The following is a 55287-nucleotide window of genomic DNA, read 5'->3' as shown; positions in this document are numbered from 1 at the left end:
CATGTGCCATCCCGGCCATGGTGATGCCTTGTTGCAGGCCCGCGATCCGCTGGTCGCCGCCCGCGCGGTGGAATTTGCGGAGCTGATGGGCCGGGACAGCATGGCCATGCGGGCGCGAGACGCCGCATAGGGTTTAACCGTCGAGAGGCTTGCCAATGGATATGCGCGCGGTTGAAGGCACCACCGCCGAGCTTGCAGACGACGGCGCTGACGAAGCGCTACGCCATCCGCTGTTTGCGGCGGCCCAAAGCTCCGTCTCGTTCAACAAGCTGCGCAAGCGCCTGCTGCGCCAGGTCCGCCAGGCGATCGGCGATTTCGACATGCTGAAGGACCAGCGCCGCTGGCTGATCGGCCTGTCGGGCGGCAAGGACAGCTATGGCCTTCTGGCGCTGCTGCTCGATCTCAAATGGCGCGGCCTTCTGCCGGTTGAATTGATCGCCTGCAATCTCGACCAGGGCCAGCCCAACTTCCCGAAACACGTCCTGCCGGACTATCTGAAATCGATCGGCGTCGCCCATCGTATCGAATATCGCGACACCTATTCGATCGTGAAGGAGAAAGTGCCGGAGGGCGCCACCTATTGCGCGCTCTGTTCGCGGCTGAGGCGCGGCAATCTCTACCGCATCGCCCGCGAGGAGGGCTGCGACGCGCTGGTGCTCGGCCATCACCGCGAAGACATTCTCGAGACCTTCTTCATGAACTTCTTCCATGGCGGCCGCCTTGCCGCCATGCCGGCCAAGCTGATGAACGACGAAGGCGACATGCTGGTGCTGCGGCCGCTTGCCTATGCCGCCGAGGACGACATGGCGAAATTCGCGGCCGCCATGCAGTTCCCGATCATCCCCTGCGACCTCTGCGGCTCCCAGGACGGCCTGCAGCGCAATCTGATGAAGGAGATGCTGGCCGGTATCGAGGCGAAGATGCCGGGCCGCAAGGACGCCATGCTGCGGGCGCTCGGCCACGTCAACCCGTCCCATCTGCTCGATCCGAAACTCTTCGACTTTTCAGGCCTGACCAGCACAAAGGAATAACGACCATGGCTGAACTCGATATTGCCGCTTTTGCCAATCTGCTGCAGGAGGCAGCCTATACCGAGATCATGCCGCGTTTTCGCAATCTCGGCGATGGCGATGTGCGGATGAAGTCCGAGGCTATCGACGTCGTTACCGAGGCGGATGAGGCGGCCGAACGGCTGATCCGCGCCCGCGTCGCCGAAATCCTGCCCGATGCCGTCTTCATCGGCGAGGAGGCGGTGGCGGCCGACCCGTCCATCCTTGAGAAGATTGCCGATGCCGAGCTTGCCGTGATCGTCGATCCGATCGACGGCACATTCAATTTCGCCGCCGGCCTGCCGCTGTTCGGGGTGATGATGAGCGTGGTGAAAGCCGGCGAGACGGTGGCCGGCATCATCTTCGATCCGCTCGGCAACGACTGGGCGATTGCCGAGAAGGGCTCTGGCGCTTGGCTGTGCAAGCCGGACGGTTCCCAGGAGCAGATGTTCATGCGCCCCTCCCAACCGCTGGCGCAGATGATCGGCATCGCCAATACCGGCTTCTTCGACATCGACACCCGGCGCAGGATTCTGTCCAATCTCGCCGACGTCAGGCTGTTCACCAGCTATCGCTGCGCCGCCCACGAATACCGCATCCTGTGCCAGGGCCATATGGACTTTGCCATGTACAACAAGCTGATGCCCTGGGACCACCTGGCCGGCACGCTGATGGTGCAGGAGGCCGGGGCCCATGCCGCTCGCTTCGACGGTTCGCCCTATCTACCCCATCACACATCAGGCGGGCTGCTGATTGCCGCCGACGAGGACGCCTGGCGGGAACTGCGCGACAAGATCTTCACTGTCTAACGAAAAAGGCCCGGATCGCTCCGGGCCTTTTTGTGTCTGCCGTGGCTTGTCAGCGTGGTGCGTTCTGCGCCTGGAACAACCGGCCTTTTTCGCCGATCAGCACGAAGATCAATCCGATCAGCGACACGACGAAGTAGCCGGTGACCATCGGCAGGGCCGTTCCGTCATAGGCCTGGCCGATCATCGCGCCGATCAGCGATCCGCCGACCGTTCCCATGAAGCCAAGCACCGACGATGCCGTGCCCGCCACATGGCCGAGCGGCTCCATGGCCAGCGAGTTGAAGTTCGAGCCGATCCAGCCGAACTGGAACATGGCCAGCGAGAACAGCGTGATGAAGATCGCGAACGGCATCGGCTGCGGGCCGAAATACTGGCCGAGAAACCACACGAAGGTGATGGCGATGAAGCCGAGCAGCGAGGCATGCGACAGCCGCCGCATGCCGATGCGGCCGACCAGCTTGGCGTTGACGAAGGACGACAGCGCCATGAACAGGGCAACGGCGGCAAAGGCGACCGGGAACAAGACGCCGAGCTTATAGATGCCGACATAGACCTGCTGGGCGGAATTGATGAAACCGAACAGCGCGCCGAAGATGAAGGTGCTGGCAATCGTGTAGCAAAGCGCGACGCGGTTGGTCAGCACGATCTTGAAGCCGGCCAGGATCGACGTCACCGTGAAGGGCCTCGTATCGGTCGGAGACAGGGTTTCCGGCAGGCGCAGATACATCCACAGCCCCACGGCAAAGGCCGCAAATGCCATGAAGATGAAGATCAGATGCCAGTGGCCGAGCAGCATGACCACCTGGCCCGTGCCCGGCGCAATCACCGGTACCACCATGAACACCATCATGATCAGCGACATGACTTCCGCCATCTGCCGCCCGCCGTAAATGTCGCGGACGATCGAGATGGTGATGACCCGGGTGGCGGCCGAACCGATGCCCTGAATGAAACGCAGCACGAGAAGCCCGGCAAAGGACGGCACAAAGACGACGGCCAGCGACGAGAGGACATAGATGCCAAGGCCGAAGATCATCGGCTTGCGGCGGCCGAAGCGGTCGGCGATCGGGCCGTAGAACAGCTGCGCGACGCCGAAGCCGATCAGATAGGCGGTCACGACATATTGCCGGTGGTTCTCGTTCACGACGGCCAGCGACTGGCCGATCTCCTGAAGACCCGGCAGCATGATATCGATGGCCAGCGCATTCAGCGCCATCAAAAGGGCCATCATGGCAATGAATTCGACTTTGCCCATGCCTTTCAAGGCGGCAGGGGCCGTTTGTGACGGTTGTGTCATAAAATTGGATCCTAAAACGGCAATAAGGCGTTGCTTGACGCAACGCCTTTTGTGCAATGAAACGCATGTGGTCCGGCCCCTTCAAACAAAGGGGCGTGGCGACAGTTTATGCCGCGCCGCGAACGCTGATGCCCTGTTCCTGAAGATGGCCCTGAAGCTCGCCGGCCTGGAACATTTCCCGGATGATGTCGCAGCCGCCGACAAACTCGCCCTTGACATAGAGCTGCGGAATGGTCGGCCAGTTCGAATAATCCTTGATGCCCTGGCGGATTTCCGCGTCTGCCAGCACATTGACGCCCTTGTAGTCGACGCCGAGGTAGTCGAGAATCTGCACGACCTGGCCGGAGAAGCCACACTGCGGAAACTGGGGCGTGCCTTTCATGAAAAGAACGACATCGTTGCTTTTCACTTCATTGTCGATGAGGTCGTGAATTCCGCTCATAGGTCTGTTCCTTTCACATGCGGGGTCAAGATCCGCTGCTTGAAATCTGTTCTCTAGATAGCATGCGACGCGACAAATTCCAGCCCGAATTGAAACGAAAGCGTTTCTGACCGCCGTCCGTCATCGCGCCTGCCCCGCAAATGATGCCTTAGCGGCTCTTTCGGGTGACGCGGCGGGCGTTGCGGGCCCGCTTGCTGCGCGCCAGTTCCTTTTCTGCCGCCAGCTTCTTCTTGGCAGCAATCGTCGGGGCATCGACCCGGGGCTGCCGTCGTTTCGACTGGGACAGCTCGTCGGAAATGGATTTCACCAGTGAACTGAAAAACGTACCGATAATATTCGCCATGGGCCGTGTGCCTGTTGTGCCTGTCAAAGCTCGGGAATGGAGGTCTGCAGGGCGAGTGCGTGCAGCACGCCGCCCATATTGCCCTTGAGGGCGTCATAGACCATCTGGTGTTGCTGAACGCGGGTCTTGCCGCGGAAGGCTTCCGCCACGACCTCGGCCGCATAATGGTCGCCGTCGCCGGCCAGGTCACGGATGACCACCTTGGCGCCGGGAATGCCTGCCTTGATCATGTCTTCGATGTCGCCGGGGTTCATGGCCATGGGCAAGCTCCTTGTTCTTCGTCTTACTCTGCAGCGGCGAGCTGGTTGGCCTCGCCATTCATGAAATCAGGGAACCACGATTCATGGGCCCGGCGCAATTGGTCAATCGGCAGGGCAAAGAGGCCGTGGACCGAAAGTACCGTGCCGCCCACCGTGCCGAGCCGGCGGAACGGAACGCCCGAGCCTTCGGCATTGGCGCAGATGAAATTGGCAAGCTCGGCCGGAACGGCCAGCACGTAACGGGCCTGGTCCTCGCCGAACAGCAAGGCATGTGCCATGCCGCGGCATTCTGACAGATCGATGGTCATGCCCCTGTCCGAGGCCATGGCCATTTCGGCAAGGGTGGTGGCAAGGCCGCCGCTCGAAATGTCGTGGCAGGCGGTCACCTGGCCATTGCGGATCGCCGAGCGCACGAAGTCGCCATTGCGGCGTTCGGCATGCAGGTCGACCTCAGGTGCCGGACCATCCACCACGCCGACGATGTCGCGCAGGTAAACCGAAGAGCCCAGATGCGAGCCATCGACGCCGATCATCAGGACATGGTCGCCGTCCTTGGCCGTGCCGATCTTCGCCATGCGGCTCCAGTCGGGAAGCAAGCCGACGCCGGCAATGGTCGGGGTCGGCAGGATGGCGATGCCGTTGGTCTCGTTGTAGAGCGACACATTGCCGGAAACGATCGGGAAATCGAGTGCCCGGCAGGCTTCGCCGATGCCCTCGATCGCCTTGACCAGCTGGCCCATGATCTCCGGCTTTTCCGGATTGCCGAAATTGAGGTTGTCGGTGGCCGCCAGCGGCTCGGCGCCGGTCGCCGTAATGTTGCGCCAGCATTCGGCCACGGCCTGCTTGCCGCCTTCGAACGGATCCGCCTCGACATAGCGCGGGGTGACGTCCGACGAGAAGGCCAGCGCCTTCTTCGGATGGGTGTCGACGCGCACCACGCCGGCGTCGCCGCCTGGCAGCTGCAGCGAATTGCCCTGGATCAGCGTGTCATATTGCTCGTAGACCCAGCGGCGGCTCGACTGGTTCGGCGAACCGACCAGCTTGAGCAGCGCCGCGCCGTAGTCGGCCGGTTCGGCCACCAGATTGGCGGGCAGGGGGGCACGCTTGGCGGGCTCGCGCCACGGCCGGTCATATTCCGGTGCCTGGTCGCCCAGATCCTTGATCGGCAGATTGGCGACTTCCTCGCCCTGGTGGATAACACGGAAACGCAGATCGTCGGTGGTCTTGCCGACGATGGCAAAGTCGAGGCCCCACTTGACGAAGATCGCCTTGGCGACCTCTTCCTTGGAGGGCTCAAGAACCATGAGCATACGCTCCTGGCTTTCCGACAGCATCATCTCATAGGCCGTCATGCGGTCTTCGCGCACCGGCACGGTATCGAGGTCGAGTTCGATGCCGAGATCGCCCTTGGCGCCCATTTCAACTGCCGAACAGGTCAACCCGGCCGCACCCATGTCCTGGATGGCGATGACGGCGCCGGTCTGCATCAGCTCAAGGCAGGCTTCCAACAGGCATTTTTCGGTGAAGGGGTCGCCGACCTGGACGGTCGGGCGCTTTTCCTCGATCGATTCGTCGAATTCGGCAGACGCCATGGTCGCGCCGCCGACGCCGTCGCGCCCGGTCTTGGCGCCGAGATAGACGACCGGCAGGCCGACGCCTTTGGCTTCCGACAGGAAGATACCGTCGGACTTGGCAAGGCCCGCCGCAAAGGCGTTGACCAGGATATTACCGTTGTAGCGCGCGTCGAATTCGACTTCGCCGCCAACCGTCGGAACGCCGAAGGAATTGCCGTAGCCGCCGACGCCAGCGACCACGCCCGAGACCAGATGGCGGGTCTTGGCATGGTCCGGTGCCCCGAAGCGCAGCGCGTTCATCGCGGCGATCGGCCGTGCACCCATGGTGAAGACGTCGCGCAGGATGCCGCCGACCCCGGTCGCAGCCCCCTGATAAGGCTCGATATAGGACGGGTGGTTGTGGCTCTCCATCTTGAACACAACGACATCGCCGTCATCGATATCGACCACGCCGGCATTTTCGCCGGGGCCCTGGATGACCCGGACGCCTGTGGTCGGCAGGGTGCGCAGCCAGCGCTTGGAGGATTTGTAGGAACAATGCTCGTTCCACATGGCGGAAAAGATGCCCAACTCCGTGAACGTCGGCTCGCGGCCGATCAGGTCCAGGATGCGCTGATACTCGTCCGGCTTCAGGCCATGGCTGGCAATCAGGTCGGGAGTGATGGGGCGGGAATTGGAAATCGTCATCGGTGCCGTCAGATCCGTTCAGGAGAGGTTCTGACGTCTCTTTAGCGCATGCTGTCAGCCGGTGCGACAGGAAAGTGTTGTCTTGTTGCCGCGAATGCGCGGCAATCCACCAGATACAGCCGGATGCAGGCCATCAGGCGTAACTGTCATAGCCCGACCGACCATTGTCGAGCAGGCGGCGCAGGGTCAGCATGCCCTGGCGCACCTCTTCGCGGTTGGCCGGAGCAGAATAGCCGATGCGGGCCCGGTGGAAGACCTTGTCCGGTCGGCCCGCCTTGAACTCGTCTTCGTCATCGACGAGAACGCCGGCATCAAGAGCGGCATTGCGGAATGTGCCGGAAAGCCAGGGCTCGGGCAATTTCAACCACAGGAACGGAATGTTGGGCAACGACTGGTAGTCGAGGCCCGACAGGATCTCGTGGGCGATGCGCTGGCGGGCATTGATCTCGTCGATACATTTCCGGCGAATGGCCGCAGCCTCGCCCGACAGGACCAGCCGCGCGCAGATTTCCGCCAGCATGAACGGGATGCCGCCGGTCACCATCTTGTGGGCGATGCGGATGCGCTGGCTGAAATGTGGGGGGCAGGCGACCCAGCCGCCGCGCACGCCCGCCGCCACCGATTTCGACAGGCCGCCGACCAGGAAGGTGCGGTCAGGCGCAAGCTCCGCCAGCAGCGGCAGATCGTCATCGGCCATCGAGCCGTAGAGATTGTCCTCGATCAGCCAGACGGAATGGGTCCGGGCGATCTCGGCGATCTGCTGGCGCCGTTTGAGCGACAGTGTCGCGACCGTGGGGTTCTGCGCCGTTGGCATCAGGAAGGCAGCTCTCGGGTGTTGCTGCGCGCAGACCCGTTCGAAATCCTCCGGGATCAGCCCGTGTTCATCCGATTCCACCTGTATGCTGCGGCGGCCGATCAAGCCGGCGCTGCGGCTGATCTGCGAATAGGTGAGGTTCTCGAAGACGATCTTGTCGCCAGGCGCGGTCACGGCAGACAGAACCGCCATGACGCCGGCATGGGCGCCGAGCGTCGGCACGATACTGTCGATCTCCGGCGACCAAGGACCGCGCGACAGCCATGTCTGGCCTGCCTCGAACCAGGTTTGCGGAAAGCTGCGGGTGTAACTGGAAATCTCGGATGGATGGTCGCGCATCATCTCGGCAAACATCCGGCCAAGGATCACGCCTTGGCCGATATCCGGGGCTGCCGTGCTGTCGAAGCGGGTCTTGCCAGGTGGCGCATTGATAACGCGCGTGCCGGCCAGGTTGACGCTCACCGGATCAAGGGCCGCGTCCGGCGCCTCTGATGAACGGTCCAGCACATAGGTGCCGCGCCCAACTTCGCCGCTGACCAGCCCCCGCTCGCGGATCATCGTATAGGCGCGGCCGATTGTGCCGATTGTCACCCCGAGATCATAGGCAAGATTGCGCTGTGGCGGCAGTTTGGCGCCGGGCGGCAAGGCGCCGTCCGAAATCGCCCGCTCGATCTGATCGGCAAGCCGACTGTAAAGCGGACCGGAACCCGCGGAGAGATTGGGAATCCAATTTGTCATGGTGACAATTGACTATATTGTATCGATATCCTTGTCAAGTTATCAGCATTGCTGTCCGAAATCGAAGGATTGGCTGGAAAGTTATGAGTGCAATCGATACAATGTCTGGATGTCAATCGTTGGCAAGCGGTTCCGCCGAGACGAAGGCGCCGCCGACAAGGCGGGCGGGTGTGCTGTCCGCCGGTTGGTCCTGGTGCATGACACGGATTGACAAGCGCCGCAGCCGCAACACGCTGGCGGAACTCACCGACGAGCAATTGCGCGATATCGGTCTGACACGGCCCCAGGCCATCCACGAGGCAAGCCAGCCGTTCTGGCGGTAAAGCAATCGGAAATGGCAATGAAACGGGCAGGGCGATGTCGATCAATCTGTCGAGGCTAGAATCGATAGCCGACAAGCATTCCGGCACGCGTAAAGCCGTCATTGGGATCGTCGCAGAGATTGGCGTGGGACGCATGCTCGACCTGCGCCATGACGCGCCAGTTTCGATCGAGGTTGTAACCCAGTGCGGCATATTCCCTGAAGAGGCCACGACAGCCAAGGCCCGGTCCTGAGGCATTGTCATCAAGGGTGCCGTCATGGATCAGTCCGCCGAATCCCGCTTCCGCAAAGATTCTGTCTGTGAGGTCGACGGTCCAGCTCAGGCCGGCGAAGGCCTGGCTTGCAGATCCGGCAATCCCCAGCTCGGCGCCAAGATGAACCCGCGGACGCATCAGGCTTTCGCGCAGGCCGCTCGCCTCATCCCGGCCAAGAGGATCAAAGAAGACGGTGAATTCGGCGGCCACGCCATCCTCGGCATTGTCACCATCGGCGACCGACCCCACGAGGCCGAAGCGCATTTCGTCGAAGATTTTCTGATCGGCGGCTTCAGCGCCTTGGGTGGCAGCGAGGAAAAGACACAAAACCGCCGTGCAAAGGCGGCCTTTGCCGGAATCTAAGGGTGGCGCCATGCCGCTCTCACTTCTGCTTCGTCTCGAATCACAGAGAAGAATGGCGCGTTTCAGAAAGGGAGTAAACGGTCAGTTTTCCGCCTCGGCCGTTCGCCGATTCGGCCTTGCGGCTCAGCAGCCCTTGTCGCTGGCCGCCCAGCGCTTGACGTCGGTGGCGATACGCCCCGCCACCGGCTCGCCCATCATCGGGCCGAACGCGCTGAGCTTGGCAGGCCGGCCTTCGGCCTGCACGACCAGAACCGGGCGAATGTCCCGGCTGCCGCGGCGCACCAGCAGGAAACGCGGCTTGCCGCTGAACGAATTGAGCTCCGGCGCCATCTCATAGGCCTTGAAGGCCGCATCGCCGGATTTGATCCAGCAACGGTTTGCACCGACCGCCACCTTCTCCATGACATCGAGCGCCGATTGTCCACTGGCCGGAGCCGGTTCCTTCGACTGGCAGGAGGTAAGGGCCAAGAGGCCGAGGGAGGCGAAGACGGTAAGGGCAATGCGCATGAACTGCTTCCGGTTGGGGCTTTCGCCCTCCCTATCACGCTGACCGTTAAGCAGCGATTACGTCGAGTGCCGAGGCAAAAATACCGCGGCCGTCATTGCCGCCATGGGCCGCCTCGATCAGGTTTTCCGGGTGCGGCATCATGCCCAGCACATTGCCGCGCGCATTGATGACGCCGGCAATGTCGTTCATCGAACCGTTCGGATTGGTGCCGTCGGCATAGCGGAACACCACCTGGCCATTGTCCTCGATGCTCTTCAGCGTCTCGGTGTCGGCGAAATAATTGCCGTCATGATGGGCGACCGGGCAGCGGATCACCTGGCCCTTGGCATAGGCGCGGGTAAAGTCGGTCTCGTCGTTGACCACTTTCAGCTTGATCTCGCGGCACACGAACTTCAGTGATGCGTTGCGCATCAGCGCGCCGGGCAACATGCCGGCTTCGACCAGGATCTGGAAGCCGTTGCAGACGCCGAGAACCTTGACGCCCTGTTCCGCCTTGGCCTTGATCGCCTGCATCACCGGCATGCGCGCCGCAATGGCACCGCAGCGCAGATAGTCGCCATAGGAAAAGCCGCCGGGAATGACGATCAGGTCGACATCGGGGATTTCGGTCTCGGTCTGCCAAACGGTGATCGGTGCATGGCCGGAAATCTTGGTCAGCGCCGCCAGCATGTCACGGTCGCGATTGAGGCCTGGAAGTTGAACGACGGCTGATTTCATGGATGTGGCTCGAACCTTGATTGTGCTTCCTGGAGTTCACGCAACTCCAGCCGATTTTCTATTCTCTCTAGCCGCGCATCCAACTGATGCAGCATCGTGTAGAGATTGTTTATGTCGTTCTGATGCGCATGAATGACCAAGCGCATGGAGTTCAATTCGTTCCGCAGATCGTGCGCTGTATTGTCTGATTTGTCCGCTCTCTGATGGAGGCGGCGCAAGAGTTCCTGAACAAGCTCCTGCGTAACCTCAGCCAAGCAACGCTCCTTGATGATCGAACCGGTTGCCGAACAGCGATTTCTTGAGAGCCTCTGTCTGGGCTCGGCCCTCAGCCAATTCGCGATTCATATCCTTCATGAACTGCAGGAGTTCCTGCATGCTTGCTGTTGTTTCCGCCACACGATCATCCAGCCTGAGGATCTCAGTGAAGATCATGTCTCTTGTGACTTCAGCCATCGCATCACCCTTCAACCGTTAGGCGAGAGCGATAGTATAGTTCTCGATGACCGTGTTGGCGAGCAGCTTTTCGCACATCGCCTTGAGGTCGGCTTCCGCCTTGGCCGTGTCGGTGCCTTCCAGTTCCAGGTCGAAAACCTTGCCCTGGCGGACATGTCCGACGCCGTCGAAACCGAGGGCGCCGAGCGCGCCTTCGATCGCCTTGCCCTGCGGGTCGAGAACGCCATTTTTCAGTGTGACGGTCACGCGTGCCTTGATCACTTCCACTCTCTCCGTTGTTACTTGACCAGAACCGGTCCGGTACCGCGCAGCGGCTCGTTCTCGTTGATGATGCCGAGACGGCGTGCGACTTCCTGATAGGCTTCCAGCAATCCGCCGAGATCCTGGCGAAAGCGGTCCTTGTCGAGCTTTTCGTTGGTCTCGATATCCCACAGCCGGCAGCTGTCGGGCGAGATCTCGTCGGCCAGGATGATGCGCATCATGTCGCCTTCGTAAAGGCGGCCGCATTCGATCTTGAAGTCGACAAGCTGGATGCCGATGCCGAGGAAGAGGCCGCTCAGGAAGTCGTTGACGCGAATGGCCAGTGCCATGATGTCGTCGAGTTCGGCGGGATTGGCCCAGCCGAAGGCGGTGATGTGCTCTTCGGAGACGATCGGGTCCTCGAGCGCGTCGGACTTGTAGTAGAACTCGATGATCGAGCGCGGCAGGACCACGCCTTCCTCGATGCCGAGGCGCTTCGACAGCGAACCGGCCGCCACGTTGCGCACGACGATCTCAAGCGGAATGATCTCCACTTCCTTGATCAACTGCTCGCGCATGTTGAGGCGGCGGATGAAATGGGTGGGGATGCCGATCTTGTTCAGATGCGTGAACACATATTCCGAAATTCGGTTGTTCAGGACACCCTTGCCGTCGATGACATCATGCTTCTTCTTGTTGAACGCGGTGGCGTCGTCCTTGAAGAACTGGATCAGCGTGCCCGGCTCCGGTCCTTCATAAAGGATCTTTGCCTTGCCTTCGTAAATACGGCGGCGACGGTTCATGGCTGGTTGTCTCTGCTGTTGGCGTCGCTCGAGGGACGCGTGGGGTCGATCATTGAAGCGGTCCCATAGCGGAAACCGACGGTTTTCACAATGCGGCTGTTGTTCCTTCCCTTTATTTCGTCCAAATGGGAATAGGCCTTAGAATCGACAAACGGTGCATTGCACTTTGTACAGGCTTTTGATTAATGGGGGAAACAAACCCCGCAATCCACGGCATTATTTTGGGAGACGCAGATGAGCGGCATCAGTGATCGCGAAAAAGCTTTTGAAAACAAGTTCGCGCATGACCAGGAGCTCAAGTTCAAGGCGGAAGCGCGCCGCAACAAACTGCTTGGTCTTTGGGCAGCCGGCCTGCTCGGCCATGCCGATGCGGACGCTTATGCCAAGGAAGTGGTCGCGTCCGATTTCGAAGAAGCCGGCGACGAGGATGTGTTCCGCAAGGTACGCGGCGACCTGACGGCTGGCGGCGTGACCGTCAGCGACGACGAAATCCGCGCCAAGATGCTGGAGCTTCTGGCCCAGGCCGTCGATCAGCTCCAGAACAACTAAGCGACCTTCGACAACGAACAAGCGCGCGCGACCCGGTCGACGCGCGCTTTTTTTGTTTTGGAGATTGCAATAGGCCGCGCCCGGTCCGCCTGTTCAATGGCGCAGTGTTGGGTCGAGCATGCCTTTGCGCCAGGATTGCGCGGCGATGAAGGCCTGAATATCCCTGTAAGCCATGGGCCGGGCGAGACCGAAGCCCTGCAGCGTGTCGCAGCCGAGTTCGAGCAGGACCTGGGCGTGTTCCGGCGTTTCCACTCCTTCCGCGATGACGCGGATGTTCAGCGAATGGCCGATATCGATGATCGAGCCGACCAGCTTGCGCTGTTCATGGGAGGTCGTGATCGACTGGATCAACTGCCGGTCGATCTTCAAGGTGCGGGGATTGAGCCGCAACAGGCTGACGATCGAGGCATGGCCGGTGCCGAAATCGTCGATCTCGATATCGATGCCCATCTGCTGGAGATGCGCGAGGTTCTCGACGACCTGATCGTCGTATTCGTCGAGAAAGGTCGATTCCAACAGTTCGAACGATACGGTTCCCGGCTCCATCACCAATGCGCTGAGCGCTTTCTTCAGGGCCGGGTCATGCAGGCGCCGCGACGATACGTTCACCGACAGTTTCGGAATGGCCAGGCCCTTGGCCCGCCATTTGCCGAAATCGACAAGCGCCTTGTCGAGGATCACGCCGTCGATGATCGCGACCACGTCGAGGTCGTCGGCAATGCTCAGAAACTTGTCAGGGGTCAGAATGCCGCGTGTCGGATGCCGCCACCGCGCAAGGGTTTCGACGCCGACGATATCAAGGGTCCGGGCGTCGAACTGGAACTGGTAGAAAGGCGTGAATTCATCGAATTCCAGTCCGCGCAGAATCTCGTCCGAGACGCGCTTGGTGGTGACCATCTGGCTGTGCGAGTCCCTTGAGAAGAACTCGTGCCGGTTCCGGCCGCGGTTCTTGGCATGGTAAAGCGCGATGTCGGCATTCAGCAGCAATTGCCGCGCGTCGGTCTGCGGGCCGTTGCTAAATGCGATGCCGATGCTGGCGCCGATCCGGCACTCATGGCTTTCATAGGTCACCGGCCGGCGCATCTTGTCGATGATCCGGTCGGCCAGGTTGGAGAGCTTGCGCATCGAGCCGTCGAAACGTGCAATAAAGACGAATTCGTCTCCACCGATACGCGCCACGAAATCCCCGTCGCGTATATTGGCCTTCAGCACTTTCGACGCGTGCTTCAGCATCATATCGCCGGCATTGTGACCCAGTGTGTCGTTGATCTGCTTGAACCGGTCGAGATCGATATGCAGCACCGCAATGCCGCCGCCTTGGCCGGCACAGTCCTGCGCCAGTCGGTCCAGCATCTCGTCGAGATAGCGCCGGTTCGGCAGATCGGTCAGGTGGTCGTGCAGCGCGATATGCTCGATATGCGCCTTGGTGATTTCCAATTCGCAGGTGCGCGCCTCGGCCAGGTTTTTTGCCCGTTCCAACTCGCGATGCAGGGCAAGATCTGCCGTGACGTCCCAATTGGCGCCGATCATCTTGCGATGCCCATCGCTATCGATGAACGGCATGGTGCGTGAGCGGATGTATCGTTCCGAACCGTCATCGAGGATGATGCGGTATTCGTCGGAAAACGGCAGCAGGTTCTGGACGTGATAATCGACCCGTTCGAAAAGTCGCTGGGCATCGTCGGGATGCAGCATTGCTTCCCAAACGCCGCCGATCTCGACCGTCTTCTCCGAGCATTGGCGGTCCAGGCCGAAGATGGCCAGCATGCCTTCGTCCCAGTTCGACGTGCCGGCATCGAAATCGGTTTCGAAGACCCCGACGCGTGAAACCTCGAGTGCCAGTTTCAGCCGACGCGACATGCGTGCCAGCATTTCCTCCGACACTTTGCGGCCGGTGATATCGGTGTCTGTACCAATGATCCGTGCCGGCCGACCCTCCGCATCCCATTCGACGCAGGCGCCGCGGCACTCGATCCAGATCCACCGGCCATCCTTGTGGCGCTCCCGATATTCGAATGTCGTATAGTCAGGATCGCCGGCATTCTGCCGCTCGATACTGTGCAACACACCGACCCGGTCGTCCGGATGGACCAGTTCCAGCCATTCCTCGGTCGTCGGCGGATAGGGATCGCCCGGCTCCAGCCCGCGGATCTTGCGCCAGATCTCCGAGTAATACATCTGGCCATTATCAAGGCGATGATCCCAGACGCCGGATGCGGAGCAGACCAGCGCAAAATTCCAGCGGCTCTCGGCCTCGGCAAGGTTGGCCATCTCAGCTTTGTGAGCGCTTACATCGGTGAATTGAACGATCAGGGAAGGAAGTGAACCGCCGGTCCCCTGGTCCAGAACACCGATCGACGCCATCACCCAACGATCACGGCCCTTTGTGTCGACGAGGCGCAGTTCCAGCTGTCCCGTTTTGCGAGCTGCTGGCATGGCCGACGTCAACATGGCTTGAAAGATTGGCCGATCATCTGGGTGGACGAGATCGGCAAGCGACGTGCCGAGCAGATGCCATTCACCCCGGCCGCAGAGATCGCAGAACAGCGGATTGACGGCCTCCAGGCCTCCATCATGGCGGAGCACCGCGGCGGGCAGTGGCAGGTAATCAAAAAGCCAGCCGAAACGGGCGGCTGCATGATCGTGTGCTTCTGCGGGTTCAGGCGCGCGCAAGGGCAACTCTTCGTCTCGCTTACATCCTAGGTTGAGGCAAGCTAGCGAATGTTGCTTAAGGTGGATTTAATTCGTCAGGTTAAATCTGAGCATTCCGTCTGGAATTGCCACATTTGGCGCAAAGAGCCTCTGCGACTGCCCATGCCTTCTCGGTCACGGCTTAAGGCGGCTCAGGAACTGGGCGAAGACCATCGTGCCTTCCGGCCAGGGGCCATGGCCGGAATCGGCATTGATGTGTCCCGCTTCGCCGGCATCGATCAGCATCGAACCCCAGGCATTGGCGATGTCCTCGGCGTGCTCGTAAGTGCCGAACGGATCGTTACGGCTGGCAATGGTCATCGACGGAAAGGGCAGGGGATCGCGTGGATAGGGCCCGAAGGTCATCAGGTGCTTCGGCCGGATCGCGGGATTGGCGACATCCGGCGGCGCCACGAGAAAGGCACCGGCAACCGGCGCCTTGAAATGCGGAATGGCATGGATCGCGGTCGCAACGCCAAGAGAATGCGCCACCAGCACCACGGGCTTGGTCGAGGCATTGACCTCTTCGACAAGGCGCTGAACCCAGTCTTCGCGCACCGGCTTCGACCATTCGGCCTGCTCGACGCGGCGCGCCGTTGAAAGCTTGTTCTGCCAGCGGGTCTGCCAGTGGTCCGGTCCGGAATTGGTGTAGCCGGGAACGATGAGAATATGTGCGTCGGATGCCTTCATGGGCCTTATCTGCGTATCGTCTTCGGTTGCGTCAAGGTCTTACAGGCTTTCGGGTGGAAAAGGCCCGGCGACGCCGGGCCTCCGCCACGTCTTCGATGAACCTGATCCTAGCCGAAGACCCGCTTGAAGATCGTGTCGACATGTTTGGTGTGGTAGCCAAGATCGAACTTTTCACGGATCTCGGCCTCGGGCAGGGCGGCCCGCACCTCCTCGTCGGCCAGCAATTCCTCAAGGAAGTCGGCACCCTTTTCCCAGACGCGCATCGCATTGCGCTGCACCAGGCGGTAGGAATCCTCGCGGCTGACGCCGGCTTGCGTGAGCGCCAGCAGCACCCGCTGGCTCATCACCAGGCCGCGGAACTTGTTCATGTTCTTCAACATGTTTTCCGGGTAGATCACCAGCTTTTCGACCACGCCGGCCAGGCGGTTCAGGGCGAAATCCAGCGTGATCGTCGTGTCCGGGCCGATCGCCCGCTCGACGCTCGAATGGCTGATGTCGCGCTCGTGCCACAGCGCCACGTTTTCCAGCGCCGGCACCACAGACATACGCACCAGCCGGGCAAGGCCGGTGAGATTCTCGGTCAGCACCGGATTGCGCTTGTGCGGCATGGCCGACGAGCCCTTCTGGCCGGGCGAGAAGAATTCTTCCGCCTCCAGAACTTCGGTGCGCTGCATGTGACGGATCTCGATCGCCACATTCTCGATCGACGAGGCGATGACGCCGAGTGTTGCGAAGAACATCGCATGGCGGTCGCGCGGAATGACCTGGGTCGAGACCGGCTCGGGGGTGAGGCCGAGCTTGGCGCAGACATGCTCCTCGACAGCCGGGTCGATATTGGCAAAGGTGCCGACGGCGCCCGAGATCGCGCCGGTGGCGACTTCCGCGCGGGCCGCAACCAGGCGAGCGCGGTTGCGGCTCATTTCGGCGTAGAAGCGGGCGAAGGTCAGGCCCATGGTGGTCGGCTCGGCATGGATGCCATGGCTGCGGCCGATTCGCACCGTGTCCTTGTGCTCGAAGGCGCGGGTCTTGAGCGCCGCCAGAACGCGGTCGACGCCGATGAGCAACAGGTCTGCAGCCCGCACCAGCTGGATGTTGAACGTCGTGTCGAGCACGTCGGACGAGGTCATGCCCTGGTGCACGAAGCGGCTGTCCGGGCCGATGAACTCGGCCAGATGCGTCAGGAAGGCGATGACGTCATGCTTGGTGACGGCCTCGATCTCGTCGATGCGGGCGACGTCGAAGGTGGCGCTGCCGCCTTTTTCCCAGATGGTCTCAGCCGCCGATTTCGGAATGACGCCGAGCTCAGCCAGGGCGTCGCAGGCATGGGCCTCGATCTCGAACCAGATGCGGAACTTGGTCTCCGGCGACCAGATGGCAACCATGTCGGGTCGGGAATAGCGCGGGATCATGGGCTTTCAGCTTTCTTTCAAGATGCGGCGGTTGGCGCCGCTTTAGCAAAGACCGGCGGCAATCTCAACGGCTGCGATGGGTCAGCAGCACACTTGCGCCCGTCAGGAACAAAAGCCCCAGCGGCAGATAGAGCCGCAGGCCGAGAACGGCGAACTGGTAGACGGCGGAGGCCGAGGTGAAAACGAACTGGAAGGCCCAGATCCGGGTTCCGAACGGCGCATGCCATTGCGCGTAGAAGAGACGGTATTGCAGGGCAAAGATCAAGGCGGTTGCCGCTGTCGTGCCGATCGTCAGGAACAGGAAGGACGCGGCAAAGCGTGTCTCGGTTGTCCGGCCGACCGCGCAGAACCGGATCAGCGGCAGACTAACAAGCCAGGCCAGCATGCCGCCGATGAAATAAACCAGGAGAAGCCGCGGCAGGTGGGCTTCCGGCAGGCGCTGGTTGAGCATCAGCGATGCGCAGATGCAAAGCGCCATGGCCACGCCCCAGACAACGGCACCGATGATCCATTCGCCCCGTTCCGGGCGCGCTGCCCTGAGCCTTGCCAAAAGGCCGCTCACGCCGGCGCAACCTTGGCATCATGGGGGCTTGGTTGCTGCGTGTCGGCGTTGGTCAAGGGCGCACCGGCAGGGCGATCCAGCGTCCGTCGCGCCCTTCGAAGCCGTGGCTCATCACCATGACCAAAGCGATATGCAGCGTATCGCCATTGGTCGGCTGAAAGGTCATCACGCCGCCCAGGCGATAGCCGGTCGGGCAATTGCGGCTGGCGGGCACATGGCTGTCCTGGTAGACCGTCTCCTTGACAGCGGCACCGTCCCGCTCGGTCAACAGCAGCCGGAAGCCCTTGACCGTCTTGACGACGTCCTTGCAGGCCGCCGGCGGCGCCTCTTCCAACTCCTCGATCTGCAATGTGAACGGTTCGCCGATGGCTGGCTCGGCCGGGAAGGGGCGATAACGGATGCTGTGCGGATCGGCGCCGACCTCGCTCACCGGATCGAAGGCGACCATCTGGCCCGGATGATCGGTCAGCTTGTGCTTGGCGATCCATACCTGTGCCTGGACGAGACTTTCCGCGCGGGCCGCCCCGACACCCGCCTGCTCGTTGTCGATGCGGGTCCGGATCGGCGTGCCCGGCAGGAACGTGTCATCCACGGTGTTGATGGCGTAGATGTTGGAATAGGGGAAGCCGGATCCATCCTGAATTCCATATTCCTCGAACGCGAATATGCTGCCATCCGGCGAAAAGCCGATCGGCGAGAAGGCCGCGATATCGCCGGCTGAGACCGGGCCTGCCAGCAGTGCAGCAAGCACGGCGGCGGCCAGTCGCTTCACCCTCATGATCAACGGCGTCCTCCTTGCGCGGCTTTTTTCAAACTGTCGACCGTTTTGCGATAATCGTCAACGCCTTCGCCCTTGAAGATCGCCGAGCCGGCCACCAGCACATTGGCGCCGGCCGCCGTGGCAAGCGGTGCCGTCTCGACCGTGATGCCGCCATCGACTTCGAGATCGATCGGCCGGTTGCCGATCAGCGCATGGGCCTGGGCGATCTTGTCGACGGCATAGGGGATGAATTTCTGGCCGCCGAAGCCCGGATTGACGCTCATGATCAGGATCAGGTCGAGATCGTCGAGGACGGTTTCGAGAACCGAGACGGGCGTTGCCGGATTGATCGACACGCCGGCCTTCTTGCCGAGCGCCCGGATGGTCTGCAGCGAGCGGTGCAGATGCGGCCCGGCCTCGGCATGCACGGTGATGACGTCGCAACCGGCATCGGCGAAGGCCTCGAGATAAGGATCGGCGGGCGAGATCATCAGATGGCAGTCGAACACCGCCTTGGTGTGTGGGCGCAGGGCTTTGATGACGGCCGGACCGTAGGAGATGTTGGGCACGAAATGGCCGTCCATGACATCGAGATGGATCCAGTCCGCGCCGGCCTCAGTGACATCGGCGACTTCCTGGCCGAGCTTGGCAAAATTGGCGGCAAGGATCGACGGGGCGATCAGAAGCGGGCGGGTCATCGGGTTGGCTCCTTGGATGGTCGTGGCTGTCGGCGGTGCCATAGCATCGGGAACCGGCAGTCACAACCATGCCCTTGGTCGAGCTTGGCCGGTGTTTGCCCGCATCTGGCGGTCCGCGCCGGGATAGTGCTATGAGCGGCCAAGAGCAAATGCATCGGCGGTGGCCGGGCGGTACAGCGTGTTGGGGAGGACTTCATGACGAAATTTGCGATCATCACCGGCGGCAGCAGCGGCATAGGCCGGCAGCTGGTCATGTCCTTTGTCGAGGCAGGTTACGCCGTCGCCTTCACCTATATCGGCAGCCCCACCGAGGCCGACCGCCTGGTGATGTCGCTGGGCCGCAAGGGCGCGAAGGTCGAAGGCTTCGCCTGCGATGTCGGCCAGGGCGAGGCGGTGGCGGGATTTGTCAAAAAGGCCTGCGAATGGTTCGGCGGCGCGCCGGATGTGCTGGTCAACAATGCCGGCATCCAGACCTGGTCGTCTTTGCTCGATCTGACGGAAGAGCAGTGGAACAACGTCATCCGCACCAACCTGACGGGCTGTTTCCTCAACACCAAGATCGTCGCGCAGGCGATGATCGATGCGAAAAAGCCCGGTTCGATCATCAATCTCGGCTCCGGCTGCAACAAGCTCGGCTTTCCGCATCTGGTCGATTACACCGCCTCCAAGGGTGGCGTCGAGCAGTTCACCAAGGTGGCGGCGATCGAACTGGGCCCGAAGGGCATCCGCGTCAATTGCGTGGCGCCCGGTGCCATCCTGACCGAACGTACCCTCGACGAGGCGCCGGATTATGACGCGGTCTGGTCGAAGGTGACGCCGCTGCGCCGGGTCGGCACGCCGCTCGATATCGCCGGCCCGGTGCTGTTCCTGGCCAGCGACCAGGCGGGTTTCGTGACCGGCCAGACCCTGGGGGTCGATGGCGGCGTCTTCTCCCAGGCCACCTGGCCCTACGACTTGCCGAACTGATCGTCCGGCAGCCTATTCCGTGGCCGGCGTCGGCGCGACGAAAGCCGTGCCGCGCCATTCCAGCAGCCGGTACGGATTGTCCTTCAGTTCGTGACCGGCGGTAAAGGCGATCGGCCCGAGGACCGTCTCGAACGTGCCCTTGGCGATCCTGTCCCTGAGTGCCGCGCCGCTGGCCGCAGCCGCGTCCGCTGCCGTCTTCACCAGCGTGACGGCGGCATAGGCCGGCAGCACATAACCTTCCGGTTCAATATTCCGCTCGCGAAAGGCCGCAGCGACGGTGGCCGCCGATGGCGCGTCGGCATAAGCGGGCAGGGTGACGGCACGGACCCCGTCGGAAAGCGGCACCGGCTGGTTGGCGGCCGTCATCGCATCGCCGCCAAGCAGCGACAGCGCAATGGCCTCGGATGCCGCATCCCGGGCGATGATCGCCACATCATTGCGGTCTCCGCCGACGAAGACATGGGTCGCGCCGGTCTTCTGCAATCTGCGCACCAGGGCCACCTGCTGTTCCTGGCCGGGGCGATAGGTATCGGCAAAGACCGGCTTCATGCCGCGCTCTTCGAGCGACACCCGGATCGCATCGGCCAGTTCGCGGCCGTGGATCGTGCCGTCGTCGATCAGCGCAAAGGCCTCGCCCGGCCAGTCACGCAGCATGACTTCGACCAGCTTCTCGGCCTCCGCATCGGCGCTGGGTGCCATGCGGAAGAATGGCCAATCGTGTTTCAGCGCATCTTCCATGACGATCGTCCAACGCACCGATAGGGTCAGCGCCGGGATTTTTGCAGCACTCAACACCCCCAGGGCGCCGTCAAGGCTTTCGCTGCACAGAAAACCGATGGCCGCGTCCGCCTTGGCTGCCTTCAGCTGTTCGGCGATCGCCGCTCCGCTGCCGGCCTCGCAGCTCTCGTCGATGAAGGTCAGTACCGTGCCATTGGCCGCAGCTGCCGCCGCAGCACCGTCGCGCACCTGCTGGCCGAGCAGCTGGTAGGGACCCGATTGCGGCGCGACCACGCCGATCGTCAGTGCTGTGGCCGGTGTCGCGATTACGAGAACCGGCAGGCAAAGCAGCGTGGGCAGGTGGCGCAGGAAGGTCATGGTATCAGGATATCCGTTTCAGGGAAAACGCTGCCGGCATTCTAACCGCCCGGTCCCAAACCGCAATCCTTGCATGACCACGCATCTGCGAAGGAAATTATTGCCGCGGTAGTAGAAAACGTAACTCTTCGACGTCATATTCCTTGCCACGGATCAGCAAGCAGGCCCACGGCCGGGAGAATGTCATTGTCGAGTGAACAGCCGATGGACCCTGTCCTCTATCGCGAGGCGATGAGCCGCTATGCCGGCCATGTGCAACTGGTGGTCACGGAATTGGGCGGTGTGCGGCGCGGCGTGACGATCACCGCCGCCTGCTCGGTCTCCGACAAGCCGCCGAGCCTGCTGGTCTGCCTCAACAACACCAATGAAAAGAATGCGGTGTTCTTCGAGAGCGGCCGGTTTTCGCTCAATTGCCTGAGTGCCGATCATCAGGAGCTCGCCAACGGCTTTGCCGGTTTCGGCGGCTTGAGCACCGATGAGCGCTTTGCGCTGGGCCGCTGGGATACGCTGGTGACCGGCGTTCCGGTGCTGACCGATGCCATCGCCTCCTTCGACTGCTTCGTCACCGACAGCAAGGTGACGGCGAGCCATACGGTGCTGTTCGGTGAGGTCGCCGCCATTCGGCTCGGTCCGCAGGCTCCGGCGCTGATCTATCTGGACCGGGGCTATCGCGCCCTGTAAGCTCTCTTGAAAAAGGGAGGAACCATGCCGGATCTGTCAAGCAAGCATTTGCCGAACAAGGATATGCCCGGTTCGATCGATGCCATGGTCGATCTCCTGGCAAGCGGCGATTACCTGGCCGGCCGGCCGCTGGCGACGGTGCTGTTTCTGGCGCTGAAGATGCAGCGCCCGCTGTTTCTGGAAGGCGAGGCGGGCGTCGGCAAGACGGAGATCGCCAAGGTGTTGTCAAAGGCGCTCGACCGGCCGCTGATCCGCCTGCAATGCTATGAAGGCCTCGATATCGCCTCGGCCGTCTACGAATGGAACTATCCGGCGCAGATGCTGGAGATCCGTCTGTCCGAGGCGGCTGGGATCTCGGACCGCGACAGGCTCGAGCACGATATCTTTTCCGAGCGTTACCTGATCCGCCGGCCGGTGCTGCAGGCCCTTCAGAGCCAGAACGGCAAGGCGCCGGTCTTCCTGATCGACGAACTCGACCGCACCGACGAGGCCTTCGAGGCCTTTCTTCTGGAAGTGCTGTCCGATTTCCAGGTCACCATCCCGGAATTCGGTACCGTGCGCGCCGAGACGCCGCCGATCGTCATCGTCACCAGCAACCGCACCCGCGAGGTGCATGACGCGCTGAAGCGCCGCTGTCTCTATCACTGGGTCGATTATCCCAAGGCCGCCGAGGAGCTGGAAATCATCCGCCGCAAGGTGCCGGGCTGCAATGCCGCGCTGTCGGCCGAGATCGTCGCCTATGTCCAGAAACTCAGGACCATCGACCTCTTCAAGAATCCGGGCGTTGCCGAAACCATCGACTGGGCAACGGCCTTGACCGAACTCGACCGGCTGGCGCTCGATCCGGAAACCATTTCCGATACGCTCGGCACGCTGCTGAAATACCAGGACGACATTGCCCGCATCCAGGGCGGCGAGGGGCAGAAGCTGCTGGCCGAAGTGAGTGCCGAACTCAAGGCGGCAGGGTAGGGCGATGGCGGGCGTTGCAGCAGATGGCATCGTGGTCGCGCCGCCGACGCTTGGCGACGGCCGCTTTGCCGACAATATCGTGTTTTTCGCCCGCGTGCTGCGCAAGGCGGGCCTGAAGCCGGGGCCGGGCACTGTCGCCGATGCCATTGCGGCGGTCGCCGCCATCGGCATGGGCTCGCGCACCGAATTCCACGCCGCTTTGTCCTGCGTCTTCGTCAAGCGCCATGAGGATCAGGTCGTGTTCGACGAGGCCTTCCGGCTGTTCTGGCGGTCGCGCGATCTGGTCGCCAAGATGATCGCCATGATGTCGCCGACCGCCCCCGACACGCGCGACAAGGAAAAAGCCAAGGCCAGCGCCTCGCGGGTCAGCGACGCGCTGTTTGCCGAGCGCCAGCGCCAGACGCAGGAACGCGACGATCCGGAGATCGAGATCGATGCACGCTTTACCACATCCGGCACCGAACTGTTCCGCCGCATGGATTTCGCCCAGATGTCATCCGTCGAAATAGCGCTCGCCCGCCGCGAGATGGAAAAGCTGGTGCTGCCGTTCGACACGGTCAAGGTGCGCCGCTTCCGGCCGTCTCATCTGCCGCGCTCGGTCGATGCGCGGGCGATGATGCGCGCGTCGCTGCGCACCGGCGGCAGCCTGATCCTGCCGAAATACCGCGCCCGAAGGGAAATCCACCCGCCGCTGGTCGTGCTGGCCGATATTTCCGGTTCCATGAGCCAGTATACCCGCGTCTTCCTGCATTTTCTGCATGTCATCACCGAGAAGCGCCGCCGCGTTCAGACATTCCTGTTCGGCACTCGGCTCACCAATGTGACGCGGCAGATGCGCAATCGCGATCCCGACGAGGCGCTCGACCAATGTGCCGGCGCCGTGACCGACTGGTCGGGCGGCACGCGGATCGGCGAGACCCTGCTGGAGTTCAACCGGCTGTGGGCGCGGCGCGTGCTGGGGCAGGGTGCCGTGGTACTGCTCATCACCGACGGGCTGGAGCGTGAGAATGTCGATCAGCTGTCGCACGAGATGGACCGGCTGCACCGCTCGTGCCGCAAGCTGATCTGGCTCAATCCGCTGCTGCGCTTCGACGGCTTCGAGGCCCGCGCCCGCGGTGTGCGGGCCATGCTGCCGCATGTCGACGAGTTTCGCGCCGTGCACAACCTGAATTCCTTGAGCGATCTGGCCGCAGCCCTGGGCGCCAAGGCCGCTCCCGATGCCGATCCCCGCCGTTACATGGACAGAATGCGAGCCGTATCATGACCATCTCCGCCGAAAACCTGGATACCTTGATGATTGCCGAGGACTGGCGGTCGAACGGCCGCGACGTGGCGATCGCCACGGTCATCGAGACCTGGGGCTCGGCGCCGCGCCCGGTCGGCAGCCATCTGGTGATCGATGGCGACGGCAATTTCCATGGCTCGGTCTCCGGCGGCTGCGTCGAGGGGGCTGTCATCACCGAGGCGCTCGACGTGCTGGCGAGCGGTGAGCCCAAGATCATCGAGTTCGGCGTGGCCGACGAGACCGCCTGGCGGGTCGGCCTGTCCTGTGGCGGGCGCATCCGCGTCTATGTCGAAAGGCTCGGCTGATGGATCCGCTGGTTCTGACAGGGCTGAACGCCGCAAGGGCTGGGCGCAAGGCGGCCGTGCTGGTCACCGATCTTGGCAACGGCAGCAATCGGCTGGTGCTGGAAGGCGAGCCTGTAAGCGGCGTTCTGGGAGCCGAGATCGCCGCACGGCTGCGCTCCGGCAAATCGGGCCTGTTCGAGGCGGAGGGACAATCGATCTTCCTCAACGTCCATCTGCCGCCGCCGCGCATCGTGGTGATCGGCGCGGTGCATATCAGCCAGGCGCTGTATCCGATGGCCGCCCTTGCCGGCTACGACCTGTCGATCATCGATCCGCGCACCGCCTTTGCGACGCCCGAGCGTTTTGAGGGCGCCGATCTCTCGGCCGACTGGCCGGAGGATGCCTTGAAGGCGCGGCCGCTCGATGCCTATACGGCCCTGGTCGCCGTGACCCATGATCCGAAGATCGATGATTATCCGATCGCCGAGGCTCTGCGGGCCGGCTGTTTCTATGTCGGCGCACTCGGCAGCCGGAAAACCCATGCCAAGCGGGTCGAGCGCCTGAAGGCCGACGGTTTCGAAGATCGCGACATCGCCCGCATTTCCGCCCCGATCGGCCTCGATATCGGTGCCTCCAGCCCGGCCGAGATCGCCGTCGCCATCCTGGCCGATATCATCCAGGCCTTTCGCCGGCGCGACCTCAAAGACACGGGAACGGCGCTAGCATGATCTTCGGCAATCTCCCTTTGGATCAGGTCGAGGGCGCGGTGCTCGCCCATGCGGTACGCCTGCCCGGCGGCAAACTCTCCAAGGGCCGCAGGCTCGAGGCCGGCGACGTGGTGCGCCTGCGGGCTGCCGGCATCGGCAGTGTCGTCGCCGGACGGCTGGAGCCGGGCGACCTGCTGGAAGACGACGCGGCGCAAAGGTTGGCGGATGCGCTCGGGCGCGATCACATGCGGCTGACGCCGGCCAATACCGGCCGCGTCAATGTCTATGCCACGGTCAACGGCCTGTTCACCGCCGACAAACAGGTGGTCGATCGCTTCAACCGCGTCGATCCGGCCATCACGCTTGCCTGTCTCGCCGATCATGCGCCCGTCATGGCCGGCGACATGGTGGCGACCATCAAGATCATCCCGCTGGCCGTCTCCGGTGCCGGCGTCGAAGCCGCCCGGGACATCCTGCGGGAAGCCTCGCCCTTTGCGGTCCGCGCTTATCAGCCCCATGCCGTGACGCTGATCGCCACCGAACTGCCGTCCCTGAAATCCACGGTGATGGACAAGACGGCGCGCCTGCTGGAGCAGCGCCTGGTGCCAAGCCATAGCCGCCTGGTCCGGGAGATCCGCGTCGCCCATACCGCCGAAGCCGTGGCCGCGGCACTGCGCTCCAGCCTGACCGAGAAAAGTCCTTCGCCGCCGATGATCGTCATCTTCGGCGCCTCGGCGGTCTGTGACCCCTATGACGTGATCCCGCAGGCGATCCGGCTGGCCGGCGGCCGGGTCGAGCAGGTCGGCCTGCCGGTCGACCCCGGCAATCTGCTGGTGCTCGGCTTCGTCGACGATATTCCGGTGGTCGGCGCGCCCGGCTGTGCCCGGTCGCCGAAGGAAAACGGCTTTGACTGGGTGCTGGGCCGGCTGTTGTCGGGCGAAGTTCCCGATGCCTTCGCATTGTCGGGGCTTGGGGTTGGAGGATTGCTGATGGAAATTGCCAGCCGGCCGCTGCCGCGCGATCTCGTCCAGAAAGGCGAGCAACCGCCGGCCATTGCCGTGGTCATCCTGGCCGCCGGCCGCGCCAGCCGCATGGGGAGCGATAGCGGCCATAAACTGCTCGCCGAATTCGACGGCGTGCCGCTGGTGCGCCGCGTCACTGAGACCGCGGCCGCGGCATCGCCGAACGGCCTGGTGGTGGTCACCGGTTATCGCGGCGAGGAGATCGCTGCCGCGCTCGACGGCCTGGACCTGACCATCCGGCCCAATCCCGACTATGCCTCCGGCATGGCAAGCTCGCTGCGTGCGGGCCTCAGCGATTCCTCGGCCGTCGAGGCCGATGGCGTGCTGGTCATGCTGGCCGACATGCCGGGTGTCTCCACGCCGGATCTGCGCCTGCTGATGGCCACCTTCCGCCGCGCCGGCGGACGGGCGATCGTGCGCGCCGTGGCCGACGGCAAGCGCGGCAATCCGGTCATCTTGCCGCGCACCACCTTTGCGGCCGTTCTGAAGCTCGAAGGCGATATCGGCGCCCGCCATATCGTCGAGACCTCCGGCCTTGACGTCATCGATGTCGAGATCGGGTCTGGCGCCCATATCGATGTCGACACGCCCGAAGCGGTGATCGCCGCCGGCGGTATCCTGAAAGGCTGACGCGATGGACAATGCAGCAATCGAGGAGATGTTCGAGGCGCTTGGCCCGGTCACCATCAAACGCATGTTCGGCGGCAAGGGCATCTATCACCAGGGCCTGATCCTGGCGCTGGATTTCCGCGGCGATATCCTGCTGAAAGCTGATGCGGAAAGCGCGCCACTCTTCGCCGAGGCAGGCTCCGAGCAATGGACCTATCCCGGCAAGACAGGCAAACCCGTCGCCATGCCCTATTGGTCGATCCCCAATGAAGCTCTGGATGATCCGGATATGATGGCGAAATGGGTCAGACTGGCCTTCGAGGCGGCGCTGCGGGCGAAGTAGAACCAGTAAACGAAAAATTGAAACGACGAATACCGTACTTTCTCTGCACTTGCCCGAATTCAAAGTAGATTGTAACTTGAATTTACAACAATCTTTGGGGGAAGTGCGATGTATCGATTTCGTTTCGTCCTTTTTATACTCATAGCATTGATTGTGACGGCCTTGCCGGCCGGCATTTTCGCCTATCTCAAATATAACGGCCTGGAGGATGAAAGCTGGGCTGGAATGCAGGACGAGGAAGCATTCGAGGAGGAAGAGTATGCCTCCTGTCGGGTCATCGTTAAATTTCAGGGTTTCGAGAAGACATTTCCGTCAAACACCGTTTGCCTGGCTTTAATCTGCGACAAGAGCGGATGCGCAATTCAATCGAAAAACAGCGGAGAAGAAACGCTCTATCTGGAAAATGCGGCACTCGCTGCAGGGGTGACTGCAGATTACAAAAGGGCGCTTCTGTCAGATGATCAGGATGCGGATTCGCTGACCGAACCGTCCGAGGAAACCGGCGAGGAGGAAGAGCAGGAACTGTCTTCCCGCTACAAATATCCTCTCTGGCAATGGCTGGCGATTTTTTCAGTCGCCATAACATTCAGCCTTGTCGGCACGACGACGAGCCTGATTTTTCGCGGCGGTGCTACCCTTAAGGAAAACCTCTACGATGATTTGCGTGGCTTGGGCGTCGTTCTTTTCTTCGCCTGGGCGACCGGTATCATTGTCACGGCGCTTTTTGCGGGTGGCCTTCTGCAAGGCGCCATGTTCCCGAATTTTTCGGGCGATATCGAGAGTTTCGGATTCAATTCATGGTCCGCCCTGAAGTTTCGCGGGCAGGATTGGTTCAAACTCGCCGTATGGTGCTACATTGCCGGCTTTTACGAGAGATTTCTGCCCGATGCGCTGCAGCAGCTTGTTCGCAAGGCGGGGGAAGAAAAGACCGCCTGACCCCATACGGTGTGGGCCGTAGGAGCGGCATCTGGAAACCGCAGGTATGCCTTGGCCTATGAGAAAAGGGACTTATCGCAGATAAGGCAGAACGGCCGCGGTAAAGGCCGACAGCGGCTCGGGCAGGGCGTCGAGATCGAACCAGCCGAAATCCGACAGCTTGTCCGGTTCGGTCAGCTGCGGCTCGCCCTGGATATCGTCGGTCTTGTACAGGAGTGAAACCCAGTGCTGCCGGTCGGCGGCGATGATCTGCTCGGTATGGCCGAGGAATTCCAGCCTGCCGATGGCAAGGCCGGTTTCTTCCTGCGCCTCGCGGCGCGCCGCCTGATCGGCGGGTTCCAGGTGATCCACCTTGCCGCCGACAATGTTCCAGAATCCGGCTTCGGGCGCCTTCATGCGGCGATAAAGCAGCAGTCGGCCGTCGCGCAAAATCGCAAGGCCGACGCCAACGCCGGGAAAGTCAATGCCGGGAGATGCCATTACGCCTTGGCGCTGGCAACGATCAGCATGAAGGCGGGGATGTCGTCGCCGAAGCCGACCGGTGTCGGGCCGTCATCGTGATCGCGGTAATGGCTGCGGCGGCGCTCGCGGTGATCGTCATTGGCCGGGTTCGGCCTGACATCACGGTTGTTCTGCTGCGGCCGCTTGTCTGCCTTACGTTCTGGTTTCACGCTTTCCGCCTTTGCTGGTGCCGGCTCTTCAACGGGAGCAGGCTTAATCTGTTCGATTTGGGTGTCCGTTTTATGACTGGCTGCTGGTCGCCGATCACGATCGCGATCGCGACCCCTGTCGCGGTCACGTCCACGATCCTTGGAACCGGGGCGGCTGCGGCCTTCGTCATGGCTTTCGGCAGCAGGCGGCAAGGCGGAGAGATCGCCGTTCAGCCATTCGATCTTCTGGTTGATCAGCTTTTCGATGGCGTCGAGATGCTTGGCATCGGACTTGGTGACGATCGTAAACGCACGGCCCGAACGGCCGGCGCGACCGGTGCGGCCGATACGATGCACATAGTCCTCGGCATGGATCGGCACATCGAAGTTGAAGACGTGACCGACATCGGGAAGGTCGAGACCGCGGGCGGCGACGTCGGAGGCCACCAGAAGCTGGATCTGGCCGTCGCGGAAGCTCTGCAGCATCGTGGTGCGCGAGCGCTGGTCCATGTCGCCATGCAGCGCGCCGACCGAAAAGCCGTGCCGCTCGAGCGAACGGAACAGGTCGGCCACATCCTTCTTGCGATTGCAGAAGATGATGGCGTTCTTCAGGTCGTCCTGCGCCTTGATCACCTCACGCAGCGTCGAGCGCTTTTCGTAGTCCTTGTTATGGGCGGCAATCAGGCGCTGCGTCACGGTGGTGGCCGTCGAAGATGGCAGCGAGACTTCGATTCGCTCCGGGTTCTGCAGGAAGCGATCGGCCAGCTTCTGGATCTCCGGCGGCATGGTCGCCGAGAAGAACAGGGTCTGGCGGGTGAACGGGATCATCTTGGCGATGCGTTCGATATCCGGAATGAAACCCATGTCGAGCATGCGGTCGGCTTCGTCGATCACCAGGATCTCGACGCCAGTCATCAGCAGCTTGCCGCGCTCGCAATGGTCGAGCAGGCGACCGGGCGTGCAGATCAGCACGTCGGCGCCGCGTTCCAGCTTGCGGTTCTGGTCTTCGAACGACACGCCGCCGATCAGCAGGGCAACGTTAAGCTTATGATTCTTGCCGTATTTTTCAAAGTTTTCGGCAACCTGTGCGGCCAGTTCGCGCGTCGGCTCCAGGATCAGCGTGCGCGGCATGCGGGCCCGCGCTCGGCCATTTTCGAGGAGTGTCAGCATCGGAAGGACGAAGGAGGCAGTCTTGCCCGTTCCGGTCTGGGCGATGCCGCAGATGTCTCGGCGCTGCAGCGCCGGCGGGATGGCACCCGCCTGGATCGGGGTCGGGATCGTGTAGCCGGCATCGGTGACGGCTGATAGTACTTTTTGGCTTAGGCCAAGGTCAGCAAATGTTGTCAAAGGGAAATGTTTTCCGTTCAGTTCTTGCGAACAATGATGAAGCGCCCTGAAACGCGGACGATTACGCCAGCGCGGGATAGTGCCAAACCGCCGAAAAGTCAAGGAATACGGTCGCAAGGCCGCGGCGAAAGCTTAATATACACTCAATATTGGCAAATGCTCAGCGACGCGTGGCGACGATTGCCAATCCGGCTGCTGTCAGGAAGCTTCCGGTGATCCGATTGGCGCGCCGGACGATGGCCGGCGTGCGCAGCAGGCGGCGCGCCCGGGTTGCAAGCCACACATGGCCGCCGATCACCACCGTCTCGACAAGAAGGATCACGGCCACCAGCGCCAGGAAGGTCTCAAGCCCGATTGTATCCGATACGAAATTCGGCAGCAGGGCCAGGTAGAATAGCGGCATTTTCGGGTTGCCGAGATTGAGCGCAATGCCGGTCAGGAAGACCGGCAGCAGGCCCTGGCGTTCGCGCATCGGCTGGAGGGCCGGCACGACGGGCTCGGCCATCCACAGCCGGATGCCCATCCACAGAAGATAGGCCGCCCCCGCATAGCGCAGCACCGTCATCAACATGCCCATTTCGCTGGCCATCAGCGACAGGCCGACAAAGGCAAGTCCGAGATAGACGAGAATGCCGCCAACGGTGCCCAGGCCATAGGCGACGCCCGACAGGGCGCCATGCGACACGGTGCGGGCGACGATGGTCATGTTGTCGGGACCGGGACTGGCGGCAAAGACGAAGAAGGCCGCGGCGAAGCCCAGGAGTGTCTGTCCATCCATGCCAAGCCCTCCGCTATGTTGCGCTGCCGAAGGATAGCCGCGGTGGGGCGCCGCCGTCAATTGAGATGGGAGGTCAATTCAGCAGGCCGTTCAATTTCAGTCCGGCATTGAGAAACCGCATCGGATCGACCGCAGCGCCATTGCGGCGGACCTCGTAATGCAAATGTGGACCGGTGGAGCGCCCCGTACTGCCGGCCAGGCCAATGGTGTCGCCGACGGCGACCGTGTCGCCGACATTGACCAGGACGCGGGACATGTGTCCGTAGCGCGTCGATATGCCGTGACCGTGGTCGATCTCAACCATGTTGCCATAGCCGCCGGCAGAACCTGCCGCGGTCACCACGCCGGCACCGGCGCTCTGGATCTCGCCGCCGGTGCTGGCCCGAAAATCGATGCCGGCATGCATGGCAAGCCTGCCGAGGAAGGGATCGACGCGATTGCCGAAGCGGCTGGTGATTTCCTTTCCGGGCGCTGGATTGGCAAACGGCAGCTTGCGGGCGGTGTCGCGTACCGTATCGAGGCGACTGAGCGCCGTATCAAGGTCGTCCAGCGATGTCTCGAAACGCTGTGGCGCTTGGGGTTCCAGATAAGGGCCGCCGAGCGCATCAGCCTCCGGCTTGAGGTCGGTGGGTTCCAGCTTGATGCCGTTGCGGTCGAGGATGGTCTCGATGGCCGAGGCCGTTTCGGTGGCGCCCACGGTCAGTCTCTGGATCCGGTCCAACTGCTCCTGCTCTATGGTCTTCAAGGACAAGGTGACCTTGGAGAACACCCGGTCGGCCCGGTCGGCCACGGTGTCGCGCAGCGGCACATAGGCGAGCGTCACATTGTCCGGGGTCGCTTCCGTGGAGGATTCAGTTCCGAGCAGGCTGTCGATCGCCCGATGGCCGTCTCCCGAAAGGCTCGCTTTCTGCAGCGGCTTGGGCGGCGTGACGACCGGCGCCTCCTTGGCCACGATGCCGGACTCTTCCGCACGGTCGAGCAGCGTGTCGAGCTTGCCGTGCCGCGACGACAGCGCCACCTGCTGTTCGAGCAGCTTCTCGACCTTCTCCTCGACCACCTGCTGGTCGAGGAGCTGCCGCGACGTGACGCGGTCGACCTGGGCCCGCAGCGCCGCGATGCGGTCTTCGTAGTCATGCTGCATGCGTGCCTGGCGGGCCATGGTTGCGCCGATCAGGTTGTCGCGCAGCACCAGATAGGATGTCGCGGCGAGATAGCCGATGGCCATCACGCCGACGAAGGAAAAGGCGAGGGCTGCCATCCAGGGGCGGACCGTCATGTGGCGGATCCTGTCGCCGCTGGCCAGGATGATGATGTGCTGCTGGCGACGTTTTCCGAAAGTGCGATTCTCTGTTTTGCTCGTCACAGGGTCTCTTCCTCTCGCCATTCCGATCGCAAACGCCAGTCCTCTCCGGCGTCGCGAAAGCCTTGCCCGTCCGGTGCCGGCCAGAAGCTGGCGCCTCCCGCCGGGAAAGCCGGGAGCTGAAAGGATTACACACGCTTATGGTTAATAATTCCTTGATCCGGCGAGCGTTCGGGCCGGTCTTCCAGCCGGATTGCCTATTTTTTTAGGCGTGGCTGATAGAGGCGAGAGCGCGATAGAAGGAAGGGGTGAGGCCTGCCTCAGCCCGGGCGATGTCGTTGAACGGGGCCTTCAGCGCGCCGCGGAAATTGGCGCGCACCAGCGCCTGGAAGGTTTTTGCCGGGTCCTTGCGCTCGCGGGCGCAGAGAAAGCGGAACCATTTGGCGCCGACCGCCACATGGCCTTTCTCGTCCTCATAGATGATCCTGAGCACCTCGGCACTGTCCAGGTCGCCGGTCTCGCGCATCTTGTCCTGCAGAGACGGGGTGACGTCGAGGCCGCGCGCCTCAAGGATCAGCGGCACGACGGCCAGCCGCGCCGTCAGGTCGTTGCGGGTCGAGTGGGCGGCCTGCCACAGGCCGTCATGGGCGGGCAGGTCGCCGTAATCTGCCCCCAGCGCCCGCAGCCGGTCGCAGACCAGGTTGAAATGCTTGGCCTCCTCGAAGGCCACCTGCATCCAGCCGTCGAAGAACGAATGCGGCACCGGTTCTGAGGCGAATCGCGCCACGATATCAAGCGCGAGATCCACGGCATTGAGCTCGATATGGGCCAGCGCATGCAGCATGGCGATGCGTCCCGGCACCGTGTGCAGCGACCGCTTTTCAGTGTGGCCGGGCCGCACGAGCTCCGGCTTTTCAGGCCGGCCGGGACGCTCCGGCAGGGCGGGATCGAGCGGCGAGCGCAGCGACAGCCGGCGCTGATGCCAGCGCCTGGCAGTCTCCTGCGCCAGACCTGTCTTCTGCGCCAGGTCGCTGGCCGCAATCGCGGCTGTCGCACCGGCGCGCAGCGAGGCGATGGGCGGCAGAGACCCGGTCATCAACGGGCGGGCAGTTCGGTGACGGTTTTCAGCACGGCCTCGGCATGGCCCGCGACCTTCACCTTGGGCCAGATCGCGGCAATCTTGCCCTCCGGATCGATCAGGAACGTGCTGCGCTCGACGCCCATATAGGTTCGGCCATACATGCTCTTTTCCTTCCAGACGCCATAGGCCTCAAGCACCGACTTGTCCTCATCGGCTGCCAGCGCCAACGACAGGCCGTGCTTGGCGATGAATTTGTCGTGGCTTTTGACCGAATCGGGCGAGATGCCGATGACGGTGGCGCCGGCCGCTTCAAAGTCGGCCGACAGCGACGAGAAGGCGATCGCTTCCGTGGTGCAGCCGCTGGTGTCGTCCTTGGGATAGAAATAGAGAACAACAGGCTTGCCGCGCAAAGACGACAGGGTCAGGCTGTCGCCGCCGTTTCGGGGCAGTGTGAAATCGGGGGCCGGACTGCCGGTCGTCAGATCTGCCATGGTATACCTTTCTTTCGCCAGCTTTATGGATCTATATCGTGCGCATGGGTATATAGACTGCTTAGGTCGTCCAGCAATCGTCATTGCCGGAACAATTGGATATTGGGAGACATTCGCCGGCGCATGGGAGACATACGGGGCGAAAAGATCAGTTTTCGGAAGCGGGATATCGTTCCCCTGCATCATCTGCCGTCCGCGCAGACCGAAGACCCATTGATCGTTCATTGCCCGGCGCGCGTTCGCCTCGCCGGCAGGGCAGGTCGATTCGTCCTTTGGCTGGCCTTTGTGATTATTTTCCTTTCGGGCATGGTCGTTCTGGCCGTCGAGACCGGCTCGCTGGACAGGACCCTGTCCAACGGCGCGCGAACGGTCCTGCAGGCCGCCATCGGCCCCAAATACCGAACCGATATCGGCTCGACAGCGATCCGCTTTTCAAAATCCCTGCACCTGGCGCTTGAGGCGCAGAACGTCTCCGTCATCGACGAGAACTCGGGCGAAGTCCTGTCGCGCACCAAGGCCGTGCGTCTCGTGCTCGATCCTTTGTCGCTGCTGCGCGGGCGCGTTTCAGTCAGTGAAATCGAAGCCGAAGGCATGACGCTCGATGCGGCGCTTCTACCCAAGGGCGGTCCGATCGATCTGGCATCCCTGCGCATCGACCAGATTCCTGCGGCGCTTGAGGCCGCCTTTGTGCAGATCGACGGGGCACGCAATTTTATCGCCCGCGGCGGATTGGACAGTCTGCGCATCGGCGGCGTCGAAATCGCCATGCAGGGTGCCGGCGCTCAGCCGCTGGCTGTGTCGGTCGACGATCTGGCGATGCAGCGCAGCGATGCCGGCGCGCTGCTGTTCAACGGTCAGTTTTCCGTCAACGGCCGCGTCAGCACGGTGGCAGCCGAGGCACTGAGTGGTGGCGGCCGCACGACATCCCTCACGGCGACGCTGTCCGATGTGCATTTGACGCCCTTTCTTCTGAAATTTGTCCAGGACAAGCCGCGTCAGGGCCTGGACGGCACTGTGAACATCGCCTTGTCCGCCGGCCGTGGCGCTGAGGGCGGCACCGCATCTCTGTCTGCAACCGTCAAGGCCCAGAAAGCCCGGATCTATGTCGACGGCGATCAGCAGGAACTGACGCGGGCCGATGTCAACATGGCTTATGACTTCACCAAGCAGACGATCGAAGTTGGGTCGTCGCTGGCCGAGTTCGGACCAATGCGGATGCCGTTCACCGGGGGGCTGATCGATCTGGACCGGTTGCCCGACGGCGCCGGACAGGGCAAGGGAATCGGCATCGATTTTCTGGTGAGCGACGGCGTGGCCTCGGTGGCTGCGGCGGGCGAAAAGCCCGTTCCGTTCTCGATGAAGGCCTATGGCCGCTACCTCCACGGCACCAGGGAGTTGCAGATTGGCGATCTGACGGTCATGACGCCGTCCGGCCGGATGACAGGCGGTCTCAATGTGCGTTTTAGCGAGAAGTCACCGGAAATCCGTTTCAACGGGTCGATTGCCGACATGCACACATCCGTGGTCAAGCAGCTCTGGCCGTACTGGATGGCGATCAAGCCGCGCGCCTGGGTCCTGTCCAATCTCTATGGTGGTACGATCACGCAAGGGTCTATCGACGTCTTCCTTCCCGCCGGCCGGCTCCCGGTGGTCCCGCGTCCTCTGGAATTGAACGAAAACGAGCTGAAGATCAGCTTCGACATCGTCAATGCGCGCATGAATATCGCCGGGGACATTCCGCCGATCCGCGACACGGCGGCCCATTTCGACCTGAAAGGCCAGCGTGTCGAGGTCAAGATCGCCAGCGGTACATCCTATTTCCCCTCCGGCCGCACCGTGAGCGTCGACGGCGGCGAGTTCATTATCGCAAACACGTACAGCAAGCCGCTGATGGCGGATCTGGACATCGCCGTTTCCGGTGCAGCCGATGCCGTAGCCGAACTGGTGACCTTCCGGCCGATCGGGGCGCTGGAGCGCACCGGCTTCAAAGTCGATGATTTCAGCGGCAAGGTCTCCGCCGATGTCGAGGCGCGGATCGGGCTGATCAATACGCAGAATCCGCCGCCGCCCGACTGGAAGGCCCACATGACCCTGTCGGGTGTCGATCTGAAGCCGGACTATGCCGGTCGCCGGATCAGCAGCCTGGACGGAACTCTGGACATCGATCGACAGTCGGCACGGCTCGAGGCCAAGGGCAAGATCGACGACATTCCGATGGAAGTGTCCCTGACCGAACCGGTCGAAAAAAGCTCGACCGTCGAAAGGACCCGCGTCATCCGCTTGGAACTGGACAACGCCGCCCGCAAACGGTTGGCGCCGGGGCTGGACGATCTGATCGATGGCCCGATCGATCTTGAAATTGCTCGCGTCGACGAAACGCGCCAGTCGGTGAAGGCCGACGTGACCCGGGCGACGGTCACCCTGCCGTGGATCGGCTGGAGCAAAGGCAGCGGCGTTGCGGCCAGCACGGACCTGGAATTTGTCGAAAAGGACGGGGTGACCACCATCGACAAGTTCAAGTTCGATGGCGACGGGTTCGGCGCCGAGGGCAAGATGCAACTCGGCAAGTCCGGTCTCGTGTCGGCCGATCTCAGCCACATGCGCCTGTCGCCTTCGGACGATTATGCGGTGTCGGTACGCCTGGTCAAAGGCACCTATCGCATCAGCGTGTCGGGACGCGTGGCCGATGCCCGACCCGTGCTGGGCATGCTGAAGGCCTCCGCAAAGACTCCAGGGGCGGACGAGGGGGATACCGACACCGGCGCAAGGGTTGAACTGGCACTCGACACGCTGATCGGCTTCAACGACGAAACCCTGCGAAATGTGTCGATGCTCTATGCGACACGCGCCGGAAAGACGACAGCCCTCGATTTGAAGGCCATTACCAAGAGCGGCGAGGCCGTAGTCTCGCAACTCAAGAAGGGCGACCGCGGCAACGAAATGTCTGTTATCACCAGCGACGCCGGAGCATTGCTGCGCTTGACCGATATCTACAGCCGCATGCGCGGCGGTCTGCTGGATCTCAAGCTGAGGGGCAATATCGGCCAGAAATGGAATGGTTCGCTCGATGTCCGCAATTTCGGCGTCGAGAACGAGGAGCGGCTGCAATCGATTGTCTCGACACCGGCCAGCGCCGACGGCCAGAGCCTCAACAGTGCGGTCAAGCGCGACATCGACGTGCGTTCGGAAAAATTCCAGCGCGCCTTCGCCAGGGTGATCTATGCGGACGGCGCGCTGCGAACCGAAAACGGCGTGGTGCGCGGCGAGCAGGTCGGCGCAACCTTCCAGGGAACCGTGCGCGACAGCGCCGGAAACATGGATATGACCGGCACCTTCATGCCGGCCTACGGCTTGAACCGGTTGTTTGCCGAACTGCCGGTGATCGGGATCCTGCTCGGAAATGGCCGGGACCGCGGTCTGCTCGGCATCACCTTTAAGCTGACCGGCTCATCGGAAACGCCCAAGCTGGTGATCAACCCTCTGTCGATCATCGCGCCCGGCGTGTTCCGGCAGATTTTCGAGTTCCAATAAAAAACGACCGGCGGTTGCGCGCCGGTCGTTGCGTTTGTCAGCTTGCCGAGAGTTCGCTCAGGCGGGCCGCACCAGAATATGCTTCTTCTTGCCCAGCGACAGCTTGATCACGCCATCCGCGGTGACGGCCGACGAGCCGATCATCATGCGCTCGTCGCTGACTTGGCTGTCGTTGATGCGCACGGCGCCGCCTTGCACATGCCGGCGGGCTTCGCCATTGCTGGCGGCGAGACCAGCCCGCACGATCAGTCCGAGCAGGCCAAGGCCGGACTCGAGTTCGGCAACGGCCACGTCGATCGACGGCAGGTTGTCGGCAATCGCGCCTTCCTCAAACGTCTTGCGCGCCGTCTCCGCCGCTTCGTCGGCCGCCGCACGGCCATGCAGGATCGCCGTCACTTCGGTCGCCAGGATTTTCTTGACCTCGTTGATTTCCGCGCCACCAAGCGCCGACAGGCGAGTGATCTCGTCCATCGGCAGGGTCGTGTAGAGTTTGAGGAACCGCGACACGTCGGCGTCCTCGGTATTGCGCCAGTACTGCCAGAAGTCGTAAGGACCGAGCATATCCGGGTTAAGCCAGATGGCACCGTTCATCGACTTGCCCATCTTGGCGCCCGACGAGGTGGTCAGCAGTGGCGAGGTCAGGGCATAGAGCTGCGGCGTGCCCATGCGGTGGCCAAGATCGATGCCGTTGATGATGTTGCCCCACTGGTCGGAGCCGCCCATCTGCAGCCGGCATCCGGTGCGCTGGGCCAGTTCGACGAAATCATAGGCCTGGAGGATCATGTAGTTGAATTCCAGGAAGGACAGCGACTGCTCGCGATCGAGACGCGTCTTGACGCTGTCGAAAGCCAGCATGCGGTTGACCGAGAAATGGCGGCCGACGTCACGCAGGAATTCGAGGTAGTTGAGCGACCGCAGCCAGTCGGCATTGTTGATCATCAGCGCGTCCTTGGGACCGTCGCCGTAAGTCAGGTAGTTGGAAAACACCCGCTTGATCGAGGCGATATTGCCTTCGATCGTGTCCACCGTCATCAACTGCCGGGCTTCCTCCTTGAAGGATGGATCGCCGACCATGCCGGTGCCGCCGCCCATCAGCGAGATCGGCCGGTGGCCGGTCGCCTGGAACCAGTGCAGCATCATGATCTGGATCAGCGATCCGGCATGCAGCGAGGGCGCCGTCGGATCGAAGCCGATATAGGCCGTCACGGTTTCCTTGCACAACAGGTCGTCGAGGCCGGTTTCATCGGAGACCTGATGAATGAAGCCGCGCTCGGACAGTGTATGCAGGAAATCGGACTTGAACTTCGTCATGGCAGTCATGCTTTCTGGAGTGGTCTGAATGGGGAAATTCGCGGGCGCTTTAGCATTGTTTTTTGAAATATGCACCTGTTTCGGCCATGAATGTTTTCAATGACACCCATCGCGACTCGGAAAAGGATCTTCGATTTGGGCAGGATATACCGGGCCATCGGCCTGATGAGCGGCACGTCGATGGACGGAATCGATGTCGCCATGGTCGCAACAGATGGCGAACGGGTCGTCGAACGCGGCCCCTTTCTGGCGGTCGCCTACGAGCCCGCCTTTCGCAACCGCCTGAAGCAGGGGCTGGAGGAGGCCAAGGCGATCAGGATCAGGACCGAACGTCCCGGTGACCTTGCGGCACTGGAGCGCGACATCACGCAACGTCATGCCGAGGCTGTTGCGACATTCCTGAGCGTTAACAATCTCCTGGCCGGCGATATCGATGTGATCGGCTTTCATGGCCAGACCGTCCTGCACCGTCCGGATGAGGCCCTGACGGTGCAAATCGGCGACGGACCGCTGTTGGCGCGGCAAACGGGCATCGCCGTGGTCCATGACATGCGGGCCAATGACATGCTTCATGGCGGGCAGGGCGCACCCCTGGTGCCGACCTATCACGCGGCACTGACAGCCCAGTTGACAGACACTCGATGGCCGGTGTGCTTCGTCAATATCGGTGGAATATCCAACCTGACATCGATCGACCGCGACGGCACGATCGTCGCCTATGACAGCGGGCCGGGAAACACGCTGATCGACCAATGGGTCGAGGCCCATGCCGGCATTCCCTTCGACCAAGGCGGCATGATCGCCTCGGAGGGCCGGATTGTCGGCGCGCTGGCGGATCGTTATCTGGACAATCCGTTCTTCACCGCGGACAGCCGCCGCTCGCTCGACCGCAACGATTTTCTGCCCCCGTCAGGCGACGAGGCGGAACTGTCCGACGGCGCCCGCACGCTCGCCTATGTCAGCGCCGCGGCGGTGATCAAATCGGCCGGCCATCTGCCGGCGATGCCCAAGACCTTCGTCATCGGCGGCGGCGGCCGGCTCAATCGGGTGATCATGGCGGATCTAAGGGAACTCGCGGCCAGACACGGGTCTATCGTCCTGTCGGCTGAGGAAGCCGGTTTCGATGGAGATGCCATGGAGGCGGAAGCCTGGGCCTATCTGGCCGTGCGGTCGCTGCGGGCGTTGCCATTGACCTATCCGGCAACGACGGGTGTCAGGGAGCCGGTGTCGGGCGGGGTGCTGGCGCAGCTATAAATGTCGCCCTGGATCTTGGCGGAGGCCGAGAACTCTCAGGACCAACACATCATCGGCGCGCGTCCGATAGTAGATTGCATGGCTCTTGAACATCAGGCGTCGTGTGTCGGGCTTTATGGATGATAGATCCGTGCCTGATTGTGGATTTTGGGAAATGCGCTCGAATGCACTGCGCAGGCCGCTCTCATACACAGACCATTGGGCAATGCCGAACGTCTCGATCGTGTAGTCGTGTATGGAAAGTATGTCGGCTTCCGCCTGCCGCGTAAATCGCAGCGGGATCACGCGGTGCCCGCCGACCGTCGTTTCTCCGAGCGAGCAAGATCGAAGATCTCCTCAAGGCTGTGGTCGCTAATGCCGCTGTCTTCGGCGTCTTGAAGAAGAGCGCGCAGTGTTTCCGCGGCCTGCGACCGCTCGGACATGTCTTTCGTGACAAGATCCAAAATGTACTGGCTGGCAGATTCGTATTGCCCGTCGGCAATACGCTGCTTGAGAAACTCGGCAATCGGCTCGGGCAGGGTGATAATGTGCTTTGTCATGGCAGCCCAAATCCTTCCAGATGACTTGGAAGGATACCTTATTCCGGTCGATATTCAAATCGTCTGAATTGCGGCCTCGCCCGGATTTAGTGGCCCAGAACGAAAAAATCCGCCCGATTGCGCGAGCGGATTGATCACATGCATGCCGATCGAATTACCGGATGCGCTTGGCGGCCGGTTCCGGGACCAGTTCGCCTTCGAGGCGGCGGTCGAGATAGTCTTCGCATTCGCTCATCAGGGTTTCGACCTGGCCGTTGAAGAAGTGGTTGGCGCCCGGCAGCGTCTTGTGGGTGATCAGGATGCCCTTCTGGGTCTTCAGCTTGTCGACCAGGCCCTGCACGTCTTTTTCCGGTGCCACCTTGTCGCTGTCGCCGTGGATGATCAGGCCGGATGACGGGCAGGGGGCGAGGAAGGAGAAGTCATAGGTGTTGGGCTGCGGCGCGATCGACATGAAGCCTTCGATCTCAGGGCGGCGCATCAGGAGCTGCATGCCGATCCACGAGCCGAAGGAATAGCCGGCGACCCAGCAGCTCTTGCTGTCGGGATGCAGGCTCTGGACCCAGTCAAGCGCCGACGCCGCATCCGACAATTCGCCGGCGCCGTGGTCGAATTCGCCCTGGCTGCGGCCGATGCCGCGGAAGTTGAAGCGCAATGTCGTGAAGCCGCGCTTCTGGAACATGTAGAACAACTGGTAGACGATCTGGTTGTTCATCGTTCCGCCAAACTGCGGATGCGGATGCAGGATGATGGCGATCGGGGCGCTTTTTTCCTTGGATGGCTGATAGCGGCCTTCAAGGCGACCCGCAGGGCCGTTGAATATGACTTCGGGCATAGATACTCCGGTCCGTGTCTTTTTTTGTGTCCGATCCCGTTCAATTCAGCAAGATGACTTGACGGGACCAGTCAACTTTTCTAGAACTCAGTTTAGAATTGTTCGAAACTGGTATGGCTGTTATACCTGTTGGAACGTGTCATAGGACAAGCCCGTCGGTCATTTCAAGGAAAATGCGCCGATCGGGCAGAAGGCATCGGAATCCGGACGATAACATGGCGAAAGAGCGCATTTATCTCGACTGGAATGCCACGGCGCCGCTTCTGAGCGAAGCGCGGAGCGCGATGCTGGATGCCCTGGCATTGTCCGGCAATCCGTCGTCCGTGCACCAGGAAGGCCGCGCCGCCCGCGCCATGATCGAGACGGCGCGGCGTCATGTGGCCGAACTGGTTGGCGCGACGCCTGCCAATGTGATCTTTGCCAGCAGCGCCACCGAGGCCGCCAACCATGTGTTGACACCGCATCTGCGCATGGGCCGTGCTCCTCTTGCCGCATCCCGTCTGTATGTCTCGGCCATCGAGCATCCGGCCGTGCGGCTGGGCGGCCGATTCGAGCCCGTCGCCGTGTCCGAGATTGCCGTTTTGCCGTCCGGAGTGGTCGATCTTGCTGCGCTGGAAGCCTTGCTGGTGGCCCATCCGCGCGAGGCTGGCCTGCCGATGGTGGCGATCATGCTGGCCAATAACGAGACCGGCATTGTCCAGCCGGTGGCAGACGCGGCAAGGATCGTTCATGCCCGTGGCGGACTGCTGGTGGTCGATGCCGTGCAGGCAGCCGGTCGCATGCCGATCGATATCAATGCTTTGGACGCCGATTTCCTCATCCTCTCGGCCCACAAGCTGGGCGGCCCGAAGGGCGCCGGCGCTCTGGTGGCGCGGGGCGAAACCCTGATGCCGTCACCGCTGATCCGCGGCGGTGGCCAGGAAAAAGGCCATCGCGGCGGCACGGAGAATCTGGCGGCGATTGCCGGTTTCGGCGCGGCGGCAGCGATGGCCGCAAAGGATATCGAACCGCGCAATGCGGCAATCCGCGCCTTGCGCGACAGGCTGGAAAACGGCATGCGCAAGGCGGCCCCGGATGTGGTCATTCACGGTTCGGGTGTCGAGCGACTTGCCAATACCTGCTTCTTCACGCTGCCGGGCCTGAAGGCGGAAACCGGGCAGATCGCATTCGACCTCGAAGGTTTGGCCCTGTCGGCGGGAGCGGCCTGCTCGTCCGGCAAGGTCGGCGAGAGCCATGTGCTGAACGCCATGGGACTGGACGCGAAGACCGGCGGGCTGAGACTGTCTCTGGGACCTGCCACCGACGCGGCTATGATCGATCGAGCCGTTGAAATCTTCGGCAAGATCGGTGCGCGGCGTGGACTCTCGGGCAAAGCCGCGTGATAAGGGCGACACAATTGCGGAAAATCAATTTTCCGAAGAACCAAAGGGGTGAAATTTCGCCCCTGACCACCACATAGAAGCGGAACCCCGCTTCAAACGTTGACAAGCCGCCGGACCTTGGACCCGGCGAGATTGGAGAACGCAGATGGCTGCAGTGCAGGAGACGATCGATCAGGTGCGCCAGATCGATGTCGATCAATACAAATACGGCTTCGAGACGATGATCGAAGTCGACAAGGCCCCGAAGGGTCTGTCGGAGGACATCGTTCGTTTCATTTCGGCCAAGAAGAACGAGCCGGAATGGATGCTGGAATGGCGGCTTGACGCCTATCGCCGCTGGCTGACGCTCGAAGAGCCGACCTGGGCCCGCGTCAACTATCCGAAGATCGATTTCAATGATATCTACTACTATGCCGCGCCGAAAAGCACGGCCGGCCCGTCCTCGCTCGAGGAAGTCGACCCGGAACTGCTGAAGGTTTACGAAAAGCTCGGCATTCCGCTCAAAGAGCAGGAAATGCTGGCCGGCGTGAAATCGTCGCGCATCGCCGTCGATGCGGTGTTCGATTCGGTCTCGGTCGTCACCACCTTCAAGGAAGAGCTGAAAAAGGCCGGCGTGATCTTCATGTCGATCTCGGAGGCGATCCGCGAGCATCCCGATCTTATCAAGAAATATCTCGGCACGGTCGTTCCGCCGACCGACAATTATTATGCGACGCTGAACTGCGCCGTCTTCACCGACGGTTCCTTCGTCTACGTGCCGAAGGGCGTTCGCTGCCCGATGGAACTGTCGACCTACTTCCGCATCAACGAGAAGAACACCGGCCAGTTCGAGCGCACGCTGATCATCGCCGAAGAGGGCGCTTACGTCTCCTATCTCGAAGGCTGCACCGCGCCGCAGCGCGACGAGAACCAGCTGCATGCGGCTGTCGTCGAACTGGTGGCGCTGGACGATGCGGAGATCAAGTATTCGACGGTGCAGAACTGGTATCCCGGCGACAAGGACGGCAAGGGCGGCATCTACAACTTCGTCACCAAGCGGGGCGATTGCCGCGGCAAGAATTCCAAGATCTCCTGGACCCAGGTCGAGACCGGCTCGGCGATCACCTGGAAATATCCGTCCTGCATCCTGCGCGGCGATGGTTCGCGCGGCGAATTCTATTCGATCGCCGTCTCCAACGGCCATCAGCAGGTCGATAGCGGCACCAAGATGATCCATCTCGGCAAGAACACGTCGAGCCGCATCATCTCCAAGGGCATCGCCGCCGGCGTCAGCCAGAACACCTATCGCGGCCAGGTCTCGACCCATCGCAAGGCCGAGAATGCCCGCAACTTCACCCAGTGCGACAGCCTGCTGATCGGCGACCGCTGCGGCGCGCATACGGTGCCCTATATCGAGGCGAAGAACTCGACCGCGCAGTTCGAACACGAGGCCACCACCTCGAAGATCTCCGAGGATCAGCTGTTCTACTGCCTGCAGCGCGGCATCCCGCAGGAAGCGGCGATCGCCCTGATCGTCAACGGCTTCGTGCGCGAAGTCATCCAGGAACTGCCGATGGAATTTGCCGTCGAAGCCCAGAAGCTGATCGGCATCTCGCTGGAGGGGAGCGTTGGGTGATGACGGGGCCGCTGTTGTCCGTGTACCATTTCTCGTTCGTCATCCTCGGGCTTGTCCCGAGGATCTGCCGGCGGGAAGGCTGACGCGGATGGGCGGTTTTGTATACATGATGTCTGACAAACCGCGCGGCGTGATCTACACCGGGGTAACCAGCGACCTGCCTGGGCGGGTGTGGGAGCACCGGAACGAAGTGAAAACAGGATACACGTCCAAATACAATGCCAAGATACTGGTATGGTTTGAAACGCATCCAAATATCGTTCTTGCAATCCAGCGGGAGAAGTCACTGAAGCGATATCTTCGGGAATGGAAGATCCGCCTTATCGAGGGCCTCAATCCGACGTGGCTCGACCTCTATGAGAAGATCGACATGATCGAGAATCCGTTCAGGCCGCACGAGAATACGAGGCATTGGCCTCACTACAATTGAGAGACCAGTAGATCCTCGGGACAGGCCCGAGGATGACGAGGTTTCCGGCGTCGATCCGGCGATAGTCGATCAACAGGCGGCCTTGAACCGCCCTATGAACAGGAAGAGCAAAATGCTTGAAATTCGCAATCTCCATGCCCGTATCGCCGAAGACGGGACCGAAATCATCCGCGGCCTGAACCTGACGGTCAAGGCGGGCGAAGTCGCTGCCATCATGGGGCCGAACGGCTCCGGCAAGTCGACGCTGTCCTACATCCTGTCGGGCCGCACCGACTATGAGGTCACCGAGGGCGACATTCTCTATAACGGCGAGAGCATCCTGGACCTGGATGTCGCCGAGCGCGCCTCCAAGGGCATTTTCCTGGCCTTCCAGTATCCGGTCGAAATTCCCGGCGTGGCCACCATGCAGTTCCTGAAGGTGGCGATGAACGAGCAGCGCAAGGCGCGCGGCGAGGCCGAACTGACGACGCCGGACTTCATCCGCCGCGTCAAGGATGCCGCCGCCAAGTTGCAGATCGACATGGACATGCTGAAGCGCCCGCTCAATGTCGGTTTTTCCGGCGGCGAGAAGAAGCGCGCCGAAATCCTGCAGATGGCGCTGCTGGAACCAAACCTCTGCATTCTCGACGAGACCGACAGCGGCCTCGACATCGACGCCCTGAAGATCGTTGCCGATGGCGTCAATGCCCTGAAGTCGCCGGACCGTGCGGTGATCGTGATCACCCATTACCAGCGCCTGCTCGACTATATCGTGCCCGACAGCGTGCACGTCCTCTACAAGGGTCAGATCATCAAGACTGGCGACAAGAGCCTCGCCCTCGACCTCGAAGCGAACGGCTATGCCGATATCATCGGCGAAGCGGCCTGATCGCGGCGGAAAGGAGCATGTCCATGAACATTCAGGCTGCCAACCGGCCGACGGCCGCCGAGGCCGCCCTTCTGGAAACCTATACGGACCAGATCGGTGAATTGCCGGGTGACGGTGCGGTGCTTGCCGCCCGCGACCGGCTGTTCGATGACTTGAAGCGCGGCGGTCTGCCGACGCGCCGGATCGAATCCTGGCATTACACGGACCTGAAATCGCTGCTGCGGGCGATCCCGGCCATTGAGCCCGGAGCCGCGGGCAGGGCTGTTGCCTCCATCGTGCCGGGCGCGACCGTGCTGGCCTTCGAACACGGCAAGGCCGTGGCTTTGAGCGGTCCGGACGGCGTCAGCGTGGTCTCCTATGGTGCTGCCCTGACGGACGGAAGTGCCGCCGCGAGCCTCATCGCCTATGACAATGACGATGCGATCGGCCGGATCAACGGCAGCTTCGTGCGCGACGGCTATGTCCTGTCGATTGCAGCTGATACAGAGCTGGAACAGCCTTTGGAACTGCAGGCGATCCATGGCGCTGGCCAGGTGCATGGACGGTTCCTGGTCGATTTCGGCAGTGCCAGCAAGGCGACCGTCATCGAGCGGCATCTAAACGCTGCCGGAGACGCTGCCTTCGTCTCGACCGTCAGCGATATCAAGATCGGCGACGGCGCCGAGGTCACCTGTATCATCGTGCAGACGCAAGGGCTCGAGGATACCCATCTCGGTCAGATCAAGGTCGAGATGGGCGCCGACGTCAAGTTCCGTCTCTTCGTGATCAATGCCGGCGGCAAGCTGGTTCGCCAGGAAGTGCATGTCTTCACCGCCGGTGAAGGTTCGGATTTCACCCTGCGCGGCGTCAACCTGCTCGGCGGCGAGACCCATACAGACGTCACCATGACGCTCGGCCATGACCTGCCCAACACCACGTCCACCGAGATCGTCCGCAATGTGGTGTTCGATCGGGCCAAGGGCGTGTTCCAGGGCCAGATCCGCGTCGCCCCGGATGCCCAGAAGACCGATGCCCGCATGGCCTGCAACACGCTGCTGATGTCGGACGAAGCCGAGATGCTGGTCAAGCCGGAACTTGAGATCTTTGCCGACGACGTGCAATGCGCCCATGGTGCGACGGTGGCCGATATCGACCACAAGCATCTCTATTATCTGATGGCGCGCGGCATTCCGGAAAAGCCGGCGCGCGCCTTGCTGATCAACGCTTTCGTGGCCGAGATCGTCGAGGAACTCGAGGACGAGGCCCTGATCGAGGCGCTGGAGGGGCTGATCTCGGATTGGCTGGAAGCTCATGGCTGATCTGTCGTCGACCAAGACCGGTTACGATGTCGAAGCCGTCAGGCGGGATTTCCCGATCCTGTCGCGCACGGTCTATGGCAAGCCGCTGGTCTATCTGGACAATGGCGCCTCGGCACAGAAGCCGCAGGCGGTGATCGATGCGATCAGCCATACCTATTCCAACGAATATGCCAATGTGCATCGCGGTCTGCATTTTCTGTCGAACGCGGCAACGGACGCCTATGAAGCGGCGCGCGAAAAGGTGCGGCGCTTCCTGAATGCCGGATCGGTGGACGAGATCATCTTTACCAAATCCTCAACCGAGGCGATCAACACGGTCGCCTATGGCTATGGCATGCCGAATATCGGCGAAGGCGACGAGATCGTCATCTCGATAATGGAGCATCACTCCAATATCGTGCCATGGCATTTCATCCGCGAACGCCAGGGTGCCAAAATCGTCTGGGTGCCGGTCGACGAGAACGGCACCTTCCATATCGAGGCTTTCGAGAACAGCCTGACGGAAAAGACGAAACTCGTCGCGATCACCCATATGTCGAACGCGCTCGGCACGGTCGTTCCCGTCAAGGAGATCTGCCGGATAGCCCATGAACGCGGCATTCCGGTGCTGGTCGATGGCAGCCAGGGCGCCGTGCATATGCCGGTCGATGTCCGGGATATCGACTGCGACTGGTATGTGATGACCGGCCACAAGCTCTACGGCCCGTCCGGCATCGGCATACTCTATGGCAAGGCCGATCGTCTGAGAGAGATGCGGCCCTTCATGGGCGGCGGCGAAATGATCGTCGAGGTGACCGAGGACACTGTCACCTATAACGATCCGCCGCACCGTTTCGAGGCCGGCACGCCGCCGATCGTCCAGGCGATCGGGCTCGGTTATGCGCTCGACTATATGGAGACGCTGGGGCGCGAGGCGATTGCCGCCCATGAGGCGGATCTGGCGGCCTATGCCCATGAGCGGCTGTCGGCCATCAATTCGCTGCGCATTTTCGGCAATGCGCCGGGCAAGGGCGCGATCTTTTCGTTCGAACTGGCCGGCATCCATGCCCATGACGTGTCGATGCTGATCGATCGACAAGGCGTGGCGGTGCGTGCCGGCACCCATTGCGCCCAGCCGCTATTGGCCCGTTTCGGCGTGACGTCCACCTGCCGGGCCTCGTTTGGCCTTTACAACACCCGCGCCGAGGTCGATGCTCTTGCCGATGCACTCGACCATGCCCGCACCTTCTTTGCATGAGGATAGACTGATGAGTGTCAACCAGAGCGAAGCAAAGCCGGACGTCCGGGAAGGGATCGTGCACACGTCCATTCCGGCCGATGAAGTGGCGCGCCTCAGCGACGATATCATCGCCGCGCTGAAGACCGTCTACGATCCGGAAATCCCGGCCGATATTTTCGAACTCGGGCTGATCTACAAGATCGACATCGAGGACGACCGCATGGTCAAGATCGTCATGACGCTGACCGCGCCCGGCTGCCCGGTGGCCGGCGAAATGCCGGGCTGGGTGCACAATGCGGTCGGCGCCGTCGAAGGCATTTCCGGCGTCGATGTCGAGATGACCTTCGATCCGCCATGGACGCCGGACCGCATGTCGGAAGAGGCCCAGGTCTCGATCGGCTGGTACTAGACTTGTGCGAAGGAGCCGTCCGGCGCAATCCGGGTGGTATTGATCGGTTAACGAGCCGATCTTACATTGTTATTCGAAGCGCCGGACCTTGAATCCGGCTGCGGAAGGAGAATTGAGATGGGATTTGCTGTGATGAGCCTGACGGACGCTGCTGCGGCTCGCGTCAAGGCAATCATCGAAAATTCCGGAGCCGACGCCAAGGGCGTTCGGGTCGGGATCAAGAAGGGCGGCTGCGCGGGCATGGAATATACCATCGACCTCGTGACCGAACCCAATGCCAAGGACGACCTGATCGAGCGCGACGGTGCGCGTGTCTGGATCGAGCCTTCTGCCGTTCTCTACCTGCTCGGCACGCAGATGGACTACGAGACGACGACCCTGCGGGCAGGCTTCACCTTCCACAATCCCAACCAGACCTCGGCCTGCGGCTGCGGCGAATCGGTGGAACTGAAGGCCGCCGACCTCGCCCTTTTGGCCCGCGAGCAGGGGGCGGCAGCGGTCAGCAACTGACGGTCCCGACAGAGACGCACGCGAAGCCCGGTCTTGTGCCGGGCTTTTTTATGTCTGCCCGCACCTTTTGCGGCGGCGGACCGCATTTGCGACGGATCATGCGGAAAATCCGAGTTGGACAATAAATAACGTTGAAAATCTGAAAAATGCCGCATATATTGCGGATATGGATTTCATCGACCGCAAAATCATTGGATTGCTGGCCGCGGACGCCCGGCGCTCCCTGGCCGATATCGGCGAGCGCGTCGAGCTGTCGGCGTCTGCCGTCAACGAGCGCATCCGCCGCCTGCATGCGAGCGGCGTCATTCGGCGCTTTACCGTCGAGGCGGATCCGGAAAGCCTCGGCTATCCCGTGCTGGCCTTCGTCTTCGTGGCGCTCGCCGCCGATGCGGACGAGGGGGAATTCCGGCGCTTTTCCGCAAGCCACCCGGCGGTGCTGGAATGCCACCATGTCACCGGCGGCTGGTCCTATCTGATGAAGGTACGGCTGCCTGTCATCGGCGATATCGAGGATTTCCTGTCGCTCCTGAAGGAGCGCCGTTATCTCGCCCGCTCGGAAACGATGATCGCCCTGTCCTCGGCTGTCGAGCGCACCCTGACCGATGGAGCGACCTCGCCATGACCCTTTCGATCCTGCTCTTTGCCAAGGGCATCCTGCTGGGGCTGGCCATTGCCGCGCCGCTCGGGCCGATCGGCGCGCTGTGCATCTCCCGCACCCTGGAACGCGGCTTCTGGGCCGGCGTGGCCGGCGGGCTGGGCACGGCGCTGGCCGATGGCGCCTATGCGCTGATGGCGGCGGCCGGTTTCGCCGTCTTTGCCTCCGTGCTTGACATCGTCTCCCTGCCGCTGCGGCTGTTCGGCGGCCTGTTCCTGCTCTGGCTCGGCTGGAAGAGCTTTCAGCCGAGGCTCCCGGTGGCGGCAGCGACCGTCGGCGCGCGGGATCTGTTGAGCACCACGGCCGCGACCTTCCTGCTGACCATCACCAATCCGGCAACCATCCTGTCCTTTGCCGCGATCTTCGCCGGGCTTGGTCTGGCCGAAGCCGGCGATGGTTTCGGCGCCGGCGTCGTGGTGGCCGGCGTCTTTGCCGGCTCGCTCGCCTGGTGGTTTTTCCTCAGCGGCACCGTGGCGCTCCTGCACAAGCGCCTGCCGGAGAGCTTCGCCACCTGGGTCTCGCGTATCTCCGGTGGTGTCATGGTGCTGTTCGGACTTGTGGCGCTCGGGTCCGTGCTGGCCGAGTGGATGGCGACCTCCGCAACATAACTTAACAAATCCGAACAGAACCATGCAGGGCGTGACGCTATATCGGAATGCAGGCGACAACGTCAGAAAGTCCTGCATGAACCAGACCGATCCCATTTCCGCTTCGCGCAGGCAGGTCCTGCTGTGTCTCACCAATCCCAAGGCGATGACGGCGTTGAATGCGGCCCTGACCGATTGCGGCATGGCCGTGACCAGTGCCTGTTCCATAAACGAGTTCCGGCAGGCATCCGCGGCAGGTCCCTATGATGCCGTTGTCACCACGACGGCGATGATCAGGGATGTGCGGGCAGTCTTGCAAAGCCCGATCGTCAACGTCGAAACCTTCATTTTTGCCGCACCCGATGCCGCAGCGACAGCGGCCGCGACCCGTTTCGACAGGGCGGCTTTCCTGGCCCGTGTGACGGCGGTCATGCACCACGACCATCGCAGGCTGAGTTAGGCGCGGATCACCCGTGCCACACAGGCGTCCGGATTTTTTCGATTGCGCAGCCCGCGAGCAAGCAACCGCCCCCTGCTTTCTCCGGTCAAGTCAAGAAGAAGCCAGCGCAGCCCCCGCCTTGCCGGACCTCAAAGCGAGGTCCGGCTTTTTCGTCAACATGGGGCATGATCGAAAGTGGCGCCGAACTGTGGCATGGTTGCTGCCGGTGCAAAATGCCTTTCAACAGCGGTAAGAGATGACCAAGAGCAAAGACCCGTCCGGCGAGACTCCGCGCATTCTGATCGTCGAGGACGACCGGGACATTTCCGGCATGCTTGTGGATCTGATGACCGAGAGCGGTTACGAAGCGGAAGCGGCGGCCTCTGGCTCCGAGATGGATCGTCTGCGCCGGCGCCATGCCTTTGATCTCGTGGTGCTGGATGCGATGCTTCCCGGTGAGGACGGCTTCAGCATCTGCCGGCGGCTGCGCGATGAGGGCACGACACCCATCCTGATGCTGACGGCGCTGCGCGAGGATGTCGACCGCATTGTCGGACTGGAACTGGGCGCCGACGACTATGTGACCAAGCCGTTCAACCAGCGCGAGCTGATGGCGCGCATCAAGGGTCTGCTTCGCCGCGCCTCCTACCGGTCTTCCGTGGATGAGCGGATTGCGCCGATGCGTTTTGCCGGCTGGCGTATCGATGCCACGGCCCGGCAGCTCTGCGACCCCGAAGGCGTTGAAGTGTCGATGACCACGGCAGAGTTCGATATTCTGCTGGCCTTCTGCCGCAATCCGGGTCGTGTCATGAGCCGCGAGCAGCTGCTGGCCCTGACCTATGCCGGCATCGCCGGTCCGGTCCAGCGCAGCATCGATGTCCATGTCAGCCGGGTTCGACAGAAGATCGAACCCAATCTGCGCGAGCCGAGCTTCATTCGCACCGTCCGTCTCGGCGGCTATCTTTTCACGCCGAAGGTGGAGAGCGAGGCATGAGATGGCGGTTTGAGCCGGGATCGATACGCGGTCAGATCCTGCTGGTCACGACCCTGCCGATCATCCTGCTGTCGATTGTCGCCGCCGTCTTCTGGCTGTCGCTCCACAAGAGCGAGCGGGAGGCCGCCTGGGCCAATACAGTCGCCGGTCGTATCCAGATGGTGCTCGGCCAGGTGCAGCAGGCCGGCTCGAAGGAGACGGAAGCGGCAATCCTGGAGGCAAGCGCCAGGGCCGGCCTGTCTGCGGTGATTGTCTCCGCCAACGCGATCGATCCGCTCGGCCCTGACGCCGACAGTCCCGGAAATTTGGCCAGGCTTGCACTCGAAAAGGCACAGGCCAATAGCCCAAGGCCGATATCGGGCGCGGCGACCGGAAGGGATCTGACCGATTTTCTGATCCTGCGGCTCGATGCGGGTCGTGCGCTGGCCTTTCGCGTCATGGAGGCTCCATCCTTGCCTTTGCTGACCGCCAGGTCGCTCAAGGGTCTGATAGCAATTGCCGTCATCATGATCGCCACGCTGGCTATCGCCTATGTCGCTAGCCGCCGGATCACCGTGCCGCTGATCCGTTTTGCCGCGGATGCGAGACGCATCAGCCCCGAGGACACGTCGGAGGAGCTGTTTCGGGCGGAAGGCGCATCGGAGATCCAAAGCCTTGCCGAATCCCTCAACACCATGCGCAGCCAGATCCGCCGGATGTTCGAGGACCGCACGCAAATGCTGCGGGCTCTGAGCCACGACCTCAGGACGCCACTGACGCGGCTGCGCATGCGCGCCGAACGCTCGCAGGACCCGGACCTGCGCCGCTCCATGCTGGCCGACATCACCACCTTGAGCACGATGACGGACGAGTGCCTGACCTTTCTCAACAAGGTGCCGCTGACGGAAGCGCCGCGCAAGGTGGACCTGACCAGCTTGTTGCAGACGGTGGCGACCGATTTCTCCGATGTCGGTGTATCCGTGAGCTTCCGTGGTCCGCGCCGCCTGGCTTACCAATGCAAGCCGCAGGGCATCCTGCGGGCCGTGTCGAACGTCATCGACAACGCGGCGCGCTTTGCCACGCAGATCGACATCGAATTGCGCGAAGGACCAGAGCCTGGCTCCGCGATCATCGCCATCAGCGACAATGGGCCTGGCCTTTCGGAGGATCTCAAGAGACGGGTACTGGAACCCTTTTTCAAGGTCGATGAGGCGCGCAAGATCGGCAAGGGGGCCGGCTTCGGCCTTGGCCTGCCGATAGCCAAGGGCATCGCGCAGCACCACAATGGCAGCCTGCATCTGTTGGATCGGCTGCCGCACGGCCTGGTCGTCGAGATCCATCTGCCGGCCAAGGCGATGTCGTCCACGGGGTGACACAGCTTTTGAACGGGGCATTCGGGCGCGCCCATCCAGGTAATATTTCTTAATCAAACAACAGCCACCGCAATATTCCAGACACTACTGCTGGCTTCCATCAGGTGCTTCCCGTCGAAGCCTTCCATGGAGCAGATCGTGTCGAATATCACAAGAAATGGACTTGTCCTCATGCTGCTGGGCGGCTTTGCCGCCGGTTGCGCCAGCACGGAGCCGGTCGCCTATTCCGGCCTGGCTTCCGCCGCGCAGCTTCGGCCGGACCCCAATGACCGATCGGGTCGCAAGCCCTATGGCTATGAGAGCGAGGTGGACTGGTCGACCTATCGCAAGATCATCATTCCTCCGGTCGGAATCTATGGCGGTCCCGACAGCCAGTTCGGCAAGATGCCAGACGCGGACAAGCGCCTGCTGGCCGCCTATATGCAGAGCGAATTCATGAGCGCGGCCGCAACGCGCTTTGCGATCACCACCATTCCCGCGCCCGACGTGCTGCGTGTCGAGATCACGCTGACAGGCGCCAAGGCGACGACTCCGGTGCTGGGCACCGCCTCGCGTTTCGACATCATGGGGGGCGCCTACAACACGGTGCAGGCGGTGCGGCAGAAGGAAGGAGCGCTGACCGGGTCGGTGAGCTATGCCGTCGAAATTTACGACGCAGCCAGCAATCGCCTGCTGAAGGCCTATGTCGCCAAGCAATATCCGAACGCGATGAATGTCGGCGCCAGCCTGAAGCCGCTCGATGCGGCCAAAGTCGGCATTCGCAAGGCGGCGGACGATTTTGTCGCGCAGATACGAGAGGGACCGTCAATGGCGGCGGGGTGATCCGCCGCCATCGAGGAGAAGCGGTGTCGATCAACGGGTCCGGCAGCGGCCGGTCTTGGTCTTTTCCTTGTCGCCATCGTCATAGGCGATGCCGATCTGCTCGCCGGCCAGCGAAGCGATCGTGCCGGAATACCACTCGCCCTTGCCCTTGAAGTTGCACTCGACCTTCATGCCGATCATCCAGTCATAGGGGCGGACGTCGCCGATGGCGACGGTCTCGCGGTCGCCATCGTCATAGCGGATGGTAACCTTGCCGTTACCGACCTTCTCGGCGATGCCGGGAAACCAGTAGCCGGCGCCCTTGTAGTTGCCGAGCACCCAGTCGCCCTGCGTCTGTGCCATTGCGCTGGCACCGCCAAGCGAAGACATCGTCACTGCAAGTGCCAGGATCAATTTCATGCGCATACCCGTTCCTTTCGACAACCCCGAATTGATCGCCCCTCCGTTAAGGGAGTGAGGCGCGCCGCTTTATTGCTGGCTGGCTTGCTTATAGGGGAGCGTTGCTGAGGACGTTGGACTATTTCAGGTGCGGATATTTGCCTTTTGGCAATAATGGGGCCAGCAACCCAAAATGGTCTGGTCGTGAGGACGGCAAGGCAGAAAGGTCTGCAGTATTCGATCGGTATCAGTCGCGCTTGATGCTCATCAGGACATCCCACAGATCGGCACCGGCCTCGAACACCGAGGCATTGGCCTTATAGCTCAACTCCGCATCGATCAGGTCGAGCATTTCCGTGCCGAGATCGACATTGGAAGAGCCGGGCAGGGTGGGCTCGCCGGACGGCGCGACGGAGGCGGAGACGCCGCCCGAGGCCCGCGACGACAGCGAGGTCACGGAGCGGTCGTAGCCTGACGTCAGTGCATTCGCCACATTGTTGGCGGTCGCCGACAGCCGCACCGTCTGAGCCTGCATGCCTGAAACGGCATTGTTCATCATTGCATCCATGCTCATCGGCCGGGTCCTGTTGGGGGCAACTGTTGTCCTTGTAGCCGATCGCCGTTCAGGAATGCTGAACAGGCAGGGTTGACGAAATCTCTTGCCCGCGGCCGGTGTGTGCCGCAATGGCACGGGGTTTGAAAATGGACGCTCGCAACGGGCATGACAGGACACCGGCCGGGCCAAAACCCTCCGGGTGAAAACAGTCTGGTCGGACGGGGTGCCGGAGCTGCCCTGTTGAAATTTCAAAAACAATGGCACCTGCCGGCACCCCGTTCGGCGGTCTGTCGTCCTGGCTCTGGCCTTTTCTACGGGGTGTTGGCATCTTTGTCAGAGATCGGCTCGCGGGCTTGGTATCGTTGTTGTGCTTTCGCTGCCCGGGCCGCCCGAAAGGCCGTTTTCTCGGCACGGCGATGGAGCTCCGCGGACCTGTCGCCCGCAGCATCGTCGCGCCGTTCCGGCAGGTTTTTCATGAAAACCCCGCCGTCCGACCGGTCGCCATCCCTTATGTCCCAGGGTGCGCAAGTCCGGCAAAAACCGGCTTATGTTTACGCACCCGCACGCCATCATTGCTGCTGGCAGGTCCAGTTCCCACAACGCCTCCCGGCTCGCCCCGCGTCAAAGGCTCCCCAAAAGCGCCGGCCCCACCTCGCCGGCAACGCAGACCGGTGTATCCGAAGGCGGAACGGGACAAGTGTGGCACAGGTTTTGGGGGCGGGGATGAGGC

The 55287-nt window shown here is 62.1% G+C and carries 62 protein-coding genes (1 of these 62 only partly in view); 30 read left to right on the top strand and 32 right to left on the bottom strand.

Going from position 1 to position 55287, the window contains the following annotated elements:
• The 3 genes in view from HFC70_RS09240 to HFC70_RS09230 are tightly spaced (at most 31 nt apart) and all read left to right on the top strand, a layout consistent with a single transcriptional unit that may run on beyond the window.
• Positions 1 to 130, top strand: the 3' end of a protein-coding gene (locus tag HFC70_RS09240; protein ID WP_168472952.1) for a ChbG/HpnK family deacetylase. The gene continues 719 nt to the left of window position 1, outside the view; 130 of the gene's 849 nt are visible here — the last part of the coding sequence; its start codon lies off the left edge, out of view; the stop codon is at positions 128 to 130.
• 31 nt (positions 131 to 161) lie between these two features.
• The gene (gene ttcA / locus HFC70_RS09235) at positions 162 to 1031 is read left to right on the top strand and encodes a tRNA 2-thiocytidine(32) synthetase TtcA (RefSeq protein ID WP_168473204.1); all 870 of its coding nucleotides are present in this window, start codon (positions 162 to 164) and stop codon (positions 1029 to 1031) included.
• 5 nt (positions 1032 to 1036) lie between these two features.
• On the top strand, positions 1037 to 1858 hold the full coding sequence (locus HFC70_RS09230) for an inositol monophosphatase family protein (protein ID WP_168472951.1): 822 nt from the start codon (positions 1037 to 1039) through the stop codon (positions 1856 to 1858).
• 49 nt (positions 1859 to 1907) lie between these two features.
• On the opposite strand, the gene HFC70_RS09225 is transcribed toward HFC70_RS09230, so the two are convergent.
• The 6 genes from HFC70_RS09225 to HFC70_RS09200 form a co-directional block, all read right to left on the bottom strand.
• Positions 1908 to 3113, bottom strand: coding sequence for a multidrug effflux MFS transporter (locus HFC70_RS09225; RefSeq protein ID WP_168473203.1), 1206 nt, complete (start codon positions 3111 to 3113; stop codon positions 1908 to 1910).
• 148 nt (positions 3114 to 3261) lie between these two features.
• Positions 3262 to 3597, bottom strand: a complete 336-nt coding sequence (gene grxD, locus HFC70_RS09220) for a Grx4 family monothiol glutaredoxin (RefSeq protein ID WP_168472950.1) — start codon at positions 3595 to 3597, stop codon at positions 3262 to 3264.
• 148 nt (positions 3598 to 3745) lie between these two features.
• The gene (locus tag HFC70_RS09215; protein WP_168472949.1) at positions 3746 to 3940 is read right to left on the bottom strand and encodes a hypothetical protein; all 195 of its coding nucleotides are present in this window, start codon (positions 3938 to 3940) and stop codon (positions 3746 to 3748) included.
• Positions 3941 to 3963: 23 nt separating this feature from the next.
• Positions 3964 to 4200, bottom strand: a complete 237-nt coding sequence (locus tag HFC70_RS09210) for a BolA/IbaG family iron-sulfur metabolism protein (protein WP_168472948.1) — start codon at positions 4198 to 4200, stop codon at positions 3964 to 3966.
• A 23-nt stretch (positions 4201 to 4223) separates the two neighbouring features.
• The gene (gene purL / locus HFC70_RS09205; RefSeq protein ID WP_168472947.1) at positions 4224 to 6461 is read right to left on the bottom strand and encodes a phosphoribosylformylglycinamidine synthase subunit PurL; all 2238 of its coding nucleotides are present in this window, start codon (positions 6459 to 6461) and stop codon (positions 4224 to 4226) included.
• A gap of 133 nt (positions 6462 to 6594) precedes the next feature.
• Entirely contained in the window at positions 6595 to 8013 is a 1419-nt protein-coding gene (locus tag HFC70_RS09200; protein WP_168472946.1) for a PLP-dependent aminotransferase family protein, read from the bottom strand.
• 197 nt (positions 8014 to 8210) lie between these two features.
• Here HFC70_RS09200 and HFC70_RS26785 point away from each other — a divergent pair, with 197 nt between their 5' ends.
• A complete protein-coding gene (locus tag HFC70_RS26785; RefSeq protein WP_210259210.1) occupies positions 8211 to 8336 on the top strand; it encodes a DUF1127 domain-containing protein in 126 nt (41 codons plus the stop codon).
• Positions 8337 to 8391: 55 nt separating this feature from the next.
• Here the strand turns inward: HFC70_RS26785 and HFC70_RS09190 are convergent, their stop codons facing one another.
• The 7 genes from HFC70_RS09190 to purC form a co-directional block, all read right to left on the bottom strand.
• A complete protein-coding gene (locus tag HFC70_RS09190; protein WP_168472944.1) occupies positions 8392 to 8964 on the bottom strand; it encodes an acyloxyacyl hydrolase in 573 nt (190 codons plus the stop codon).
• Positions 8965 to 9075: 111 nt separating this feature from the next.
• The gene (locus HFC70_RS09185) at positions 9076 to 9459 is read right to left on the bottom strand and encodes a hypothetical protein (protein WP_168472943.1); all 384 of its coding nucleotides are present in this window, start codon (positions 9457 to 9459) and stop codon (positions 9076 to 9078) included.
• A 46-nt stretch (positions 9460 to 9505) separates the two neighbouring features.
• Complete coding sequence (gene purQ, locus HFC70_RS09180) at positions 9506 to 10177, bottom strand: phosphoribosylformylglycinamidine synthase subunit PurQ (protein WP_168472942.1); 672 nt, start codon at positions 10175 to 10177, stop codon at positions 9506 to 9508.
• Positions 10174 to 10431, bottom strand: a complete 258-nt coding sequence (locus HFC70_RS09175; RefSeq protein WP_168472941.1) for a hypothetical protein — start codon at positions 10429 to 10431, stop codon at positions 10174 to 10176. The genes purQ and HFC70_RS09175 overlap by 4 nt, the downstream gene beginning before the upstream one ends.
• Positions 10424 to 10630 carry a hypothetical protein gene (locus tag HFC70_RS09170; RefSeq protein WP_168472940.1) on the bottom strand — a complete coding sequence of 69 codons (207 nt, stop codon included), beginning with the start codon at positions 10628 to 10630 and terminating at the stop codon, positions 10424 to 10426. The genes HFC70_RS09175 and HFC70_RS09170 overlap by 8 nt, the downstream gene beginning before the upstream one ends.
• 18 nt (positions 10631 to 10648) lie before the next feature.
• Positions 10649 to 10891, bottom strand: coding sequence for a phosphoribosylformylglycinamidine synthase subunit PurS (gene purS / locus HFC70_RS09165; protein ID WP_168472939.1), 243 nt, complete (start codon positions 10889 to 10891; stop codon positions 10649 to 10651).
• Positions 10892 to 10908: 17 nt separating this feature from the next.
• Positions 10909 to 11673, bottom strand: a complete 765-nt coding sequence (purC, locus tag HFC70_RS09160) for a phosphoribosylaminoimidazolesuccinocarboxamide synthase (RefSeq protein ID WP_168472938.1) — start codon at positions 11671 to 11673, stop codon at positions 10909 to 10911.
• Positions 11674 to 11907: 234 nt separating this feature from the next.
• Between purC and HFC70_RS09155 the strand changes: the two genes are divergently transcribed.
• Positions 11908 to 12222: a DUF1476 domain-containing protein gene (locus HFC70_RS09155; RefSeq protein ID WP_168472937.1), complete on the top strand. Its 315-nt coding sequence runs from the start codon at positions 11908 to 11910 to the stop codon at positions 12220 to 12222.
• Positions 12223 to 12315: 93 nt separating this feature from the next.
• Here HFC70_RS09155 and HFC70_RS09150 read toward each other — a convergent pair whose 3' ends face one another.
• The 6 genes from HFC70_RS09150 to rpe form a co-directional block, all read right to left on the bottom strand.
• Complete coding sequence (locus HFC70_RS09150; protein ID WP_168472936.1) at positions 12316 to 14895, bottom strand: EAL domain-containing protein; 2580 nt, start codon at positions 14893 to 14895, stop codon at positions 12316 to 12318.
• A gap of 153 nt (positions 14896 to 15048) precedes the next feature.
• Positions 15049 to 15603: an alpha/beta hydrolase gene (locus HFC70_RS09145; RefSeq protein WP_168472935.1), complete on the bottom strand. Its 555-nt coding sequence runs from the start codon at positions 15601 to 15603 to the stop codon at positions 15049 to 15051.
• A 107-nt stretch (positions 15604 to 15710) separates the two neighbouring features.
• Entirely contained in the window at positions 15711 to 17012 is a 1302-nt protein-coding gene (purB, locus tag HFC70_RS09140) for an adenylosuccinate lyase (protein WP_168472934.1), read from the bottom strand.
• A gap of 64 nt (positions 17013 to 17076) precedes the next feature.
• Positions 17077 to 17574 carry a hypothetical protein gene (locus HFC70_RS09135; protein WP_368669594.1) on the bottom strand — a complete coding sequence of 166 codons (498 nt, stop codon included), beginning with the start codon at positions 17572 to 17574 and terminating at the stop codon, positions 17077 to 17079.
• 52 nt (positions 17575 to 17626) lie between these two features.
• Positions 17627 to 18352 carry a DUF2259 domain-containing protein gene (locus HFC70_RS09130; RefSeq protein ID WP_168473201.1) on the bottom strand — a complete coding sequence of 242 codons (726 nt, stop codon included), beginning with the start codon at positions 18350 to 18352 and terminating at the stop codon, positions 17627 to 17629.
• A gap of 2 nt (positions 18353 to 18354) precedes the next feature.
• Positions 18355 to 19032, bottom strand: coding sequence for a ribulose-phosphate 3-epimerase (rpe, locus tag HFC70_RS09125; protein ID WP_168472933.1), 678 nt, complete (start codon positions 19030 to 19032; stop codon positions 18355 to 18357).
• Between the two features lie 195 nt (positions 19033 to 19227).
• On the opposite strand from rpe, the gene HFC70_RS09120 reads away from it, so the two are divergent.
• Positions 19228 to 19998 carry an SDR family NAD(P)-dependent oxidoreductase gene (locus HFC70_RS09120; protein WP_168472932.1) on the top strand — a complete coding sequence of 257 codons (771 nt, stop codon included), beginning with the start codon at positions 19228 to 19230 and terminating at the stop codon, positions 19996 to 19998.
• A 12-nt stretch (positions 19999 to 20010) separates the two neighbouring features.
• On the opposite strand, the gene HFC70_RS09115 is transcribed toward HFC70_RS09120, so the two are convergent.
• Positions 20011 to 21093 carry a branched-chain amino acid ABC transporter substrate-binding protein gene (locus tag HFC70_RS09115; protein ID WP_168472931.1) on the bottom strand — a complete coding sequence of 361 codons (1083 nt, stop codon included), beginning with the start codon at positions 21091 to 21093 and terminating at the stop codon, positions 20011 to 20013.
• A 180-nt stretch (positions 21094 to 21273) separates the two neighbouring features.
• On the opposite strand from HFC70_RS09115, the gene HFC70_RS09110 reads away from it, so the two are divergent.
• The 8 genes from HFC70_RS09110 (at position 21274) to HFC70_RS09075 (ending at position 27929) form a co-directional block, all read left to right on the top strand.
• A complete protein-coding gene (locus HFC70_RS09110) occupies positions 21274 to 21774 on the top strand; it encodes a flavin reductase (protein WP_168472930.1) in 501 nt (166 codons plus the stop codon).
• 63 nt (positions 21775 to 21837) lie between these two features.
• A complete protein-coding gene (locus tag HFC70_RS09105; protein WP_168473200.1) occupies positions 21838 to 22743 on the top strand; it encodes a MoxR family ATPase in 906 nt (301 codons plus the stop codon).
• Positions 22744 to 22747: 4 nt separating this feature from the next.
• Positions 22748 to 24007 carry a VWA domain-containing protein gene (locus tag HFC70_RS09100; protein WP_168472929.1) on the top strand — a complete coding sequence of 420 codons (1260 nt, stop codon included), beginning with the start codon at positions 22748 to 22750 and terminating at the stop codon, positions 24005 to 24007.
• Complete coding sequence (locus HFC70_RS09095) at positions 24004 to 24333, top strand: XdhC family protein (RefSeq protein ID WP_168472928.1); 330 nt, start codon at positions 24004 to 24006, stop codon at positions 24331 to 24333. The genes HFC70_RS09100 and HFC70_RS09095 overlap by 4 nt, the downstream gene beginning before the upstream one ends.
• Complete coding sequence (locus HFC70_RS09090; protein WP_168472927.1) at positions 24333 to 25040, top strand: XdhC family protein; 708 nt, start codon at positions 24333 to 24335, stop codon at positions 25038 to 25040. Before HFC70_RS09095 ends, HFC70_RS09090 begins: the two co-directional genes overlap by 1 nt.
• Entirely contained in the window at positions 25037 to 26671 is a 1635-nt protein-coding gene (locus HFC70_RS09085; RefSeq protein ID WP_168472926.1) for an NTP transferase domain-containing protein, read from the top strand. Before HFC70_RS09090 ends, HFC70_RS09085 begins: the two co-directional genes overlap by 4 nt.
• A 4-nt stretch (positions 26672 to 26675) precedes the next feature.
• Positions 26676 to 26993, top strand: coding sequence for a TfoX/Sxy family protein (locus HFC70_RS09080; protein WP_168472925.1), 318 nt, complete (start codon positions 26676 to 26678; stop codon positions 26991 to 26993).
• A gap of 108 nt (positions 26994 to 27101) precedes the next feature.
• Positions 27102 to 27929, top strand: coding sequence for a hypothetical protein (locus tag HFC70_RS09075; protein ID WP_168472924.1), 828 nt, complete (start codon positions 27102 to 27104; stop codon positions 27927 to 27929).
• A gap of 72 nt (positions 27930 to 28001) precedes the next feature.
• Here the strand turns inward: HFC70_RS09075 and HFC70_RS09070 are convergent, their stop codons facing one another.
• From HFC70_RS09070 to HFC70_RS09045, 6 genes are all read right to left on the bottom strand, one after another.
• Positions 28002 to 28409: an NUDIX domain-containing protein gene (locus HFC70_RS09070; RefSeq protein WP_168472923.1), complete on the bottom strand. Its 408-nt coding sequence runs from the start codon at positions 28407 to 28409 to the stop codon at positions 28002 to 28004.
• Positions 28409 to 29926 (bottom strand): DEAD/DEAH box helicase, encoded by a 1518-nt coding sequence (locus HFC70_RS09065; protein ID WP_168472922.1) that lies wholly within the window; start codon positions 29924 to 29926, stop codon positions 28409 to 28411. Before HFC70_RS09065 ends, HFC70_RS09070 begins: the two co-directional genes overlap by 1 nt.
• 160 nt (positions 29927 to 30086) lie before the next feature.
• Entirely contained in the window at positions 30087 to 30704 is a 618-nt protein-coding gene (locus HFC70_RS09060) for a LysE family translocator (RefSeq protein WP_168472921.1), read from the bottom strand.
• Positions 30705 to 30777: 73 nt separating this feature from the next.
• The gene (locus tag HFC70_RS09055; protein WP_168472920.1) at positions 30778 to 32067 is read right to left on the bottom strand and encodes a peptidoglycan DD-metalloendopeptidase family protein; all 1290 of its coding nucleotides are present in this window, start codon (positions 32065 to 32067) and stop codon (positions 30778 to 30780) included.
• Between the two features lie 202 nt (positions 32068 to 32269).
• On the bottom strand, positions 32270 to 33100 hold the full coding sequence (locus tag HFC70_RS09050; protein ID WP_168472919.1) for a ferritin-like domain-containing protein: 831 nt from the start codon (positions 33098 to 33100) through the stop codon (positions 32270 to 32272).
• Positions 33100 to 33576, bottom strand: a complete 477-nt coding sequence (locus HFC70_RS09045; protein WP_168472918.1) for a peroxiredoxin — start codon at positions 33574 to 33576, stop codon at positions 33100 to 33102. The genes HFC70_RS09050 and HFC70_RS09045 overlap by 1 nt, the downstream gene beginning before the upstream one ends.
• Before the next feature lie 123 nt (positions 33577 to 33699).
• Here HFC70_RS09045 and HFC70_RS09040 point away from each other — a divergent pair, with 123 nt between their 5' ends.
• A complete protein-coding gene (locus tag HFC70_RS09040; protein ID WP_168472917.1) occupies positions 33700 to 37107 on the top strand; it encodes a DUF3971 domain-containing protein in 3408 nt (1135 codons plus the stop codon).
• Positions 37108 to 37164: 57 nt separating this feature from the next.
• Here HFC70_RS09040 and tyrS read toward each other — a convergent pair whose 3' ends face one another.
• Positions 37165 to 38418, bottom strand: coding sequence for a tyrosine--tRNA ligase (gene tyrS, locus HFC70_RS09035; protein WP_168472916.1), 1254 nt, complete (start codon positions 38416 to 38418; stop codon positions 37165 to 37167).
• Positions 38419 to 38553: 135 nt separating this feature from the next.
• On the opposite strand from tyrS, the gene HFC70_RS09030 reads away from it, so the two are divergent.
• Positions 38554 to 39672, top strand: a complete 1119-nt coding sequence (locus HFC70_RS09030; protein WP_168472915.1) for an anhydro-N-acetylmuramic acid kinase — start codon at positions 38554 to 38556, stop codon at positions 39670 to 39672.
• Here HFC70_RS09030 and HFC70_RS27260 read toward each other — a convergent pair.
• The 3 genes from HFC70_RS27260 to HFC70_RS09015 all read right to left on the bottom strand — a co-directional run bounded on the left by HFC70_RS27260 (position 39667) and on the right by HFC70_RS09015 (position 41043).
• Complete coding sequence (locus HFC70_RS27260; RefSeq protein WP_168472914.1) at positions 39667 to 39957, bottom strand: type II toxin-antitoxin system RelE/ParE family toxin; 291 nt, start codon at positions 39955 to 39957, stop codon at positions 39667 to 39669. The genes HFC70_RS09030 and HFC70_RS27260 overlap by 6 nt on opposite strands.
• Positions 39954 to 40211: a type II toxin-antitoxin system ParD family antitoxin gene (locus HFC70_RS09020; RefSeq protein WP_168472913.1), complete on the bottom strand. Its 258-nt coding sequence runs from the start codon at positions 40209 to 40211 to the stop codon at positions 39954 to 39956. Before HFC70_RS09020 ends, HFC70_RS27260 begins: the two co-directional genes overlap by 4 nt.
• Positions 40212 to 40365: 154 nt before the next feature.
• Positions 40366 to 41043 (bottom strand): alpha/beta hydrolase, encoded by a 678-nt coding sequence (locus HFC70_RS09015; protein ID WP_168472912.1) that lies wholly within the window; start codon positions 41041 to 41043, stop codon positions 40366 to 40368.
• Between the two features lie 215 nt (positions 41044 to 41258).
• Between HFC70_RS09015 and HFC70_RS09010 the strand changes: the two genes are divergently transcribed.
• From HFC70_RS09010 to HFC70_RS08950, 14 genes are all read left to right on the top strand, one after another.
• Positions 41259 to 42425: a cysteine desulfurase family protein gene (locus tag HFC70_RS09010; protein WP_168472911.1), complete on the top strand. Its 1167-nt coding sequence runs from the start codon at positions 41259 to 41261 to the stop codon at positions 42423 to 42425.
• Positions 42426 to 42570: 145 nt separating this feature from the next.
• Entirely contained in the window at positions 42571 to 44040 is a 1470-nt protein-coding gene (gene sufB / locus HFC70_RS09005; protein WP_168472910.1) for a Fe-S cluster assembly protein SufB, read from the top strand.
• Positions 44033 to 44470 (top strand): GIY-YIG nuclease family protein, encoded by a 438-nt coding sequence (locus HFC70_RS09000; protein ID WP_246735712.1) that lies wholly within the window; start codon positions 44033 to 44035, stop codon positions 44468 to 44470. The genes sufB and HFC70_RS09000 overlap by 8 nt, the downstream gene beginning before the upstream one ends.
• A gap of 112 nt (positions 44471 to 44582) precedes the next feature.
• On the top strand, positions 44583 to 45338 hold the full coding sequence (sufC, locus tag HFC70_RS08995) for a Fe-S cluster assembly ATPase SufC (protein ID WP_168472909.1): 756 nt from the start codon (positions 44583 to 44585) through the stop codon (positions 45336 to 45338).
• A gap of 23 nt (positions 45339 to 45361) precedes the next feature.
• Complete coding sequence (sufD, locus tag HFC70_RS08990) at positions 45362 to 46636, top strand: Fe-S cluster assembly protein SufD (RefSeq protein ID WP_168472908.1); 1275 nt, start codon at positions 45362 to 45364, stop codon at positions 46634 to 46636.
• Positions 46629 to 47873 (top strand): cysteine desulfurase, encoded by a 1245-nt coding sequence (locus HFC70_RS08985; protein ID WP_168472907.1) that lies wholly within the window; start codon positions 46629 to 46631, stop codon positions 47871 to 47873. The genes sufD and HFC70_RS08985 overlap by 8 nt, the downstream gene beginning before the upstream one ends.
• A gap of 10 nt (positions 47874 to 47883) precedes the next feature.
• Positions 47884 to 48264 carry an SUF system Fe-S cluster assembly protein gene (locus HFC70_RS08980; RefSeq protein WP_168472906.1) on the top strand — a complete coding sequence of 127 codons (381 nt, stop codon included), beginning with the start codon at positions 47884 to 47886 and terminating at the stop codon, positions 48262 to 48264.
• A gap of 117 nt (positions 48265 to 48381) precedes the next feature.
• Positions 48382 to 48774 carry a Fe-S cluster assembly scaffold SufA gene (sufA, locus tag HFC70_RS08975; protein WP_168472905.1) on the top strand — a complete coding sequence of 131 codons (393 nt, stop codon included), beginning with the start codon at positions 48382 to 48384 and terminating at the stop codon, positions 48772 to 48774.
• Between the two features lie 166 nt (positions 48775 to 48940).
• On the top strand, positions 48941 to 49396 hold the full coding sequence (locus HFC70_RS26780) for an Lrp/AsnC family transcriptional regulator (protein ID WP_210259207.1): 456 nt from the start codon (positions 48941 to 48943) through the stop codon (positions 49394 to 49396).
• The gene (locus HFC70_RS08970; protein ID WP_210259206.1) at positions 49393 to 50037 is read left to right on the top strand and encodes a LysE family translocator; all 645 of its coding nucleotides are present in this window, start codon (positions 49393 to 49395) and stop codon (positions 50035 to 50037) included. The genes HFC70_RS26780 and HFC70_RS08970 overlap by 4 nt, the downstream gene beginning before the upstream one ends.
• A gap of 76 nt (positions 50038 to 50113) precedes the next feature.
• Positions 50114 to 50476: a hypothetical protein gene (locus tag HFC70_RS08965; protein WP_168472903.1), complete on the top strand. Its 363-nt coding sequence runs from the start codon at positions 50114 to 50116 to the stop codon at positions 50474 to 50476.
• A 235-nt stretch (positions 50477 to 50711) separates the two neighbouring features.
• Positions 50712 to 51449: a response regulator gene (locus tag HFC70_RS08960; protein ID WP_168472902.1), complete on the top strand. Its 738-nt coding sequence runs from the start codon at positions 50712 to 50714 to the stop codon at positions 51447 to 51449.
• Positions 51446 to 52801: a HAMP domain-containing sensor histidine kinase gene (locus HFC70_RS08955; protein ID WP_168472901.1), complete on the top strand. Its 1356-nt coding sequence runs from the start codon at positions 51446 to 51448 to the stop codon at positions 52799 to 52801. The genes HFC70_RS08960 and HFC70_RS08955 overlap by 4 nt, the downstream gene beginning before the upstream one ends.
• A 135-nt stretch (positions 52802 to 52936) precedes the next feature.
• The gene (locus HFC70_RS08950; RefSeq protein ID WP_368669612.1) at positions 52937 to 53623 is read left to right on the top strand and encodes a DUF3313 domain-containing protein; all 687 of its coding nucleotides are present in this window, start codon (positions 52937 to 52939) and stop codon (positions 53621 to 53623) included.
• Between the two features lie 30 nt (positions 53624 to 53653).
• On the opposite strand, the gene HFC70_RS08945 is transcribed toward HFC70_RS08950, so the two are convergent.
• A complete protein-coding gene (locus HFC70_RS08945) occupies positions 53654 to 54022 on the bottom strand; it encodes a tudor domain-containing protein (RefSeq protein WP_246735711.1) in 369 nt (122 codons plus the stop codon).
• 226 nt (positions 54023 to 54248) lie between these two features.
• Entirely contained in the window at positions 54249 to 54575 is a 327-nt protein-coding gene (locus HFC70_RS08940; RefSeq protein WP_168472899.1) for a flagellar basal body protein, read from the bottom strand.
• Positions 54576 to 55287 lie beyond the last annotated feature (712 nt).

It is taken from the genome of Agrobacterium sp. a22-2, from assembly GCF_012276985.1.
GTDB lineage: Bacteria > Pseudomonadota > Alphaproteobacteria > Rhizobiales > Rhizobiaceae > Allorhizobium.
The sequence above is the reverse complement of the archived record's forward strand: the minus strand, read 5'-3'. Positions and strand labels throughout refer to the sequence as shown.

Coding starts and splice junctions, on each gene's coding strand:
- ttcA (WP_168473204.1), top strand. CDS start 162: ATGCGCGCGGTTGAAGGCACCACCGCCGAGCTTGCAGACGACGGCGCT.
- HFC70_RS09230 (WP_168472951.1), top strand. CDS start 1,037: ATGGCTGAACTCGATATTGCCGCTTTTGCCAATCTGCTGCAGGAGGCA.
- HFC70_RS09225 (WP_168473203.1), bottom strand. CDS start 3,113: ATGGGCAAAGTCGAATTCATTGCCATGATGGCCCTTTTGATGGCGCTG.
- grxD (WP_168472950.1), bottom strand. CDS start 3,597: ATGAGCGGAATTCACGACCTCATCGACAATGAAGTGAAAAGCAACGAT.
- HFC70_RS09215 (WP_168472949.1), bottom strand. CDS start 3,940: ATGGCGAATATTATCGGTACGTTTTTCAGTTCACTGGTGAAATCCATT.
- HFC70_RS09210 (WP_168472948.1), bottom strand. CDS start 4,200: ATGGCCATGAACCCCGGCGACATCGAAGACATGATCAAGGCAGGCATT.
- purL (WP_168472947.1), bottom strand. CDS start 6,461: ATGACGATTTCCAATTCCCGCCCCATCACTCCCGACCTGATTGCCAGC.
- HFC70_RS09200 (WP_168472946.1), bottom strand. CDS start 8,013: ATGACAAATTGGATTCCCAATCTCTCCGCGGGTTCCGGTCCGCTTTAC.
- HFC70_RS26785 (WP_210259210.1), top strand. CDS start 8,211: ATGACACGGATTGACAAGCGCCGCAGCCGCAACACGCTGGCGGAACTC.
- HFC70_RS09190 (WP_168472944.1), bottom strand. CDS start 8,964: ATGGCGCCACCCTTAGATTCCGGCAAAGGCCGCCTTTGCACGGCGGTT.
- HFC70_RS09185 (WP_168472943.1), bottom strand. CDS start 9,459: ATGCGCATTGCCCTTACCGTCTTCGCCTCCCTCGGCCTCTTGGCCCTT.
- purQ (WP_168472942.1), bottom strand. CDS start 10,177: ATGAAATCAGCCGTCGTTCAACTTCCAGGCCTCAATCGCGACCGTGAC.
- HFC70_RS09170 (WP_168472940.1), bottom strand. CDS start 10,630: ATGGCTGAAGTCACAAGAGACATGATCTTCACTGAGATCCTCAGGCTG.
- purC (WP_168472938.1), bottom strand. CDS start 11,673: ATGAACCGTCGCCGCCGTATTTACGAAGGCAAGGCAAAGATCCTTTAT.
- HFC70_RS09155 (WP_168472937.1), top strand. CDS start 11,908: ATGAGCGGCATCAGTGATCGCGAAAAAGCTTTTGAAAACAAGTTCGCG.
- HFC70_RS09145 (WP_168472935.1), bottom strand. CDS start 15,603: ATGAAGGCATCCGACGCACATATTCTCATCGTTCCCGGCTACACCAAT.
- purB (WP_168472934.1), bottom strand. CDS start 17,012: ATGATCCCGCGCTATTCCCGACCCGACATGGTTGCCATCTGGTCGCCG.
- HFC70_RS09130 (WP_168473201.1), bottom strand. CDS start 18,352: ATGAGGGTGAAGCGACTGGCCGCCGCCGTGCTTGCTGCACTGCTGGCA.
- rpe (WP_168472933.1), bottom strand. CDS start 19,032: ATGACCCGCCCGCTTCTGATCGCCCCGTCGATCCTTGCCGCCAATTTT.
- HFC70_RS09120 (WP_168472932.1), top strand. CDS start 19,228: ATGACGAAATTTGCGATCATCACCGGCGGCAGCAGCGGCATAGGCCGG.
- HFC70_RS09115 (WP_168472931.1), bottom strand. CDS start 21,093: ATGACCTTCCTGCGCCACCTGCCCACGCTGCTTTGCCTGCCGGTTCTC.
- HFC70_RS09110 (WP_168472930.1), top strand. CDS start 21,274: ATGTCATTGTCGAGTGAACAGCCGATGGACCCTGTCCTCTATCGCGAG.
- HFC70_RS09105 (WP_168473200.1), top strand. CDS start 21,838: ATGCCCGGTTCGATCGATGCCATGGTCGATCTCCTGGCAAGCGGCGAT.
- HFC70_RS09100 (WP_168472929.1), top strand. CDS start 22,748: ATGGCGGGCGTTGCAGCAGATGGCATCGTGGTCGCGCCGCCGACGCTT.
- HFC70_RS09095 (WP_168472928.1), top strand. CDS start 24,004: ATGACCATCTCCGCCGAAAACCTGGATACCTTGATGATTGCCGAGGAC.
- HFC70_RS09090 (WP_168472927.1), top strand. CDS start 24,333: ATGGATCCGCTGGTTCTGACAGGGCTGAACGCCGCAAGGGCTGGGCGC.
- HFC70_RS09085 (WP_168472926.1), top strand. CDS start 25,037: ATGATCTTCGGCAATCTCCCTTTGGATCAGGTCGAGGGCGCGGTGCTC.
- HFC70_RS09080 (WP_168472925.1), top strand. CDS start 26,676: ATGGACAATGCAGCAATCGAGGAGATGTTCGAGGCGCTTGGCCCGGTC.
- HFC70_RS09075 (WP_168472924.1), top strand. CDS start 27,102: ATGTATCGATTTCGTTTCGTCCTTTTTATACTCATAGCATTGATTGTG.
- HFC70_RS09070 (WP_168472923.1), bottom strand. CDS start 28,409: ATGGCATCTCCCGGCATTGACTTTCCCGGCGTTGGCGTCGGCCTTGCG.
- HFC70_RS09060 (WP_168472921.1), bottom strand. CDS start 30,704: ATGGATGGACAGACACTCCTGGGCTTCGCCGCGGCCTTCTTCGTCTTT.
- HFC70_RS09050 (WP_168472919.1), bottom strand. CDS start 33,100: ATGACCGGGTCTCTGCCGCCCATCGCCTCGCTGCGCGCCGGTGCGACA.
- HFC70_RS09045 (WP_168472918.1), bottom strand. CDS start 33,576: ATGGCAGATCTGACGACCGGCAGTCCGGCCCCCGATTTCACACTGCCC.
- HFC70_RS09040 (WP_168472917.1), top strand. CDS start 33,700: ATGGGAGACATACGGGGCGAAAAGATCAGTTTTCGGAAGCGGGATATC.
- tyrS (WP_168472916.1), bottom strand. CDS start 38,418: ATGACGAAGTTCAAGTCCGATTTCCTGCATACACTGTCCGAGCGCGGC.
- HFC70_RS09020 (WP_168472913.1), bottom strand. CDS start 40,211: ATGACAAAGCACATTATCACCCTGCCCGAGCCGATTGCCGAGTTTCTC.
- HFC70_RS09015 (WP_168472912.1), bottom strand. CDS start 41,043: ATGCCCGAAGTCATATTCAACGGCCCTGCGGGTCGCCTTGAAGGCCGC.
- HFC70_RS09010 (WP_168472911.1), top strand. CDS start 41,259: ATGGCGAAAGAGCGCATTTATCTCGACTGGAATGCCACGGCGCCGCTT.
- sufB (WP_168472910.1), top strand. CDS start 42,571: ATGGCTGCAGTGCAGGAGACGATCGATCAGGTGCGCCAGATCGATGTC.
- sufC (WP_168472909.1), top strand. CDS start 44,583: ATGCTTGAAATTCGCAATCTCCATGCCCGTATCGCCGAAGACGGGACC.
- sufD (WP_168472908.1), top strand. CDS start 45,362: ATGAACATTCAGGCTGCCAACCGGCCGACGGCCGCCGAGGCCGCCCTT.
- HFC70_RS08985 (WP_168472907.1), top strand. CDS start 46,629: ATGGCTGATCTGTCGTCGACCAAGACCGGTTACGATGTCGAAGCCGTC.
- HFC70_RS08980 (WP_168472906.1), top strand. CDS start 47,884: ATGAGTGTCAACCAGAGCGAAGCAAAGCCGGACGTCCGGGAAGGGATC.
- sufA (WP_168472905.1), top strand. CDS start 48,382: ATGGGATTTGCTGTGATGAGCCTGACGGACGCTGCTGCGGCTCGCGTC.
- HFC70_RS26780 (WP_210259207.1), top strand. CDS start 48,941: ATGGATTTCATCGACCGCAAAATCATTGGATTGCTGGCCGCGGACGCC.
- HFC70_RS08970 (WP_210259206.1), top strand. CDS start 49,393: ATGACCCTTTCGATCCTGCTCTTTGCCAAGGGCATCCTGCTGGGGCTG.
- HFC70_RS08965 (WP_168472903.1), top strand. CDS start 50,114: ATGAACCAGACCGATCCCATTTCCGCTTCGCGCAGGCAGGTCCTGCTG.
- HFC70_RS08960 (WP_168472902.1), top strand. CDS start 50,712: ATGACCAAGAGCAAAGACCCGTCCGGCGAGACTCCGCGCATTCTGATC.
- HFC70_RS08955 (WP_168472901.1), top strand. CDS start 51,446: ATGAGATGGCGGTTTGAGCCGGGATCGATACGCGGTCAGATCCTGCTG.
- HFC70_RS08945 (WP_246735711.1), bottom strand. CDS start 54,022: ATGAAATTGATCCTGGCACTTGCAGTGACGATGTCTTCGCTTGGCGGT.
- HFC70_RS08940 (WP_168472899.1), bottom strand. CDS start 54,575: ATGAGCATGGATGCAATGATGAACAATGCCGTTTCAGGCATGCAGGCT.